This is a genomic window from Xenorhabdus doucetiae (assembly GCF_000968195.1).
Taxonomy (GTDB): Bacteria; Pseudomonadota; Gammaproteobacteria; order Enterobacterales; family Enterobacteriaceae; genus Xenorhabdus; species Xenorhabdus doucetiae.
The window spans coordinates 2709721-2767391 of the sequence record NZ_FO704550.1 but is presented as its reverse complement, the minus strand read 5'-3'; the positions used below and the strand labels follow the sequence as shown (position 1 = coordinate 2767391).

The window sequence follows — 57671 nt, the reverse complement described above, 5'->3', positions numbered from 1 at the left end:
GCGGCGCATTTTTTTCCTGACGGTCACAGGAATAAAGGGTGGCGCAGACGGTGATTTCCGTCGGCCCATAAGCATTAAACATCTGTCGCCCCTGCGCCCAGCGTTTGACCAGCGTTGACGGACACGCCTCACTGCCGACGATCAACGTTTGCAGTGTGTCGGGTATGGAGTCCATTGCCGTCAAGGCCGTGGGTGACAAGAGGGTGTGGGTAATGGCACGGGTTTTTAAGTAATGGGACAGGGCGGCACCGGGCAGGATATTGGCACGTTTGGCAAGATAGAGACGCGAGCCTGCCAAGAGTGCCATGCAGCATTCCCAAATATAACCATCGAAACTGTTTGAGACAAACTGTAAGACACGGCTGTCCGGGGTCAGAGACAATCTGTCTTGCTGAGTGGTAATCAAGTTACACAGGCCGCGATGTTCGACCATCACCCCCTTGGGTTGGCCGGTGGAACCGGAGGTATAAATGACATAAGCCAGATGGTGTGAGGTCAGCCCCAGCGCGTGAGGATCGGGGTTTTCTTCCGGCCTTGCAGCCAACGCAGGACATTGTTGGGCATCAAGCACGATGATGGGCACCGGTGAGTGATGGATTGGCAGGTTATTGCCCAGCATGTCAACCATCGCCGCCTGAGTAATCAATGCCATCGAGGCGGAATCATTGAACATATACGCCAGCCGTTCGGCCGGATAAGTCGGATCGAACGGCACGTAGGCCCCACCCGCCTTGAGAATCCCCAAAAAACCGACCACCAGATCCAGGCTGCGTTCGACACACATCGCCACCCGATCATCCAGCCGCACGCCCAGCTCAATCAGATGATGTGCCAGCCGATTGGCGCGGCGGTTCAGTTGGTCATAACTGAGGGACTGGTCGTCAAAGATCACGGCGAGGGTATCCGGGTGCTGCTGTACCTGCTTCTCGAACAGTTGATGAATCAAGGTATGTTGTGAGAAATCGACCTGCGTGGCATTGAAATCCAGCAAGACTTGCTGGCGCTCAGCCTCCGGCAAGATGGGCAAATGGGCGATCGGCGTATCCGGTGCGGTGACGGCGGCGTCGAGCAAGACGGCAAGGCGGGATTGGAGGGTCATGGCCTCGGTGGTGCTCAGGGTGTCAGTAGAGAAATTAAACTCAATCGTGACGGGGGGGTTGTTATCTTTAAGACAGGCGGTGTCGGTGTACTGCTTGATAATGACCGACAGAGGATAGGGGACACCGTGATACAGGTCAAAAGATTCGATGCTGGTCTCTTCTCCTGCCATGTGCAGATTCGCTGTAAACGGTTCGAGTGATAATGTGATGTCAAATAATTGTGTTCGTCCCGTTTTCTGCTGGATTTGGGTTTGTCGAGTGATCTCGGCAATGGGCAAACGTTGGTGCTTATAACAACGGCGCAATTCTGCTGCGGCTTTGTGCATGACATCAAGGAAGGTGTCTTCTGGTGATAGGGTCACGCCAATCGGAATAACGGAGGCGAACATCCCCATGGTGCTTTTATGGCGGGCATTTTTACGGTTGTGCACGGGAATGCCAATCACGATTTCATCGACTTCCGTTATGCGGGTGAAATAGCCGGCCAGAACGGCATACATAAAATGCAGGATGGATAATCCCTGTCGGGTCACGGTCGTTTCAATACGCTGATAAAGCGTCTTGTCTATTTGCCAAAAAAGCGGCTTGGCTTGCGCGCTGTTTGCTGTTTTTGGGGTGTTAGCCGGCGGGAGCAAGGGTTGTGGCAGGTTTTTATAGCGTTCTTGCCAAAATTGCACATCGTGTGAGTGGCGGTGGGAAATAAGATAAGCCCGGTCATCCTCAACAAAATCCAGATAAGAGAGCGCCGCTTTATTGAGGGTTTCTTGCTTTATCGGGTAATTTTCAATCAGGTTATTTTTTATCAGGTCGCTTTTTGTCAGGTCATTTTTTACTAAATAATTGTAGGTATCAATAACCTCGTCAAGCAGCATGAACAAACTCATCCCATCCATGATCAAATGATGACAACAAAATTGCCAGTATCGGCGTGTTTTGCTGACCCGCAGTATCTCAGAGCGCCACAACTCACCATTCAAGTTGAATGGGCGCATGAACTCGGTATCAATGTGTTGTCTGGCTTGGGTTTCTGCGTCTGGATGCGATGAAAAATCGCGGAGGGTCACGGAGACAGGGAGAGTATCATCAACCTGTTGGCGGGGTAATGCGTGGGTGTTGATGAGCTGTAAGCGCAATGTATCGCAACGGGAAACCATCGCCTCAAAAGCAGTCACGAACGCATCTTCATTCAATTCCCCATGGATGCAGATAAAAAGACCAATATTATATTTGGGTGAACCGACATGGATAACCTGATCGAGCCAGATGACTTGTTGAGGAGAACTCAGTGGGTGTGTCATATTCATTTCCCCTGTGTAGTTGGGTGCTGGTAAAAAATGAACTGATGAATTGTTATAAATTAGAGTTTTAAACTAAAAATTGTCCTTATTGCGTGTAACTTTGGATAAATTAGTTAAAAAAACAGGCGATGTCGATATTTTTTGTTTACCCATTGTTTACCAGACAGGGGGGTGAGGGCGGCGTCATGGCGCATGAGTGGTAGTGATATGATTATCAAAGAAAATGGCTGGATTGGGGGAGATGAAAGGGATATCACTGACTCAACAACCCCACGCCAAGGCATGGGATTGTTGTTATAGGATCTTGCTTACGCGTTTTCTTGCTGAGTTGACTGAATGGCAGTCAGTGCAACGGTATAAACAATATCATCCACCAGTGCGCCACGGGACAGGTCGTTAACCGGCTTGCGCATACCTTGCAGCATTGGCCCGATGGAAACCAGATCCGCTGAACGCTGTACCGCTTTGTAAGTGGTGTTACCGGTGTTCAGGTCTGGGAAGATAAATACGGTTGCCTGACCGGCAACCGGTGAGTTTGGTGCCTTGGATTTTGCTACATCAGCCATGATCGCCGCGTCGTACTGCAATGGGCCGTCGATGATCAGATCCGGGCGTTTTTCTTGTGCCAAACGGGTGGCTTCACGCACTTTTTCAACATCGCTGCCCGCACCGGAATTACCGGTGGAGTAAGAGATCATCGCTACGCGAGGCTCGATACCAAATGCTTTTGCAGAATCTGCCGATTGGATGGCGATTTCAGACAGTTGCTCGGCGGTGGGGTCTGGGTTGATCGCACAGTCACCGTAAACCAGCACTTGCTCTGGCAGCAACATAAAGAAGACAGAAGAAACCAGCGAGCTGTTTGGTGCCGTTTTAATTAACTGCAATGGCGGACGAATGGTGTTGGCGGTGGTGTGAACCGCACCGGAAACCAGGCCGTCAACTTCGTTTTGCTCCAGCATCAGGGTGCCCAGCACCACGTTGTCTTCCAGTTGTTCGCGGGCAACCACTTCGGTCATGCCTTTGTTCTTGCGCAGTTCAACCAGACGCGGCACATAACGCTCACGGACTGCCGCCGGATTCACGATCTCAATCCTGGTGCCCAACTCAACGCCTTGCGCCGCAGCAACACGGCGGATTTCTTCGGGATCACCCAACAGGATACATTCGGCAATGCCACGTTCAGCACAGATAGCGGCGGCTTTGACGGTACGCGGTTCGTCGCCTTCCGGCAGCACAATACGCTTGCCGGCCTGACGCGCCAGTTCGGTCAACTGATAACGGAATGCCGGCGGAGACAGGAGATTTGGACGCTCGGAGGCGGCTGCCAGAGAATCGATCCACTCGCTGCTGATGTGTTGTGCCACGTAGTTTTGGACTTTTTCGATGCGTTCGTGGTCATCGGCCGGCACTTCCAGACTGAAACTTTGCAGGTTCAGGGAAGTCTGCCAGGTGTTGGTCTTCACCGTGAAAACCGGCAGGCCGGTGCTGAATGCACGTTCGCACAGTTCACGGATAGAGTCATCAATAGAGTAACCCCCGGTCAGCAAGACGGCGCCAATTTCAATGCCGTTCATGGCGGCCAGACAAGCGGTGATCAGGACATCAGGACGGTCAGCGGAAGTCACCAGCAGGGAACCCGGACGGAAGTACTCCAGCATGTTAGGGATGCTGCGGGCGCAGAATGTCACGGACTTGATGCGACGGCTTTCGATAGCGCCTTCATTAATGATATCCGCTTTCAGGTGCTTGGCCATATCAATCGCACGGGTCGCGATCAGGTCGAAACTCCACGGGATGCAGCCGAGAATCGGCAGCGGGCTGTTTTTGACGATGGCATTGGGATCGATATGCGCAACCGTTGCTTTGGTGGATTCATCAAAGATTTCAGACAAATCCGGGCGGGTGCGGCCTTGATCATCAACCGGGGCATTCAGTTTATTGACAATGACACCGATAATGTTTTGGTTCTTGCTGCCGCCGTATTCAGCACGGGTCAGTTCAATGCTCTCTTTCAGTTGCTCCGGCGTGTTGGTTCCCTGAGCCGTCACGAACACGATTTCCGCGTTCAGTGTCTTGGCGATTTCATAGTTCAGGGATTGGGCAAACGGATGTTTGCGCGTCGGCACCAGACCTTCGATTAGCACCACTTCTGCCTCTTTGGCGTTTTCGTGGTAACGTGCCACGATCTCTTCCATTAAGACGTCTTTTTTATTGGTGGCCAGCAACGATTCCACATAGGCCATATCCAGCGGTTCAGCGGTATGGATGCTGGAGTGTGAACGGATAATGGAAGTGGTTTGATCTTGGGAACCCGTGTGACGGGGTTGGGCGATAGGTTTGAAAACGCTCAGGCGAACGCCTTTTTGCTCCATAGAGCGGATAACACCCAAACTGACACTGGTTAAACCAACGCTGGTGCCAGTAGGGATTAGCATAATTGTACGGGACACGGAAACCTCTTTATTTGACTCATGAATAGAGAACCGCCAGCGATGCCGGCGGTTCTGAAAATCATGACTGCTTTGTTATGCAGTCAGGCGTGCTGAATCCTGAGCAATGACCAATTCTTCGTTGGTTGGGATAACCAGAGCAGGACGGCTGTTATCGGTTGTGATAACCCCTGATTTGCCAAAGCGAGCGGCAAGGTTACGCTCGTGATCATATTCGAAGCCCAGCAGAGCCACTTTCTTCATGGTCAGTTCACGCACCAGCGCGGAGTTTTCACCGATGCCGCCGGTGAAGATAATCGCATCCAAACGGCCTTCCATCAGTGCGCTGTAGGCGCCGATGTATTTCGCCAGACGGTGGCAGTAAACATCCATGGCACGTTTAGCATCCGCTTTGGTTTCGTAGTTGTCTTCGACATAACGGCAGTCGCTGGTTACTTCGGTCAGCCCCTGGAAGCCAGATTCTTTGGTCAGCAGGGTGTTGATCTGAGCGACGCTCATGCCCATGGCATCGTGCAGGTGGAAAACGATAGCCGGGTCGATGTCACCACTGCGGGTGCCCATCACCAGACCTTCCAGTGGGGTCAGACCCATGGAAGTATCAACACACTGACCGTTAACAATCGCAGAAACAGAACCGCCGTTGCCCAAATGGCAGGTGATGACATTCAGCTCTTCAACCGGTTTGTTCAGCAGCTTGGCGGCTTCGCGGGAAACGTAGAAATGGCTGGTGCCGTGTGCGCCGTAACGACGAATACCGTGCTCTTTATACAGGTTATAAGGCAGTGCGTACAGGTACGCTTCTTCAGGCATCGTCTGGTGGAAGGCGGTGTCAAATACGGCAATATTCTTCTCAAGCAGGTGAGGGAAGGCTTTTTTCGCTTCTGCAATACCGATCAGGTGAGCCGGGTTGTGCAGTGGCGCGAATGGAATAGCGGCTTCAATACCTGCGATAACGTCATCGGTGATCACCACGGAAGAAGTGAACTTCTCACCACCATGTACAATACGGTGACCGATGGCTGCAATTTGGGCGGAAAGTTCTGGCTTTTCAGCCAAAATAGTATTAACAATGAAATTCAGTGCTTCGCTGTGTGCTGCGCCGGCACCTAAAGCAGCTTCGTTTTTCGCGCCATCCATTTTCCATTTAAGACGGGCTTCAGGCAGGTTAAAGCACTCTGCTAAACCCGAAAGATATTCTTCACCATTGGCAGGATCGATGATAGCGAATTTCAGGGAGGAGCTACCGCAATTAAGAACCAGTACCAGCTTACTTGACATGGAAATACCTATTATCTTGTTGTGATCTAATCTTTAAAAAGAACAGTGTTAAAAAATAAAAATAATTTGTTAACAAACCGAGCCTAATTGTTGCGAAAAAGGGCAAAATTCCTGTTTTGTTACTGCAACAACATAAAAGTCTGTGTAGGATACCGTTTGCCAGCAATAAAGACAAAATATACTTAATAGTATTAATACTACAAAAAAGATTTTATCTTTTGTAGAGATTTTTTAAAAACTATACCTTTAATTGATTGAGGTCATGATGAACACGACACCGCCTGTCAGTCAGGGTTGGTTTAAGCGAATGCAATTAGGCCAACAATATTTGAAAACCTGGCCACTGGCAAAGCAGCTTGCCCCTGTTTTTCCTGAAAATCGTGTGATTAAGGCGACCCGTTTTGGTATTCGGTTTATGCCGCCGTTGGCTATTTTTACCTTGACATGGCAAATCGCCCTGGGGGGGCAATTGGGTCCCTCGGTGGCGACGGCACTGTTTGCCTGTAGTTTGCCGTTGCAGGGATTATGGTGGCTGGGAAAACGTGCGGCAACACCGTTACCGGAAAGATTGCTGAACTGGTTTTATGAAATTCGGGAAAAATTTACTCAGGCAGGTATTGCCATGGCGCCTGTGGAAAACGCCCCGACTTACTTCTCACTGGCTGAATTGCTTAAACGGGCATTTAAGCAATTGGATAACTCTTTTCTTGATGATATTTAAGGAGTCGGATTTGGTTCTGAGATGCAGAGGTTTTTTATTCGATTTGGATGGTACGCTGATCGATTCATTGCCAGCGGTTGAACGGGCATGGGCCCAGTTTGCCGACAAAATGGGGATCGACCGGGATGAAGTGCTGAACTATGTGCATGGTACGCCGGCGATATTATCACTGCGGCATTTTATGCCGGATGCCAGTGAAGAAGAGATCAGCCGGACTTTCAAATGGATTGAAAAAATTGAAACAGAAGATACGCAAGGCATTACGGCGTTGCCGGGTGCCATCGCCCTGATTGATAAGTTGAATGCGCTGGATATTCCGTGGGCGATTGTGACATCGGGAACGGTGCCGCTTGCGTCTGCCCGGCATCAAGTGGCGGAGATACCGGAACCGGCGCATTGGGTGACAGCAGAGTCGGTCACCCATGGCAAGCCAAACCCTGAGCCTTATTTGCTGGGCGCGAAAAAACTCGGGCTTTTGCCGGAAGAGTGCGTAGTTTTTGAAGATGCGGCGGCGGGCATTCATGCCGGACTGGATGCGGGCTGTCAGGTTGTTGTTGTCCACGATTCGCCGGATATTCCGCGCCGTGACGAAGTCCATTTGACGCTGAATAATCTGGAAGATATCGAGATTGTCAAATCCGGCGGTTATGTGTCGATTTACACCCAATAGATTTCGTTTTGGGAAGATCCTTGATCCTAACGAAGGATTTTCCCAGAGAAAAGTGCTCTACTTAACTTGTTAACGTTTAATTGAAAGATATCGTTGATAGGGGCTTAGATTGAGTAGCGAACTGTTGTGGGTATTGACCCTGCTATTGATAGCCATTGTGCTTTTCACCACCAATAAAGTCAGGATGGATGTGGTGGCGTTATTGGTGATCATCGCATTTGTCTTGAGTGGCACACTGACGTTAAGTGAAGCCACCGTCGGTTTTAGTGATCCCAATGTGTTATTGATTGCTGCCCTGTTTGTCATTGGCGAAGGGCTGGTGAGAACCGGGGTGGCCTATCAGATGGGCGACTGGCTGGTTCGTGTCGCGGGTAACAGTGAAACCAAGATGTTGGCCTGGCTGATGTTATCGGTTGCCGGATTGGGCGCGTTCATGAGTTCAACCGGAGTGGTCGCCATCTTTATTCCGGTTGTCTTGAGCGTGGCGACCCGAATGCAAACCTCGCCGGGGCGGCTGATGATGCCATTGGGGTTTGCCGGTCTGATCAGTGGCATGATGACCCTGGTGGCAACGCCGCCCAATATGGTGGTCAACAGTGAGCTGGTGCGTGAAGGTCTGCGCGGGTTTGATTTCTTCTCCATTACGCCGATTGGCCTGTTAGTGTTGGTGGCTGGCGTGGTTTACATGTTAGTTGCCCGTCGTTGGCTGGGCGGCAAAAATCACCAGACCGCGGATGAGCGCTATCAGCGGACATTCCGTGATTTGATCCGCGACTATAAATTGTCTGGCCGTGCCCGCCGTTTTTCTCTTCGCCAAGGTTCGCCTTTGGTTGGGCACACCTTGGATGAAGCGGGGCTGCGCGCCCGTTATGGGGCTAATGTCATTGGCATTGAACGTTGGCGCAAGTTCCGGCGCGTCATGATCGCCGCCACCGGGGACAGGGAATTGAAAGCGCAGGATGTCTTGCTGGTGGATATGTCGGGCAGTGATGTGGATTTGCGCGAGTTTTGCCGCGATCAACGGCTAGAACCGATGGTATTGCGTGGAGAATATTTTTCCGAGCAATCCCGTGATGTCGGGATGGCTGAAATTTCAGTGATCCCGGAATCCCAGCTATTGGGGCAATCATTGCGTGGGATGAAATTTCGTACCCGTTATGGCCTCAATGTGGTGGGAATTCGTCGCGGGGGGAAAGCGCTGGATGGGAAGTTAGTGGATGAGCCTTTGCTGCTGGGGGATACGCTGCTGGTGATCGGTGACTGGAAACTGATCCGCGCCTTGAAAACAAAAACCCCTGATTTTATTGTCCTGAACCTGCCTATTGAAGAGGAAAGTGCGGCTCCCGCGGCTTCACAGGCTCCTCATGCTTTATTCTGCCTTGCCCTGATGGTGGCGATGATGCTGACTAATGAAATCCCGAATTTTATTGCTGCGTTAATTGCCTGTTTGCTGATGGGAAAATTCCGCTGCATTGATATGGAAAGTGCTTATCGAGCCATTCACTGGCCGAGCATTATCTTGATTGTCGGCATGATGCCTTTTGCGCTGGCCTTGCAAAAAACCGGGGGCATTGACCTGATTGTTCGTGGATTGATGGATATCGCCGGCAATATGGGACCACGGGTGATGTTGGTGTGCCTGTTTGTGCTTTGTGCCGTCATAGGCTTGTTTATTTCCAACACGGCGACGGCCGTATTAATGGCACCGATTGCCATTGCTGCGGCAAATGAGATGGCGGTTTCACCTTTGCCTTTCGCGATGATAATTGGGGTGGCGGCTTCAGCGGCGTTTATGACACCGGTTTCGTCTCCCGTTAATACCTTAGTGCTAGGGCCTGGCGGATATCGATTTGCTGATTTCTTGAAACTCGGTGTGCCTTTTACGCTGATTGTGATGGGAATTAGCGTCGCGATTATCCCGATACTGTTCCCATTCTAATGTTTCAACTTCTCATGTTTCAGCCTCTCTCACAGGCTAATTTCATCAAGGGAGAGGCTGAAACTGGGGACAAACACTTCCATGAAATAATCCATTTCTTTACTGCGGCGTGCGGCCAGTGTCTTATCCAGCCGGCTTTTGGCTTGATTGAATTCAGTATTCCCTGCTGAGAGCTCTTCCAGACATTTCAAGTAAGCACATAATGCGTCGGCTTGCTTGATAATACGAGTTTCTTCTTCATCATGGTGATGCTCATCCAGAATGGGGCGAAAATCATCCTGTAATTCCGTTGGCAACATCGCCAATAATTTTTGTTGGGCTATTTTTTCTATTTTCTTATATTCATGGGCAATTTGTGGATTGTAGTATTTAATTGGCGTCGGCAAATCGCCGGTAATGACTTCGCTGGCATCGTGGTACATAGCCAACAGGGCGATCCGTTCAGGGTTAACCGTGCCGTTGAATTTACGGTTTTTGATGATCGCCAAGGCATGGGCGACAAAAGCGACCTGCAAACTGTGCTCTGAAACATTTTCTGTACGCACATTGCGCATAAGCGGCCAACGGCTAATTAATTTCAGGCGGGATAATTGGGCGAAAAAATGACTCATAATTTCCTCTTCTGGCCGAATAACGTGCAGTGGAATAACTAGGATTAATTGTGAGTGGAGCAGGAAGGGAAGTAAACCTATTCAGTGCCAATTTTCTTCAATACAAAAATAATCACTATAATCAGAGTGATAAAAACTCTTTGGGCAGGCTTCATAAGTTAGAATGTGTTTTTGCTAACGTTGAACCCAGACTGTGTTTGAAAGCCGCTCATAACATATAATGGCTCCGATTTCTGTGCACAGGCCGTGTTCAAACTGATTGCGCCGATAAATCCTTATATTGATAAACTCCCAGATATAAATGAGCTATTATTTGATATATATACCCGACTTCTATCTTTACCCGCGTTCTTTTTATGGAAAAAAATACTATTTTTATCTAATTCATTTAATTTCTCTATATGTGTTCCTCCGCAAGGTATGATCAAATCATCATATCGCCAGTAAAATATGGTGTCTGTTTTTGCTTCAGGCTCAATAATGACTTGCTTATCTAAATGAATTTTCTCTAATGTATATGCTTTTATAGTTTCCCATGCTTCCATTGATATTTTTTTATTTAATGAAAAACTTGCTTTATTTTCATCGATAGAACAACCTTTCACAGAAATCGATTCATGTGACTCATTGAAGACTCGATTAAACGCATAAAATAAAAAATGAGCCAATGTATGGTGTTTCATTATAGAATATCGTCTGTCCCATTCGATACTCATAGTAACAATATCGCCAATTTTAAAATCAACAGGAGATGAAAAAAAATGTACAATTCTGGTTTCAACATCAATAAAAGGAACGTCAACATCTGTTCTCTTAATTGATAACTTACTGCCAAATTTATGTTGGACATCAATGACATTGTTTGTTTTATGGTCGGGCGTTATTATTTTTCCTATATCACTGACTTGCCCTCCTGACTCTGCGTAAAAGATGGTTTTATCAAATACAGCTATATTCCCTTCAACAAACAGAGCCTTGGCTTTTAATTCTCTGGAATAAGGATTCTTATTATATGTTCTTTCAGTAAATGGCAATCGGAAAACACTATCATAGTCATATTTCATATTTTTACCTTACTTTTAGTCTTACTAATAAAATGCTAAACAACGCAATAAAAATATCTGTTATTTTCATGGTGATTTCTTTTTGATTATTAATCAGATTATGTAATTATAAAAAATATTATATGGAAATTACTTCGTCAACGGAAAATTTCTCATATGACAAAATACAATAAAAGCTACGTTGTGAGTTTATAACGTTCATTAAAGTTAGAAATAATCAATAGTTTTATTATCAGGCAAGATACTATACCCCATTAACTTCAAACTGCATTTCGCAAGGCAAAAGAAACTGATCATCTCCCCGCATCGCGGGGAGATGATCAATGTATCTTGAAGTACGACAAGTATAAATAAGGAATATGCGGATTATTGGCGATAGTTACCGATAAAGCGGGCAAATTTTTCAATCGCTATTTGCAAGTCAGTAACATGTGGCAGTGTTACAATGCGGAAATGGTCAGGGTTTGGCCAGTTAAACGCCGTGCCTTGAACCAGCAAAACTTTTTCCTGTAGTAACAGATCGAGTACCATTTTCTGGTCATCATAAATATTGAAACGTTTGGTGTCTATTTTCGGGAACATATAGAGGGCACCCATGGGTTTCACGCAGGAAATGCCTGGGATCTGGTTGATCAACTCCCAGGCACGGTTGCGCTGTTCATAGAGCCGGCCACCGGGAAAAATAAATTCACTGATGCTTTGATAACCACCTAATGCGGTTTGAATGGCATGCTGCATCGGCACATTGGCACAAAGGCGCATGGATGCCAGCATTTCTAACCCTTCAATATAATCCTTGGCCTGTTTTTTGGGGCCATTCAGTACCATCCAACCCTGACGGAAACCCGCAACACGATAGGTTTTGGACAAGCCATTAAAGGTCACGGTAAACAGATCGGGCGCTAATGCGGCGATAGAGTGGTGCTGGGCATCGTCGTACAGGATTTTGTCATAAATCTCATCGGCAAAAATAATCAGATTATGCTGACGGGCGATTTCGACGATTTCCAGTAACAAATCTTTGCTATAGACCGCGCCGGTTGGGTTATTCGGGTTAATAATCACGATACCACGGGTACGCGGCGTAATTTTACGGCGGATATCGTCTAAGTCGGGAAACCAGCCTTGCTGTTCATCACAGAGATAGTGAACGGCATTACCGCTGGAAAGTGAGACTGCCGCCGTCCAAAGTGGGTAGTCAGGCGCAGGAACCAACATTTCATCCCCGGTATTTAACAGGGCCTGCATGGATTGAACGATCAGTTCAGAAACACCATTACCGATAAAGATATCTTCAACGGTAACATCCAGCATCTTTCTGGCCTGATAATGCTGCATGATGGCCTTGCGTGCAGAATACAGCCCTTTCGAATCAGAGTACCCTTGGGCTGTTGACAAATTGCGGATAACATCGACTAAAATTTCATCAGGTGCTTCAAATCCAAATGGCGCTGGATTGCCAATGTTTAATTTCAGTACCTTATTACCTTCTTCTTCGAGTCGCTTGGCTTCTTTGAGGGTATTCCCCCGAATGTCGTAGCAGACATTATCTAATTTACTGGATTTATTAATGGAAAACATAGGGAGCCTTGACCTCTTGGCGAAAATGGATACTACCCGCATAAAAAGTGTGATGATCAATGTACTCTTCTCGATCCGTATTTTGAAGAGACTTTGATATCTTTGGTTAAAACGGTTGTTTTAAGAAGAGATGAATAAGTTTGCTCTCTGAATCATGCTCTTTTATTGGTGATTTATTTTAATTATGCGCGATAAGTCAGAATTAAATTTTGCATAATGGCTTGTTTTTAGTTGACAGAGCAGGCAGGAGATGCCATTTTGGCAGAGGTTTTTTAGTTCATTTGTTTAGGGAACCTCAATTGTCAATAAAAGTAAGAAGGTTTGTATAATGTATTCTTATAATTTATCTTTATTGAGGTAAGGTTAATTTAGGTTTTTATCACATGATACTTCGACAATTTTTTTGAATGTTTACCCATGACATTTTCGGGCCTTTTCAATGAAAACGCTAATTCATTAAAAATACTAATATTATTTAGTGGTGTTAAGCGTTCCTAATTCAGATTATGTTATTCTTTGAAGCAAGTCAGAAAAAGGGTATTTGTACTGGAAATTGGTGGTTATGTGATGTAAATAGGGTTTTATCTCTATTTTATTTTGGGATTGCATAAATTTTGTTAAGAAAGGAGAAAATAAAACCCATGATGATCTAAATAGTAAAAAAAATGCAGTAAACCTTTGCCCTACTTAATAGAGTAGAGTAATGTCACAATCGGTATTATTTTATTTGATACTGCTGAAGTAAAAACACCAGGTTAGTTAGTAATTAAAATCAAAAAAAAGTGATGAATAAACAATGATAAATGCAAATCGTCAGATAATAAACCTCGATCTCGATCTGCTAAGAACTTTTGTTGCCGTTGCTGACTTAAATACTTTTGCAGCAGCAGCAGCAGCTGTTTCTAGAACGCAGTCAGCTGTGAGTCAGCAAATGCAGCGGTTGGAACATCTCGTGGGGAGAGAGCTATTTGCTCGCCACGGCCGCAATAAACTTCTGACCGAGCATGGGCTTCAACTTCTTGGTTACGCACGCCAGATCCTTCGTGCCAATGACGATGCAACCGCATCATTAACCTACAATGATGCAGACGGTGAATTAAGAATAGGTGTGTCAGATGACGCTGTTGATACACTGCTTCCTTTCTTGCTGAACCGTATTGCCTCTGTCTATCCACGTGTGGCCGTTGATGTACGTATTAAGCGTGCTCAGTTTATCGAAAGCATGCTGGATAACCATGAGATCGACTTGGCATTAACCACAGCAAAAATTAACCACCATCCTAAAACGGTTTTACGTTCCTCGCCTGTTTTATGGCACTGTGCACCTGATTTCCAATTGCAGACGAATGAACCTGTACCGTTGGTTGTGATGGATGAAACCAACCCTTTCCGCCAGATAGCCTTGGATACGCTGGATATGGCAGGCATCTCATGGCGTATTGCGTATGAAGCGGCTTCCCTCTCCGCCGTTCGCGCGGCTGTCAATGCAGAAGTCGGTATTACCGCTCGCCCGCTGGAAATGCATAATGCAGACCTGAGAATTTTAGGTGAAATTGAAGGCTTACCACGCCTGCCGGAAATCCAATTCTTCTTATATCGCAATAGTAACGAACAGAATGAATCTGTTCTGACCGTTTTCGATGCCATTGAAAATAAGAAAACACCTTATACCGTAACGGCTGTTGAATCTGATGAATCCGACGAAATGGATGAATCTATTGCCACCATTGAACCTGTCAAATCAACTGAAACAGTTGATGAAAATTCCGTTGAAAATATAGACGAATAAGTATTATGTGTTTTATAGGCTAATATTTCCATTTTATTTGTGGAGATATTAGCCTGTTGCTAATTTCCTATTAGCGAATTTTCTATTAATAGTCCTCCCAAGTTTTCATTTCCATTTCTGATATTTCTAATAAGAAATATACCCTACTAATTTTCCTATCCCTTTCGAATTTTGGTTAAAAGAATGTTGCTGTGTTAACAAATTTCATTTTTCTAACTTGATAAAATAAAACCGTTTTTAGAAATAGCTCGCTTATCACACTTTATTAGTTCTTTTTAGAAACAATTTATTAATGGTTGAATAAATTGCATTCAAGTGTTGAATATTTTTCAATGAAACTGTGCACTTGATCATAAAAATACCCCCGACAACGCAGTGGAAAGACAGGTTTTTCCTGCGATAATGGTGTAGTAAAGTCGAGTTATCGGTTAGACTAGTTATGTCAGGAAGATGTTTTTTTATACGACTGACACGTTTTAGCGTTATACTAGCACAATCTGTTAATTAATGGTTTGTGGCTTGTAAATAAATAGGTGAGTGCATTTGCCGTGATGGCAAATTATTGTTGAGAGGAATAAAAACCAAGACGATTCAAGCTATTAAGATATATTGATTAGCATTGTTTCAGATTTGGTTGTTATCCCTTCCCATGAATCGATGTGGTGCAACACTGCCGGCAAAAAGAGCAGACACCTTGACACCACTTTTGATGAGTAAGCAACGAGTATGTCTACATCCACTGGAATTCTAGCCCATCACTGGGCATTTGCGGTTTTTCTAATAGGTGCTCTTGGTTTGTGTGCGCTCATGTTACTGGGCGGGTACTTCATGGGCGGCAGAGCAAAAGCCAGAGCAAAACATGTCCCTTATGAATCAGGTATCGATTCTGTCGGCAGTGCACGTTTGCGTTTGTCGGCGAAGTTTTATCTGGTTGCCATGTTCTTTGTTATCTTCGATGTTGAAGTCCTTTACTTATATGCATGGGCCGTCTCAATCAAAGAGAGCGGTTGGCTAGGCTTTGCCGAAGCAAGCATTTTCATTTTGGTGTTATTGGCAGGTTTGATTTATCTGGCGCGCATTGGGGCGTTGGATTGGACACCCGCGCGTTCAAAACGTCAGGTCAGTAAACCGAGTGCTGACACGTATATCAACACTGGCACTTATACCAACAACAGTCACATGCAGTAATAGCGAGGCATAAAGATGGATTATACGCTCACCCGCATCGATCCGAATGGTGAGAATGACCGTTATCCCCTGCAAAAACAGGAAACTGTCAGCGATCCCTTAGAGCAACACGTTCACCGTAGTGTCTATATGGGAAAATTGGAACATGCTCTGCATGATATGGTGAATTGGGGAAGAAAAAACTCCCTGTGGCCCTATAACTTCGGGCTTTCGTGTTGCTACGTGGAGATGGTGACGTCATTTACCGCGGTTCACGATGTTGCACGCTTTGGTGCAGAAGTCTTGCGGGCCTCTCCCCGTCAGGCTGATTTCATGGTGATTTCCGGAACCTGTTTCGTCAAGATGGCACCCGTCATTCAGCGTCTGTACGACCAAATGTTGGAACCGAAGTGGGTCATTTCAATGGGTGCCTGCGCCAATTCCGGTGGCATGTACGACATTTACTCCGTCGTCCAAGGGGTCGATAAGTTCATCCCTGTCGATGTTTATATTCCTGGCTGTCCGCCTCGCCCGGAAGCCTATATGCAGGCACTGCTGCTGTTGCAGGAGTCCATAGGCAAAGAACGACGCCCACTGTCATGGGTCGTTGGCGATCAAGGGGTTTACCGCGCCAATATGCAATCAGAAAGAGAACGGAAGCGCGGTGAACGTATTGCAGTGAAAAATCTGCGCACGCCAGACGAAATTTAAGGCTTTTAGCCATATAGCGTAACCATAGAGCAATGTGTTGCGATCACAAAAACCCTGATCAAGCGTTGTGGTGAAGAATGATGACAGATCAGATAGCGCAAGAAAGCGCCCGGCCGGCTTGGGCAACGCGGGATCATCTTGATGATCCGGTGGTGAGCGAGCTTAATCGTCAATTTGGCCCGGATGCCTTTACCCTCCAGCCGACCCGGACAGGTATGCCTGTTGTTTGGGTCAAGCGGAGACAGTTACTGGAAGTAATAACCTTCCTGAAAAAATTGCCCAAACCTTATGTCATGCTGTTTGACTTGCATGGTGTCGATGAGCGTCAGCGCTCTCACCGGTCAGGTCTGCCTGCGGCTGACTTTTCGGTGTTTTATCACCTGATTTCCATTGAGCGAAACCGTGACATCATGCTGAAAGTCGCGCTCGCTGAACAAGACCTGAATATCCCCACTATCACGTCAATTTTCCCGAATGCCAATTGGTATGAGCGTGAAACATGGGAAATGTTTGGCATTACCTTTAACGGCCACCCGAATTTGCGCCGTATCTTGATGCCGCCGACATGGGAAGGGCATCCGTTGCGTAAGGAATACGCTGCGCGCGCCACGGAATTTGATCCTTTTGTACTGACTAAGCAGAAAGAAGATCTGGAAATGGAAGCCTTGACTTTCAAACCCGAAGAGTGGGGCATGAAGCGCAGTACTGACAATGAAGACTTCATGTTCCTTAACCTCGGTCCAAACCATCCTTCTGCCCACGGCGCATTCCGCATAATCCTGCAACTTGACGGCGAAGAAATCGTCGATTGTGTTCCCGATATTGGTTATCACCATCGTGGTGCCGAAAAGATGGGGGAACGTCAGTCATGGCATAGCTATATCCCTTATACCGACCGCATCGAGTATCTGGGGGGATGTGTTAACGAAATGCCTTATGTGCTGGCGGTTGAGAAACTGGCGGGCATTGAGGTGCCGGATCGGGTGAAAACCATTCGTGTCATGCTGTCCGAACTGTTCCGCATCAATAGCCACCTGCTTTATATCAGTACCTTCATCCAAGACGTGGGGGCGATGACCCCGGTTTTCTTTGCCTTCACTGACCGCCAGAAAGTTTACGATATTGTTGAGGCGATTACCGGCTTCCGTATGCATCCGGCTTGGTTCCGGATCGGTGGGGTGGCTCATGACCTGCCACGGGGTTGGGACAAGCTTCTGCGTGAATTGCTGGACTGGCTACCGAAACGTTTGAATTCTTACGTCAAGGCGGCGCTGAAAAACAGTGTGCTGAAAGGGCGTTCTGTTGGCGTGGCGTCTTACAATGCGAAACAGGCGTTGGACTGGGGCGTTACCGGTGCGGGGCTGCGTGCAACCGGCATTAGCTTTGACGTGCGTAAATGGCGCCCTTATTCCGGCTATGAAAATTTCGATTTCGAAGTGCCAACCGGTTACAACGGTGATTGCTATGACCGGGTCATGCTGAAAGTGGAAGAAATCCGCCAGAGTCTGCGCATCCTTGAGCAGTGCCTGAAAAATATGCCAGAAGGCCCATTCAAGGCGGATCATCCGCTGACCACGCCGCCGCCGAGGGAGCGGACTTTGCAGCACATCGAGACCATGATTAACCACTTCCTGCAAGTGTCATGGGGGCCGGTCATGCCAGCCAATGAATCATTCCAGATGATCGAAGCAACGAAAGGTATCAACAGTTATTACCTGACCAGTGATGGTAGCACCATGAGCTACCGTACCCGCATTCGTACACCCAGTTTTGCCCACTTGCAGCAAATTCCAGCGGTGATACGCGGCAGTCTGGTTTCTGACCTGATCGTCTATCTGGGCAGTATCGATTTTGTTATGTCTGATGTGGATCGCTAACGATGCAAAGTGAATTTAACGCAAACAAGCAAGCACGCCTTGATGTGGTTAACGTAACGGACGCTCAGGCACCGGATCAGTTTGTATTGAGTGCTGACGAACGTAATGCCATTGAGCAGGAAAAACACCACTACGAAGATCCGCGTGCGGCGTCAATCGAAGCACTGAAAATTGTGCAAAAGCAGCGTGGTTGGGTGCCTGATGGGGCGATTTATGCCATTGCTGAGGTCTTGGGCATCCCGGCCAGTGACGTGGAAGGGGTGGCGACGTTTTACAGCCAGATTTACCGACAACCCGTCGGGCGTCACATTATCCGTTATTGTGACAGTGTGGTATGCCACATCACGGGCTATCAGGGCGTTCAGTCAGCGATAGAGTCGCACCTGAACATTCGTCCGGGGCAAACCACGGCAGACGGGCGTTTCACCCTGTTGCCGACCTGCTGTCTGGGTAATTGTGACAAGGGGCCAACCATGATGATTGATGAAGACACTCACAGTTACGTGAAGCCCGAAGAAATTGAAAAATTACTGGAGCAATATCCATGACAACGCATTCAGGAGTGAAAGACATTATCCGCACAGCGGAAAATCATCCCCTGACATGGCGGTTGCGTGCTGACCAACAACCTGTCTGGCTGGATGAATACCGCGACAAGAATGGTTACAAAGGTGCCGAAAAAGCACTGAAGGGCATGGCGCCTGATGAAATTACCGCGCTGGTTAAAGATGCCGGCTTAAAAGGCCGTGGCGGCGCAGGCTTCTCAACCGGCCTGAAATGGAGCCTGATGCCAAAAGATGAAAGCATGAATATCCGCTACTTGCTGTGTAATGCGGATGAGATGGAGCCGGGCACGTACAAAGACCGCTTACTGATGGAGCAACTGCCTCATCTGTTGGTGGAGGGCATGTTGATCAGTGCCTTTGCCCTGAAAGCCTACCGTGGCTACATCTTCCTGCGTGGTGAATATATCGAGGCGGCGGTTCATTTACGTAAGGCCATCGAAGAAGCCAAAGCCGCCGGGTTGCTTGGCAAGAATATTTTGGGCAGTGGTTTTGATTTTGAACTGTTTGTGCATACCGGCGCGGGTCGTTATATCTGTGGTGAAGAAACCGCGTTGATTAACTCCCTTGAAGGGCGTCGGGCCAATCCACGTTCAAAACCGCCCTTTCCTGCGTCTGCCGGCGTATGGGGCAAACCAACCTGTGTCAACAATGTCGAAACGTTGTGCAACGTGCCTGCCATTCTTGAACATGGGAAAGCGTGGTATATCGGTTTGAGTGAGGGCAAAAGTAACGATGCCGGCACCAAACTGATGGGCTTTTCTGGCCGGGTCAAAAATCCGGGCGTTTGGGAACTGCCGTTTGGCACAACCGCCCGTGAAATTCTGGAAGATTACGCCGGGGGAATGCGTGATGGCCTGAAATTCAAGGCCTGGCAACCCGGCGGGGCAGGCACCGATTTCCTGACCGCAGACCATTTGGATCTGCCGATGGATTTTGAGCATATTGCCAAAGCGGGCAGCCGTTTGGGAACGGCGCTGGCAATGGCGGTGGATCATGAGATCAATATGGTTTCCCTGACCCGCAATCTTGAAGAATTCTTTGCCCGCGAATCTTGTGGCTGGTGCACACCGTGCCGTGATGGTTTGCCGTGGAGCGTCAAAATCCTCCGCGCCATTGAGAGTGGCAAAGGCCAGCCGGGTGACATCGAAACCTTGGAACAACTCTGTCGTTTCCTTGGCCCCGGCAAGACGTTCTGCGCCCATGCGCCGGGTGCCGTGGAGCCTTTGCAGAGCGCCATCAAATACTTCCGTGAAGAATTTGAAGCGGGCATTGTCACCAAAGACCATTCTTTCAACGACTACGGCAATACCAGCCTGATTGCGGGTATTCAGCCCAATTTGCTTAAGCAGCGTTGGTAAGGTTGGTTTTCATTTTTGATTAACGCCTGCCACGGCAGGCCATTGGGAAGCATGCTGACTATGGCTACGATACATGTAGACGGCAAAGAATATGATGTAAACGGGGCTGATAACCTGTTACAAGCCTGCCTCTCATTGGGGCTTGATATACCTTATTTTTGCTGGCATCCAGCGCTGGGAAGCGTTGGCGCTTGCCGCCAGTGTGCGGTGAAGCAATATCAAAACGCGGAAGATACGCGCGGTCGTCTGGTGATGTCTTGTATGACACCGGCGTCAGATGGCACGTATATTTCCATTGATGATGATGAAGCGAAACAGTTCCGTGCAAGTGTTGTGGAGTGGTTAATGACCAACCATCCCCACGATTGCCCTGTTTGTGAAGAGGGGGGCAACTGCCATTTGCAGGATATGACGGTCATGACCGGGCATTCATTCCGAAAATACCGTTTTACCAAACGCACTCACAAAAATCAGGAACTGGGGCCATTCGTTGCTCATGAAATGAACCGCTGCATCGCCTGTTACCGTTGTGTCCGCTACTACAAAGATTACGCGGATGGGACGGATTTTGGCGTTTATGGCGCTCATGACAACGTCTATTTTGGCCGCCCTGAGAGTGGCACACTGGAAAGTGAATTTTCCGGTAACCTCGTTGAAATTTGCCCAACCGGAGTATTTACCGACAAAACCCATTCAGAACGCTATAACCGTAAATGGGATATGCAGTTTGCGCCAAGTATCTGCCAACAGTGCAGCATTGGCTGTAACACCAGTCCCGGTGAACGTTACGGTGAATTGCGCCGGATAGAAAACCGTTACAACGGCACCGTCAACCACTACTTTATGTGTGACCGCGGGCGTTTCGGTTATGGCTATGTCAACCGTGACGACCGGCCTCGCCAGCCACAACAACTGCGTGGCGATCAATGGATTTCATTGAATGCTGAACAGGTTATGCAGGGGGGCGCCGATATTTTGCGTCAGGCAAAAAATGCCATTGGTATTGGTTCACCGCGTGCCAGCATTGAAAGTAACTTTGCCTTGCGTGAATTGGTAGGGGCGGAAAACTTCTACAGCGGCATTTCAGCGGAAGAACAACATCGTCTTGATACGATGCTGGAAATTCTCCAGCAAGGCGGCGTTTATACCCCATCGCTGCGTGAAATTGAAGATTACGATGCGGTGTTTGTGCTGGGGGAAGACCTCACGCAAACGGCGGCGCGCATGGCATTATCGGTGCGTCAGGCCGTGAAGGGGAAAGCGCGTGAAATGGCTGCTGCCCAGAAAGTGGCAGACTGGCAAATTGCGGCGGTGATGAATATCGGCCAACATGCCAAGTACCCTCTCTTCCTGACCAGCGTCGATGATACCCGGCTGGATGATGTTGCCGCATGGAACTACCGCGCCCCGGTTGATGATCAGGCTCGCTTGGGTTTCGCCGTGGCACATGCCCTGAACAGTATTGCTCCTGCCGTTAATGATTTGCCGGATGAACTGAAATCGAAGGTGGAAATCATTGCACAAGCATTACGTGAGGCGAAAAAGCCCTTGATTATCAGTGGCAGCAATTCAGGCAGCGATGCCTTGATTCAGGCCGCTGCCAATATCGCATGGGCATTGAAAGATAAAGGCTCGGAGGTTGGCCTCTCCTATGTTGCTGCGTATGCCAACAGCATCGGGCTGGCGATGATGGAAGCGCAGCCACTGGATGCGGCTTTACAACGTATCGCTAAAGGCCATTCAGATACCGCCATCGTGATGGAAAATGATCTCTATCGCCATGCCCCGGCGGATAAAATTGATCGCGCACTGGATAGCCTGAAAAACCTGATTGTCGTGGATCATCAGCGCACCGCCATCATGGACAAGGCGCATCTGATTCTGTCAGCCTCCAGCTTTGCGGAAAGCGATGGTACGCTGGTGAATCAGGAAGGTCGTGCCCAACGCTATTTTCAGGTTTACGAACCGGCATTCTATGACAAGTCCATTGTGATGTTAGAAAGCTGGCGCTGGATGCACTCACTGTATACCACCTATACCCAGTGCCAGACCGACTGGACGCAGCTTGATCATGTGATTGCCGCTTGTGTCAAAGCCATGCCGCAATTCAAAGGCATCGTCAATGCGGCACCGGATGCGGCATTCCGTATTCGCGGGCAAAAATTGGCGCGTTCTCCCCATCGTTACAGTGGCCGTACTGCGATGCTGGCTGATGTCAGTGTGCATGAGCAGCGCCAGCCACAGGATATCGATACCGCATTTGCTTTCTCAATGGAAGGGAACAACAGCCCCTATGCACCCCGTCAGCAAATCCCCTTTGCATGGGCACCGGGCTGGAACTCACCCCAGGCGTGGAATAAATTTCAGGCGGAAGTCGGTGGTAAATTACGTTTCGGTGATCCGGGTGTTCGTTTGATTGAAGCGGTTGATGGCGGGTTGAACTATTTTGACGCTATTCCGGCCGCATTCACTGCGCAAAACGATCAATGGCATATTGCGCCTTATTTCCATTTGTTCGGCAGTGAAGAACTGTCGCAGCGTTCTGAGGTCATGCAGGCGCGTATGTCTGAGCCGTATGTGATGATCAATTATAAAGATGCGGCGCATTTGAAGGTGAAAGAAGGTGCGGTGATGGCATTGGATTGTGAAGGGCAGCAACTGCGCTTAACTGTACGCTTGAGTGGCAATCTTGCTCAAGGGCAAGTCGGCTTGCCGTTGGGAATGCCGGGGATACCGCCGGTTCTGGCGGGCAAATCAGTCCATAACTTACGGGAGGTTGCATAATGAGTTGGTTTACTCCCGAAGTCATTGAAATCCTGATTGCGGTACTGAAAGCTGCTGTCATTCTGTTGGTCGTGGTGGTTTGCGGGGCTTTCATGAGTTTCTTTGAACGCCGCATCCTTGGCCTGTTCCAGAACCGTTATGGGCCAAACCGCGTAGGTTGGGGCGGTTCATTGCAGCTTGTTGCAGACATGATCAAAATGTTCTTTAAGGAAGACTGGGCACCGCGCTTTTCCGACCGCGCCATTTTCACCTTGGCGCCTGTCATTGCTTTCAGCTCAATGTTGCTGGCTTTTGCTATTGTGCCGGTAAGCCCAACATGGATGGCCGCAGACCTGAACATTGGCATCTTGTTCTTCATGATGATGGCGGGCTTGGCGGTTTATTCCGTGCTGTTTGCGGGTTGGGCGAGTAACAACAAATATGCCTTGCTGGGTGCGATGCGTGCATCAGCACAGACATTGAGTTATGAAGTCTTCCTTGGTCTGTCCATGATGGGCGTTGTCGCCCAAGCCGGCTCCTTTAACATGGTGGATATCGTCAACTCACAGCAATATGTGTGGAATATCATCCCTCAATTCTTTGGCTTCCTGACTTTTGCCATTGCGGGGGTTGCGGTATGTCACCGCCACCCCTTCGACCAACCGGAAGCAGAACAAGAGTTGGCCGACGGTTATCACATTGAATATTCCGGCATGAAATTCGGTCTGTTCTTTGTGGGCGAGTATATCGCCATCGTGACGGTATCCGCTTTAATCGTCACACTGTTCTTTGGTGGCTGGAATGGGCCTCTCTTGCCTCCCTTCGTCTGGTTTGCGCTGAAAACGGCATTTTTCATGATGATGTTTATCTTGATCCGCGCCGCCTTGCCGCGTCCTCGTTATGACCAGGTGATGTCATTTGGCTGGAAAGTCTGTCTGCCGTTAACGTTACTTAATATGCTGGCGACTGCCGCCGTGATTTTATACAACGCTCAATAAAGGGGTGATTGAACCATGACATTAAAAGAGTTAGTGGTCGGTTTCGCCACCCAGGTACGCAGTATTTGGATGATAGGGCTTCATGCCTTCCATAAACGCGAAACAAAAATGTATCCGGAAGAGCCGGTTTATCTGCCACCCCGTTACCGTGGGCGCATCGTGCTGACGCGTGATCCTGACGGTGAAGAGCGTTGTGTTGCGTGTAACTTGTGTGCAGCGGTCTGCCCGGTGGGATGTATCTCACTGCAAAAAGCCGAGCATAAAGATGGTCGCTGGTATCCTGAATTCTTCCGCGTCAACTTCTCGCGTTGCATTTTCTGCGGCCTGTGTGAAGAAGCGTGCCCGACTACCGCGATTCAGTTGACGCCGGATTTTGAACTGGGGGAATTCAAGCGTCAGGATCTGGTGTACGAAAAAGAAGATCTGCTGATTTCAGGGCCGGGTAAATATCCTGACTATAACTTTTACCGTAAGACAGGTATGGCGATTGACGGCAAAGATAAAGGTGAAGCCGACAATGAAGCCAAGCCTATCGACGTTAAAAGCCTGTTGCCATAAGGAGCGATATTCATGGAATTTACATTTTATGTCGCAGGGCTGGTCGCTGTTCTCGCCACACTCAGGGTTATCACCCATACCAATCCGGTGCATGCCCTGTTGTATCTGATTATTTCCTTGTTGGCACTGTCCATCGTCTTTTTTTCGATGGGGGCTTATTTTGCCGGTGCCTTGGAGATCATCGTTTACGCGGGCGCGATTATGGTGTTGTTCGTCTTCGTCGTGATGATGCTGAATTTAGGCAAATCCGTGGTCGAACAAGAGCGGCTATGGCTACAACCCAGGGCTTGGATTGGTCCGTCAATCCTGTCTATCGTGCTGTTGATTGTGCTGGTTTATGCCATCAGTACGCTGCCATCCGCCGAAATCAGTGGTGAAGTGGTCAGCGCCAAAGAAGTGGGTATTAGCTTGTTTGGCCCTTATGTATTGGCCGTCGAGCTGGCCTCTTTGCTGCTGCTGGCAGGGTTGGTCGTGGCTTACCACATTGGCCGTGAAAATCGGCAAGGGGAAGTGATCAGCAATCGTGCGGAGGACCAACAATAATGATAGCGTTACACCACGGCCTCATTCTGGCGGCTATTCTGTTTATATTGGGCTTCACTTGCCTGATTATCCGCCGCAATCTGTTATTCATGCTGATCGGGCTGGAAATTATGATCAATGCCTCAGCGCTGGCATTTGTCGTTGCCGGCAGCTATTGGCTCCAGCCTGATGGTCAGGTGATGTACATTCTGGCCATTACTCTGGCAGCCGCCGAGGCGAGCATCGGTTTGGCACTGTTACTACAGTTGCACCGTCGTCGCCAAAACCTGAATATTGATACAGTCAGTGAGATGCGCGGATGAACTTACTCTATTTAACTATTCTGCTGCCATTGCTGGGATTTTTGCTGCTGGCATTTTCCCGTGGCCGCTGGTCTGAAAATGTGTCAGCCACCATTGGAAGTGGTTCTGTTGGGTTGGCCGCGCTGGTCACATTCTGGGTAGCGATGGATTTTCTTGCCCAGAATGGGGCAGGGGGGCTGGTTTACAGCCAAACATTGTGGAACTGGATGGCAGTGGATAATTTCAGCATCCCCGTTAATCTGGTGCTGGATGGCTTGTCACTGACGATGCTCAGTGTGGTGACCGGCGTTGGTTTCCTGATCCACATCTATGCGTCTTGGTATATGCGCGGTGAAGAGGGATATTCCCGTTTCTTCGCTTATACCAACCTGTTTATCGCCAGCATGGTGGTATTGGTGCTGGCAGATAACATCCTGCTGATGTACCTCGGTTGGGAAGGCGTAGGGCTATGCAGTTACCTGTTGATCGGCTTCTATTACAAAACCCCGGCGAATGGTGCGGCAGCAATGAAAGCCTTCATTGTGACCCGTGTGGGTGACGTATTCCTTGCCATTGGCATGTTTATCCTTTACGACCAGCTTGGTACGTTGAGTTTCCGCGAACTGGCGGTATTGGCACCACAACATATTGAAGTCGGTTCCAGCGCGATCACGTGGGCGACCTTGATGATTCTGGGCGGCGCCGTCGGGAAATCAGCCCAGTTACCATTGCAAACCTGGCTGGCGGATGCGATGGCAGGTCCGACACCGGTTTCTGCGCTGATCCACGCCGCAACCATGGTGACCGCAGGGGTTTATCTGATCGCCCGCAGCCATGCCTTGTTCCTGATGGCACCGGATATTCTGCACTTGGTCGGCATTATTGGTGCGGTCACCTTGCTATTGGCGGGTTTCGCCGCGCTGGTACAGACCGATATCAAGCGCGTGTTGGCCTATTCCACCATGAGCCAGATTGGTTACATGTTTCTGGCCTTGGGCGTGCAAGCGTGGGATGCCGCTATTTTCCACCTCATGACCCATGCGTTCTTTAAGGCGTTACTGTTCCTGGCTTCTGGTTCGGTGATTCTGGCCTGCCACCATGAGCAAAACATCTTCAAAATGGGCGGCTTGAGCAAGCGTATCCCCTTTGTTTATCTCTGCTTCTTGGTGGGTGGTTCGGCATTGTCAGCCCTGCCATTACTGACCGCAGGTTTCTACAGTAAAGATGAAATTCTGTGGGGTGCACTGGCAAATGGTCATATGAACCTGATGCTGGCGGGGCTTACCGGGGCATTGATGACATCCCTGTATACCTTCCGCATGATCTTTATCGTGTTCCACGGTGAAGAAAATACCCATGCCCATCCGGTCAAGGGCATTACCCATACCTTGCCACTGTCAATTTTGCTGGTGCTGTCCACCTTTGTGGGTGCTCTGATTGTGCCGCCATTGGCGGGCGTGCTGCCGGAAAGCCATGCCGGGCATGATGGTAAAGTGACACTGGAAATAATTTCTGGTGTGGTTGCCGTTGTCGGTATTTTACTGGCGGCAGCGCTGTATCTTGGCAAACGCAGTGTGGTCAACGCGACGGCAAACAGTGCACCGGGGCGCTTCTTCTCCACATGGTGGTTCCATGCTTGGGGGTTCGATGCAGTGTATGACTGGGTATTCGTGAAACCCTTCAAAGGCATCACCGGCTTGCTGCAAAGTGATCCTTTGAACTCACTGATGAACATTCCGGCCATATTGTCGCGTTGGGGCAATAAAGGGCTTCGTTGGAGTGAGAACGGACAAGTCCGTTGGTACGCTACCTCTATGGGGTTGGGTGCAGTGCTGGTTTTAGCTCTGCTGCTTTTGGTTTAATTAAGGGACACATTGCGCCATGCTACTACCTTGGCTAATTCTTCTGCCCTTCATCGGAGGCCTGCTGTGTTGGCAGGCGGAGCGCTTCGGCACCCGTATGCCGCGTTGGATAGCGCTTCTGGCGATGGGTCTGACGCTGTTACTCTCCTTGCACCTGTGGTTGCAGGGCGGTTATACACTCACCAACCCACAGGGCATTCCACAGTGGCAATCAGAATTCTTGCTGCCGTGGATCCCCCGTTTTGGCATCAGCATTCATCTGGCACTGGATGGTCTGTCCTTGCTGATGGTGGTGCTGACGGCACTGCTGGGCTTGATGGCAATCCTCTGTTCGTGGAATGAAAACCAACCATACCAAGGGTTCTTCCACCTGAACTTGTTGTGGATACTGGGCGGTGTGATGGGGGTCTTCCTTGCCATCGACCTGTTCCTGTTCTTCTTCTTCTGGGAAGTGATGCTGGTGCCGATGTACTTCCTGATTGCCCTGTGGGGACACAGAGGCTCGGAAGGGAAAACCCGTATCACGGCGGCAACGAAATTCTTCATCTATACCCAAGCCAGTGGTCTGGTGATGTTGATTTCGATTCTGGCGCTGGCCTTCATTCATCATGATGCCACGGGAGAATGGTCATTCAACTATGAAAAATTGTTGAATACACCGATGTCATACACCATTCAATACCTGCTGATGCTGGGCTTCTTCATTGCATTCGCCGTGAAAATGCCGGTTGTTCCCCTGCACGGTTGGTTGCCGGATGCCCATAGTCAGGCACCAACCGCAGGTTCGGTTGACCTCGCGGGGATCTTGCTGAAAACCGCGGCATATGGCTTGCTCCGTTTTAGCTTGCCACTGTTTCCAGAAGCGTCTGCGAATTTTGCCCCGATTGCCATGTGGCTGGGGGTTATCGGCATTTTCTACGGTGCATGGATGGCGTTCAGCCAGACGGACATCAAACGCCTGATTGCCTATACCAGTGTTTCCCATATGGGTTTCGTGCTGATCGCCATCTATACCGGTAGCCAACTGGCTTATCAGGGCGCGGTGATCCAGATGATTGCACACGGTCTGTCAGCCGCAGGGCTGTTCATTCTGTGTGGTCAATTATATGAACGCCTGCACACGCGTGATATGCGTCAAATGGGCGGCTTGTGGGGAAGAATTCAACTCTTGCCGGCGATCTCCCTGTTTTTCGCGGTAGCCACATTAGGGATGCCGGGAACCGGTAACTTTGTGGGTGAATTTATGATCCTGTTCGGCAGCTTTAGCCAATTTACCCTGATTACGACGGTATCCGTGTTCGGTTTGGTTTTTGCCTCCGTTTATGCCCTGTACTTGATGCAGAAAGCCTATTACGGTACGCCAAAAACGGATAAGCCATTACAGCGGATGGATGTGCGTGAAATCTCCATTTTGCTGCTGTTGGTCGTCTTATTGGTGATTTTGGGCGTTTACCCACAGCCAATTCTTGATACCTCAGCCGCAGCAATGGGTAACATCCAGCATTGGTATTCAGCTTCACTTTTAACTACAAGGCCGTAATTCGCCATGACAATAACTTCTGAACAATTGATCGCACTGTTGCCGCTATTGATCGTCGGATTGACGGTGGTGGTTGTGATGCTGTCCATTGCGTGGCGACGCGATCATTTCACTAATGTCACCTTGACGGTAATTGGTTTAAACCTGGCGCTGTTCTCTCTCTATTTTGTCGGGCAGCAGGAACCAATGGATGTCACGCCACTGATCCATGTCGATCGTTTTGCCATGTTCTATACGGCCCTTGTGCTGATTGCGAGCCTTGCAACAACGACCTTTGCCTATTCATGGCTGGAAAATTATCCCGATAATAAAGAAGAGTTTTACCTGTTGGTGATGATCGCGGCAGTTGGGGGAATTCTGCTCTCTTCTGCCAACCACATGGCATCACTGTTTATCGGGATTGAATTGATCACTTTGCCGCTGTTTGGTTTAGTGGGCTATGCGTATCGCCAGAAACGTTCGCTGGAAGCGGGCATCAAATATATGCTGTTGTCCGCGGCCGCCTCTTCATTCCTGCTATTTGGTATTGCGCTGCTGTATGCAGAATCCGGTGACTTGTCTTTCGCATCACTGGGCAAGAGCCTGAGCGACAGTCAACTGCATGAACCGTTGGTTCTGGCGGGCTTGGGGATGATGATCGTGGGACTGGGCTTTAAACTTTCCCTTGTGCCTTTCCAACTGTGGACGCCGGATGTTTACCAAGGCGCGCCGGCACCGGTATCGACCTTTCTGGCAACGGCAAGTAAAGTAGCTATCTTCGCGGTGGTCATGCGCTTATTTATTGCAGCGCCGGTCACCGAAAGCGAAACTTTACGTATTGTGCTAACGGTGATTGCCATTGCCTCTATCCTGTTTGGTAACTTGCTGGCATTGACACAAAGCAATATCAAACGGCTGCTGGGTTACTCATCCATTGCCCATTTGGGATATCTGTTGGTGGTCTTGGTTGCCATCAAAGATCATACGCTGGCAGAAGAGACGGCAGGTATTTATCTGGTTGGTTATTTGCTTGCCAGCATCGGGGCATTTGGTGTGGTCAGCCTGATGTCCAGCCCATACCGAGGGCCGGATGCGGATTCACTGTTCTCATATCGCGGCCTGTTCTGGCATAAACCGATTCTGTCAGCGGTGATGACCATCATGATGTTGTCACTGGCGGGAATACCCTTAACCTTTGGCTTTATTGGTAAATTCTATGTCATCGCGACAGGTGTTGAAGCCAGATTATGGTGGTTAACGGGTGCCGTTGTTGTCGGTAGTGCCATCGGCCTTTACTACTACCTGCGGGTGATGGTGAGCCTGTACCTGCCGGCACCGAAAGCACTGAACCGTGATACACCGCGCAATTGGGCATTTACTTCCGGTGGGATTGTTGTGTTGCTTACGGGGTTACTGGTGTTGATCCTTGGTGTCTGGCCGCAACCGCTGATTGATATTGTTCAACTGGCAAAAAGCGGTTTGTAAAATAACCATCTAAATAGACTCTTTTAAAGACTCAACCATGATTGGCTGGGTCTTTTTTTTATTATTATGTTGTTTATTGACCCCCCATAAACGTCAAGTCACCGCCCGCAAGACGAAAGCGGCATCCCTCTGTAAGTTCGGTTGTTGTTATTTTTATGTTAAGGTTCCTCATGATGTGGACGGCGTGAGTGATAAGCACAAAACGTCTTCAGGGTATATAACCCTTTATTTGGGTTGTATGTAATGTGATTAAATCTCTATGAAATATCACTTATTGGAGTAAATAGAAGATAGCGTTGTACACTAATTTTAAAGGATAATTATGAGTCAAGATAATACTGGTCAGGCAAAGACTAAAACTTACATTAACCCACCAGTTTTTTTCTTCTCGGCGTTTTTAGTCATTGCATTGGTGACATTCGCTGGTTTGAAACCCGAACTTGCCGACCGATGGTTTAAGGCTTTACAGCAGGATATTTTTGTTAATGCCAGTTGGTTTTATATCCTCGCGGTTGCTTTAATTCTACTTTCGGTCACCTATCTGGGCTTGTCCAGATACGGCAATATAAAACTGGGCCCCGACCATGCTGAACCCGATTTCAGTTATTTTTCCTGGTTTGCCATGCTCTTTTCTGCGGGGATGGGGATCGGGCTGATGTTTTTTGGTGTGGCTGAGCCTGTCATGCACTATTTATCCCCGCCGGTGGGCACGCCTGAAAGCATTGCGGCTGCCAAACAAGCAATGAAATTAACTTTCTTCCATTGGGGGCTGCACGCTTGGGCAATTTATGCCATTGTCGCTTTGATTCTGGCATTTTTTAGTTATCGACATGGGTTGCCGTTAACCTTGCGCTCTGCGTTGTATCCGATTATTGGCCATAAAATTTATGGGTCAATTGGTCATGCCGTGGATATATTCGCTGTCATTGGTACTGTATTCGGCGTTGCCACCTCGTTGGGGTATGGCATCCTTCAGGTGAATGCGGGTCTTAACCATCTGTTTGGTTTGCCGATCAATGGCACCGTACAGGTGATATTGATTGTTACTATTACTGCACTGGCTACCCTTTCCGTTGTCTCCGGTCTGGATAAAGGCATCCGCATTCTATCTGAATTAAATTTGGGGCTGGCATTCTTATTGTTGGTTCTGGTTGTGGTTTTAGGGCCAACCGTGCTCTTGCTGAAATCTTTTGTGGAAAACACCGGCGGCTACCTTTCGGAAATTGTTAGCAAAACCTTTAATCTTTATGCCTACGAACCCAAATCCAGCCACTGGCTGGGAGGATGGACATTGCTGTATTGGGGATGGTGGTTATCATGGTCTCCTTTCGTTGGTATGTTTATCGCCAGGGTTTCCCGCGGCCGGACAATCAGAGAATTTGTGGCCGGCGTCTTGTTCGTACCGAGTGGTTTTACCCTGATGTGGATGACCGCATTCGGTAATAGCGCCATTGACATGATTGCCAATAACAAGGCGGGAGAACTGGCAGACATCGTGCAGTCGGATGTCTCTCTGGCGTTATTTAACTTCCTGGAACATTTTCCATTTCCTGCTGTGCTTTCATTTATCGCGATGATCATGGTCATCATGTTTTTTGTCACTTCAGCGGATTCGGGCGCAATGGTGGTTGATACATTGGCTTCTGGTGGTGCTCACCATACCCCGGTTTGGCAGCGGATTTTCTGGGCAGGGCTGATGGGCGTGGTTGCCATATCATTATTGGTTGCCGGAGGCTTGTCTGCCTTGCAGACCGTCACGATTGCCAGTGCACTTCCTTTCTCTGTCGTCCTATTGATCGCTATTTATGGCTTGTTTAAGGCGCTACGGGTTGATGCCTACAAGAAAGACAGCCAGCAAATGACGACAATCGCGCCTCCTGCCAGCCGTAATCCGATACCGTGGCAGCGGAGATTGCGGAATATCGTCTATTATCCCAAGCGTTCGCAGGTGAAGCGTTTTATGCACGAAATCATCCAACTGGCAATGGAAATGGTGGCTGATGAGCTGGAGAAACAAAATAAAAGAATTGTGATCAACGATGAGATGGATGACCGCATTCATCTGGAAGTGGATTTTGGTGACAACTTAAATTTTGTCTACGAAGTTCGCTTAAGGGGTTATATACAGCCGACATTTGCTCTTGCTGGTTTAGATGATGATGATAAAAATGAGGAGCAAAAATATTATCGTGCCGAAGTTTATCTTAAAGAAGGTGGGCAGGATTACGATCTGATGGGCTGGACTCAAGAACAGATCATCCACGATATTTTGGATCAATACGAAAAGCACATTCACTTTTTGCATTTAGTTCGTTAACAAAAAGACAATCCCCAGACTGACAATCTGGGGATTGTTGTTCTTAAGATGCTGAATACAGCTTTAGAATTCTGATGACGTTGGGACAGTGAATTCTATCGGCTTAAATAAGCCCAAAAGTGCCTTTAAACAAGGTGGAAGGATTGAATAAATTTATGTACTGTTAATCAACATGAAAACCGCAAAGGGAAAAGGAAAATAGTATGGAAAACTATAAAAATTACACGATGGATAAAGCTGATTTGATCTTGCATCCTATTATTGGTGGGGAATTGATATTACTGAACTACGTTGGGTTTGCACAAGAAAGTCGATTTGAGTTTTTAAGGAAAATAGAAGGCCGGAATAGAATGAGTGATGCTGAAATATTGGCATTTATCAATTTCAAGCAATATCTTTCTAACGATATTTTTATCATTAACGAAGATTCTTATATCAAAGATAAAGTTTATTTAATGGACGCGAACCATATCGATGATTTTGTCGAAGGTTATTTCAAACTGAATGCCAGTTGTTTTTTTGATGGCAATACATTTTTTATCTCTCCTTTAGATAAGGTTTTGATTGAGTTTCAACATAACGGTTATGTATTTTTACATAAATTACCCATATTATTGAATGAATATGGTAAGTCGAAAATATCACATAGAACAATATGTTATATTTAATTTTTTATGGAATTTTTATAAATTAGCCAGGCGTTATGGTGTCCCGTACAGTGAGCCAACCACGATTGCTGAGGTACTGAAATGGACAGAGCGAAAAATATTAGGGGGCGTTTTTTGCCAAATCCAAATATAGTTAACATTACCAATATTTCAGATTTGGCGGTTTTTAAATCTTCTTAATTGTTTTTGCAGGGGAAAATTTTATCATAACCATTTTTTGACAAATTCTTCCAACGGCATTGGACGGTCGAAGTAATATCCCTGCAAATAATCAACTGAATACTTCTTTAACTGATTGATTTGAACTTGGTTTTCAACCCCTTCTGCCACAATTTCCAGATGTAATCGCAAAGCAAGATCAACGATATTTTCCACAATATGTTTTGAAGTCCTATCGGTATTCATTTTGCTGACAAAGTTATGTCCAATTTTTATTAAGTTAACATTAAGTTTTTGTAAATAATTGTAATTGGAATAACCTGTGCCGAAATCGTCCAGAGCGATTAGTACACCTAATTTATTCAACTTATTGAATAAACTCATTGTATGATCGTCTGGCGCCAATAATTCCCGTTCGGTAATTTCCAAAATCAGTTTGACAGAACCTTCAGGAAATGATTCCAGGAAATTTTGGCAATCATCAACTAATTGAATGTCTTTATAATGTTTTGCACTGATATTGAAATTAAAATGGAAATGGGCGGGTAATTGATGGGCAATCGGCGCAAAGTAGTCTCGCACTTGGGTGATCAGATGATGCGTTAAGGGAATAATTAAATCTGATTTTTCAATTTGGGCGATAAATTTATTGGGTGCCAATAACCCATGAGCCGGATGTTGCCAGCGAACAAGAATTTCACACCCCATGATTTCATTATTTTTGCCACCAATAATGGGCTGTATGTAAGGAATAAATTGCTTGTTTTTAATCGCTTTTTTCAGGTGATATTCTGGGAGCGTGATGGTTTTGGTGTATTGATAAAAAAACACCGCAGAGATGAGAGTAAGCAGAGACAGTAAAATAAATACAGATGCTAATTCCACATCTGGCTGGATATTGTCCTGATAATTGGAAAATAATCTCCAGAATATAAATCCTGTGCCGACAATGAGGGTGATGAATAACATCACAAATAGCCGATACAGGGATCGGGATGATTTCAGATTCAGCCTCATCATTTCTCCTTTTTGATAAAGCCCATTACTTAACAGTAGACTTGTTATCTAAATATGCAAAGTTTCATTAACTTCTTGATTACAAAAAATGTTGTTCTTTTTTTGAGAAAACAATCTCAGCTATGTTACAGGAAGAATTTAGCGACGGGAAATAGCGATATGACTATACGGCAAGATTCGGGTCAAAAAATTTCGTAATTAGTGGCGATGATCAAAATAACGAAATATTTTTGCCCTCCGTGGCAAAAATATTATTTGATATATATCAATATATTAAGATTAACTGTAATAAATAGCGTTGTATTAGAGCCCTTTTTGATTATGGTGAGGTTATCACAATGGCAACACGGCGGTTTTCCGCCCGGCCTTTTGAGCTTCGGTTATCGGCGATGGGTTGGCTTGGCCCTAATCCACGGGTTGTCAGATTAGCGCGCTGTATACCTCCCTGTGCCAGTGCCTCCGCAACGGTGTTGGCGCGTTTTAACGATAATTGATTGTTGTAACTCACTTCTCCGTAGTTGTCAGTATGACCATCAAGGCGTGCATGATGGATACCCACTTTGGATAAAATAGTGGCGAGTTCTTTTAACTTGGCTTGACCTTCAGGACGCAAGTGAAATTGGTTATTACCAAATAACACTTTTTCTGACATGCCAAATAACCATCCCTCATCGGTTTGTTGAAATCCTTGTTGTTTAAGTGCGGCGATCTGGGCGGCGGTCAACGCCCCTTTGTTCTGGCAGGCACTGAGAAAAAGTGCGCCAATAAATACCCAGATAAATACACAATAACGGTTTTTGCTCATAGAGGGTTCCTTGATAGATAGTTTAGTTTTGTTGTTTCAGCGGAATACCAGCCACCACCTCGTTGTTTAATGTGATACATCGCTGCGTCCGCTTCAGAGAGCAGTTGCTCCGCCGTTAGCTCACCGTTGGATAAGGCAATGCCAATGCTGAGTGTGATACGCAGATGTTGTCCGTTAGGCAGGAGAATGGGAGTGTCCATCGCATGGATGATATTTTTTGCAATGCGCTCTGCATCTTCGAGATTGGCAGAGGGTAACAGGATAGCGAATTCATCCCCGCCAAGTCGGGCAACGGTATCGGTTTTTCTCACTTTCCGTTTTAACGTGGCGGCTATCGTAACAAGAACGTGATCACCGGCGGCATGTCCATAAACATCATTGACGTATTTCAGCCTGTTACCGTCAATAAACAATATCGCGGCACTTTCACGCATGAATTTATCGTTCATCACGGTTGAAAGAACACGCTCAAACGTTGCCCGGTTTGGTAAACCGGTGAGGGAATCATGTTGCGCTTGCCAGGTTAATGCGGCTTTTTCGGTTTGCAGGTGATGTTGCCACTCTTCCAGTTCTTCCAGCAGGTGATTGAAAACCTGGCTTAACTTGTGCAATTCAGCGATATGGGCAGAAGGCACACGCCGTGAAAATGTCCGTTGTTGCCGCACATCATGGGCGACGACGGTAATGTTTTGCAATGCCCTGACAATGCCATCGTGCATACGTAATGAGAGGTAAAGTGAAATCACGGCGCTGAACAACAGGCAGGCAAACAATACCAGCAGAGACTGATAAATAAATTTGATGATATGGTCGCTGTTGCCAATTAACCAGACTGAGCCGACCTTTTGCTGGTGGTGGTAAATCGGCAGGGTAATGGGTTCAGGAAGCAGCCAGTGCTCGACCCATTTTTTAACATTGCCGGTACGAGTTCCTTGATTGGCCTGCCAGCAGGCCAATACCTGTTGTTTGGCATCAAAAATCTTAGCTTCGGTAAAACTATTGTGAACCGCAATCATTTCCAATATTTCGTTTGCTGCGGTTTTATCCTGAAAAACGACGGCGGCCTGTGCTGTGTGGGCAATGGTCGTGGAGATCAGCTTTAAATTATTTTCGGCATACTTCTGCATGGCAAACAGCGCCAGCAGGGATAAAAACAAGCCGACGACGGATAATATGATAAACGTAATAATCAGATGGATACGGTGAAAAGCCTGACGTAACGTAGGGCGTGAAGGCATCAGTGAATAACGTTTTTTCATACAGATTATTCCACCTTGCGAGCCAGTTGCAGCACATTCGGATGTACGCGCACGCCGCTGCGCGTCAGAATATCAAGATTAAGGCTAAATGTTGCCTGAGTGCTGTTAATGTTGAGGCAAAATGCGCTGCCAATTTCACAGTTCTGATTATTTTCAGCAATGGTAAGCAGTGGCTTATCATTTTTCAGGCTAATCACTTGGTGTTGCAGTTGTGGATCGACTTGACCGTAGTAGATGACATCACATCTTTCTATGAGTTGTTCTACGTTGAAATTCAGCGTTTCTATTTGCAGTTCTGTTTGGTCAGAAATCATATCAATCTGGGTTAAGGCGCTAATGTAATTGGATGGGGGAACCAGACATAAATGCAGGGCAGCAGGTGCAATAGGCCAGTGGGTATAACTGATAATGCCAGAAACGACCCGCGCCACATTCTCATTGAGCATGCGTTTTTCATTGGTATCAGGCATCGCTGTTACTGCTGAATTACCTATCACAGTGATTACGCATAAGGTCATCAGTACCTGTAGAAATAATCTGGCAATATAATGTCTAAAAACGGTACGCTTACAAAGATGATGAATCCGTTCAATCACTTTCATAACGAGTTCCGGTATTTGCTTTTCGTCCAGCATTTGCCTTTCATAGCGTGTTAAAAGTCTAGCGTCAAAAATCGAGTGTAAATAATCGTGTTGAAGTTATTGATAAAATCTGTTTTTAGCCAGAACCTATCTCACCAAGGTATTTTTGCCATTATTTTTCTGTCACTACTGTAATGACTGCCGTCACGATAGTTGTGACTGCGCAAAAATGATACCCAATGAGATAGGTTGTAAAGTCGTTGCTTACCCAATCATTTAATTGGTAACTTTAAGGTATAATTTCATTATCAACAAATAGACTGCTGTTTCTAATTTCTATGTTGATACATCTTTATTGATTCCTATTATATGTCCATGATTGTCATAAGAGATACTGGAAACTTTGCTTTGCCTTAAGGTATCTAACAGTTTTTGTTCCAGCATAAAACTCTGAGCCACCTCAGCGTGAGTTAACACAGGTCGGTGGCGACGACGTTCGATCTTAAATCGGTGTTGATTGTATTTCGCCCAGCCAATGAGCAAAAGTGCATTAATTATGGCGATAACAATATAAGGCGCAATATTATGAGAAGCGTTAAATAATCCCACCATAAATAAATAGATAAAACCCACCCAAGCCAGAATAGTCAGCAGGATATCAATTAAACGAAGCGATAATTTTTGCTCAGTAAAAATTAAGGGATCTTTCATGATTCGATTCTCTCTATTCCCCTGTCAGGGCTTTCCCAACGGGCACGTTTTCTGTGGACTTTGAGCATCACTTTTGGAAACGATATCAAGGTGGTAAATAGATTTAGCATCCAATAAACCATCGGATACCAAATCACCCAGAAAAGCGATGAGGCAACGTGTTTTTCATAGCGTCGTTCAATCATCAAACTGACGGTAAACTGAAGCAGACAGGTGGCCGCCAGAATTAACCCCGTATACCCAGGCGGGAATAGGGTATAGACGCGAATGTTTTCCGGTAATGTGATGAGCATTCCAAGAAAAAATAAAATGATGGAAAGGGCAAAGGTAAATGACCAGATCACAGAACAGCAGAATTCGGCAAACAGTACCCACATACGGCGATATTGCCATGACCACAATTGGCGCAGGTTTTTCAGGAAAACCTCGGCACCACCCTGTGCCCAGCGTAACCGCTGTTTCCATAATCCCCGCAGGGTTTCCGGCATCAAGATCCAGCAGATAGCACGGGGTTCGAAAAAAATCGACCAATGGTGTAACTGGAGTTTCCAGCTCACATCAATATCTTCGGTGATCATGTCATTGCTCCAGTAACCCACATCGGCCAGTGCCCGGCGATTAAAGGCCGCAACCACTCCCGAAACGGTAAAGACTTGACCATAAACCCGCTGGGTACGTTTGATAAGACCAATAATGGAGGAAAATTCACCCACCTGAACACGCCCGACTAACGTGGATCGCGTGCGAACACGGGGATTGCCGGTCACCGCACCCACACGGGGATGATCAATCATCGGCTTGACCAGCCAAACCGCGGCATCGCGATCTAACAAGGCATCCCCATCGATGCAGACCAGATAATCACTTTTCGCCGCCGCTGCGCCGGCTTGCAGCGCCGTGGCTTTGCCTTGGTTCTGTTTCAGGTGTATCACCCTTAAGGCTTGATGTTGTTTCGCCATGGCATTGAGTTCATCTGCCGTGCTGTCGGTTGAACCATCATTGATAGCGATCACTTCAACATGGGGATAACGCTGGTTTAAGGCTGCCAGCAAGGTTTCGCGCACATTCGGCCCTTCGTTGTAGCAAGGGATCAAAATTGAAATCAGTGGTTCACCTTCAAGCTGTGGGGCTTCTTTATCAATGACTTTCCAATGCCTTTCCCGATAGAGCCAGAAGTAGATCCCGCCTGAGATCCAGATGGCCGACATGAACAACGGCCAGAAAAAGACAAAGTTCAGCATCACTTCGCCGGTAAACGTGACGGCGATGCCAAGGGGGATGCTCAATACCAGGCAGAGCACGATCAAAGCAATAATACGGTCAATCATTAAGTGGATACCATTCAGGAGAAAGAACAGGGCGGATCTCATTCATTTCTGGTTGATTATTGATAAAGTCATCGGGGTAGTAACCGAAACTCTGCGCACCATTGAGCTGCAATTGACGCATCCATTCTGCTAATTGATGTCCCGGTATCGCTCTCTTATCCAGAGGCTTGCGCCAGTCTACGGACTGGAGTTCAAAGACGGTTTTATCCAGAGCTTCTGGGCGTTGGGCAATGATTTTCACTAATCGGGATAACCACGCATTGCTTTTTGCCAGGGGCACATTTTCCATCAAGGGCATGGCCATGGGCGCGACCCAATCGTAGTGGGCGAGAAAATCATCCAGATTCTGGGCAAACCACGCTTCGCTGTCGGGTTCCAGGATCGGCAGGGCAAAAATATTGCGCGCCGTTTTGATCTGATAACCCCGTATCGATTTGAGTTCCTGGGTTAATTCGTGGGTAAAGTCAATCAGGTATTGGCTTTTGAAACGAGTCCAACGGGCGAATTGTTCCGGATCTCGCCGAATTTCTGCAACGGAGGCCGGTAAACCAGCGGCCTGATAGGCTTTGAGGGCATCGGTGCCGGCATCTTCAAAATCGGACATAACGGCATCATCGTGATACAGGATGCCCTGAAAAATGGCATGGGAGGCCAAATCCTGATAAATCTCTTTGATTCTTCGGCGGTTGTCCGGGTTATAAGGCGATAAACGCCGGTATTGTGTCGGGTTGACAAACAGTTTGTCGTGACTTTCGTCATAGCTCATTACCCGCGGAAGTGAAGGCGACAGCTCAAATGCCAGAACGGGCATCCACGCATAAACTTCAATGTTCAAACGACTGTGCAGTTGCCAGGCCACGCGGTTAAACAGATCGGCGCGCATCGGCAGCCAGCGATTGGGGAAGTAGAGCTCACGGACATTGCCATCGCCTTTGGGATCAGCAAAGGCTTGCAGGAAAACGGTATTGACGCGCAGATCAGCAATGCGTTGTACCAGTTTGTCAAGATTCTCGGCTTGTTGAACCGGATCAGGGTCGTAAACATAGTCCAGATCAATATGGGCAATCCGTAAGATCGGTTTGTCCTGTACCTGAATCACCTGTTCAGCAAACTCTTTCAGGGAGGGATTATGAGTCAGCAAGATACGCGGAACATTATCAAGATTGTTGGCGTTTGCCAGCCCATTGTCCAGCGTCAACGCCATCTTGTAGCCATAGCGTTTGGCGATGTCCAGCGTCACCCCGTTATCGATGCCATAAGGCCAGATCCAAACCCGTGGTTGTTTACCTGTGGCGGCGATAATTCTTTGGGTAATCGTGGCAATGTCCTGTTCCATCCGCTGGCGAAACGCCGGCTCGCTTTCATATTGACCGGTTTTCGGATCGTAAATGCGAATGGCAGCGGCAGGCTCTGTATTGCCTTGTGGGTTGGCGATGGCACCATAATGGTGCTGATAAGTATGAGAGCCGATTTCCACTAAACCCGATCGGGACATCTCGGCGACCTGTTCCCAAGTCGTAAAGCGCTCGCGTGGCACGATCAAGCCACCAAAATCCACCGGTTTTTCGGCAGGCACATCAACCCAGACCCCGACGGGTGCCAGAATGCCCGGCCAGTTATAGGCTTTAAGCAGGGGAAAGACGCGATGGTAAAAACTGCTGTAGCCATCATCGAAAGTCAGCAGTACCGCCTTGGGAGGCAATGGCGTTCCGCCCTGATTGGCGGTAAGAATTTGGTCGACAGTAATCGGCTGATAGCCATTTTCCCGCAGCCAGGCAAATTGATCGTTCAAGGCGCTGGTACGGACTGACATAAAACGCTGATCGGCACCTTCATCTTCAACATCATGGTAAGCCAGAACCACAAACCCGTTTTTAGGCCAGGGGCGCTCGTTCATGGGCAAGGGACGTTGCGCGGGGGGAACAAAATCCGGTTTTGCTGCATGGGCCATCATGCCAAACGGGGGAATAAACAGGCTAATCAGCAGAGTCGAGATCATCAACCAATGACGAAAAAGGTTATGTGTCATAAAAAATCCTTTAGAACCGATAGATTAAATCAAAAGCCGCTTGCAGATTATTTTCTCGTTTACCGTCGTAAGGCCGTTTATCCAGCGTGAGCCTTACCCCGGCATCAAGGACATCGTTCCACGTGATGCGCTGGCCGTATCCCACCAGGGTGATAAGGCCACTGCCGTACTCTTGCTGCCAATATTGCCCAATGCCCGCTGCAAATTGCTGGCTCCAGACCGTCTGGTAATGTCGATATAGGATGTGGTCTGCTTCCAGTTCAGGCAGCAAGGTAAAGTCACTTTTGGGATTGAAATAGGGTGTATTTTGCTGGGTATTGTGCGCCGTACCCAGCTCCAGCTTCGCATCCAGTTTGAGATAAGGCGCGGTATACAGGCGTTGCAGGCCGTCAATGCCGTATTCAAAACGATGATTGCCATCCGAGAAGAACGAAGGGGCAAAACGCGCAGTCCATTGACTGCGTTCGCTGAGTCGCCAGCGCGCAACAATTTCCCCGCCATTAGCATGGATATTATGGCTTAATGCGTGCAGGGGAGTACGACGGGCAAGGCGTTCCGCGGAGCCGCCCAGACGCCACTGGTCATTGACGTCATACCAAGCTGCAATTCGCACGCCCATTTTGCTGCCATGACGATAATGACGCGCAGAAACCTCACCTTCCAGCCAAACATCCCGCGAACGCCACTCCACACCGCCGCGTAAATCACGGTTCAAGCCCCGGCCTTCGGAAAATTGGCTGCGATGGTATGCCCCGCCGGCAAATAAGCGCCAATTATCGTCAAGGGGAGGGCTATAAAGTACCGCGTCAATATTTGAATTGTGTTTGCCGCTTTGTGGATTATCTGAATTAATGCCTTGATTGGCCTGAATACGCAGTTCTGACATATGATGCACATTGCGCAGGCGGTTAAAACGTTTAGCGAGCATATCTTCGGGGGCGCGGGTCATCACATCATCGGCCAGCAAATCCATCTGCTGCCACTCTTGCAGGGCAAGGGCGGTATAGCCTTGCTGGACTTCCAACGCCAGATTACGCGGAGCGAGTCCTTCAATCTGCTTTAATTCACTCTCAGCGCGGCGCGGCCAGCCCCGATCCAGCCAGATAGCCGCCAGATCAGTCCGCAATTTCTGATTGCCGGGCGCGGTGCGGGCTAAATGAGTAAAGCGTTTTTCTGCTGCGGGAAAATCTTGCCGTAATTGTGCTGATTCCGCTAAAAACTGCTCTCCTTGTAGCCAGTCATCATTGGGAACACGAACGGGCGACCCAAAGACATTGAGCATATAGGGGCTACGCTGCTTGATATTGCCAGCCAACTGTCGGGCGGTATCCAGATGCTCACTCTCTACTTCTGCATAGAACAGGACGATATCATCCTCAAGCGGGATGTTGGATTGTGATGTTCTCCCCAGCGCCGAGAGGTTTTCATGAGAATAATTTAAGGATCGCAGAATATCCCGGGCTTTTTCCGGCTGGCGCAGATTCAGGTAGGCTGCGGCGGCCCATTTCTGGGCATATTCGGGAACAGATACGCCTTTTTTCTGTGCGGCTTGTTGTTGCAAGACGAGATATTCATCAATCACGTCTGGCATCCGATGGCGGGAAAGCAGGGCACCGAGCCGGTCAATGCGTGCCCGCTGGTAATCTTGTTGTGCATCAGGCACGTTGTGCCATTGGTTAAGCATCTGCTCGTAGCGTGCAAGCGCCCGGTCAGCGATGTCAAACCGCTCTTTTTCACTCTGATTCGGCATCATGGACAGGCGAACCAGTTCTGCTGCGGCATCGGCTTCCAGCCTGCGCAGTTGCCCGGCGGTTAATTGTGTTGAGTGTTGTTGCCCCAGACGCCAGGCAGGGCCATTGACCCGGTTGTTCTTGAGGCTGAACAGGTAATCTTGCGTGACGGCTTTATCATCGGGAAACCGATCATGTGCGATAGAAAGCATTTGCATGGCATGCCATATCCGGCCGGCCGCCTGATCAACATAAGCCATCAAACGGTAATTAGCAGCGTTGGGTTGGCGAGCCAATAAATCTTTTGCCAAACGGCGTGCCTCTTTGTCTTGTTTGGCATCGGCGAGCGTCATGATAAGGCCGGTTTTGCTGTCACTGTTCTGCTTATCCAAAGTCAGGGCGGTGCGCCACATCTGGATGGCCTGCGGCCATTGACGTTGGTTGCGATAAGCACGGGCAACTGCTGAGATCCCTCTGGCGGGTATGGACATTGTGCGATAGCGTTGCCAGAGAGAGATGACTTCATCGTCATATCCAGCCCAGCTCGCCACTTGCAACCAATCCGCAATTTGCGAGGAAGAAAGACGATGTTGTTTTTCTTCCTGACGAATATATTCGAGCATGGGGGTGGAATTACCCTTTCTGGCTTGTTGAATTAATACATCGTAATCTGCCTGAGCAGATTCTGTTGTTATTAGACAACTTAGTGAAATAAATAACGATAACAGTTTATACCGATATCTATGAAAGCCCATCGGACGGAAATAAAGATATGACACACTATCCCCTTTTTATACTGCCTATTGGTTTTACAAATAGCAGGACCAGACGGAATTGAATTTAATTTAGATTAAGATGGATTTTTACAGTCTTCATTTTTGAAGAGGCAGAATAATACGTACTGTGTGAATTTATATCAATGGAAAAATTTTTAAAAATAATTACAATTATTTTATTTTTCATTGTGATTATATTTATATATGATAATTTCAATTAATTACATTATTGCTGTGTTATTTATTTTATTGCTTTAAAATCAATTCATTACAATGGGTTTCTTATGGGGTTAAATGGTTGTGAAGATAAAATATAGTGCTATGGCTGGTTTCAATGAAAAATATTTAAGCTGAGTGTAAATATTTTTATTTGAAATAAATTAGTGAGATTAAATTAACTGATTTTTTCAGTGTAAAAATGTGGTTTATTTATCGTGCTGTGACTATATTTCGAAATTAAATGCTGTTTTTGTTGTTAATATATAATGGATGTTATAAAAACAGATGATATAAAACCAATTGATTTCAAATCACTACCCATAACGCAGTGACTGACAAAATGACTAAAAAAACCTCATAAATAATAAGTGCTTTCATAATTCTTGGTGGTTCGTATAATTCTGTTTTTTATCATGTTGTTAATAGATATCGTTAATGGGGAGAGATGTGAACCAAATAACCAACATTATCGCTGATATCTGCGAGTTGCTTAATACCGAAAACGTCAGCGAAACGGGGATTCAATCATTCTCTTTCGTCTTACCGGTTGACAGTGGCGCCCATTGGTTGGAATGGTTGTCTGCCCAGTCTCATTATCCACAATTTTATTGGCAACACAGAGATGGCGATGAAGAAGTGGTGGCTTGTGGGCAAATTCGCCTGTTTAGCAAGGTGACTGACGCAGAGGCATTTCTGCGGCAGCCTCATCAATTCGCCCAAATGCGTTTATGGGGGTTGAATGCCTGGGATAAGGTGAATTTTACCCCTTCCCAGCATGAAAATATCATTGGTGGCGAAAGTTATCTGTTTCTGCCGAGGTTAGAATTGCGCCGCCATCGGGGGGAAAATCGTTTATATATCCATGTGGATGGCCAAGCCGATCTCGAAAATGCCCGCCAGTTCCTCAAACAACTGCTTCCAGGCCAGCCTCTTTTGCCGCTACAAACGGCCATCTTGAAGGCAAAGCATACGCCTGAAAGTGCTCAATGGCATCGTTTGTTGGAACATGCCCTCAATGCCATCAGCCAAAACAAAATAGAAAAGGTGGTCATCGCCCGGAAAACGGAATTGACGCTAAATTCGCCCTTGCACACGGCACAATTGATGGCCGCCAGCCGTAGCGTGAATCATGGTTGTTATCATTTTATGCTGGCGTTCAGTGCCGAGCACGCTTTTCTGGCTTCGACCCCTGAGCGGCTTTACTACCGCAATCAGTTACAATTTTATACGGAAGCGCTGGCCGGAACCGTGGCAAATGCCGAAGATGATCAGCAAGCGGCTGAATTAGGGCAGTGGTTGCTGGAAGATGAAAAAAACCAGCATGAGAATCTTATTGTGGTTGACGATATCTGTCAGCGTTTACGAGGCGGCGTCGTTTCGGTCGATGTTGCCCCGCCCGATGTGATCCGCTTGAGAAAAGTTCAGCATTTGCGCCGGCCTATTCGTGGCGTATTGAATCACGTTTGTGATAGTGATTGCCTGCGTCGTTTACAGCCAACGGCGGCGGTTGCCGGTTTGCCCCGTGAAGCGGCACGGCAATTTTTGGCAAACCATGAGCCTTTCAAGCGTGATTGGTATGCCGGCTCTGCGGGGTATTTAGGTCTGGAGCAGAGCGAGTTTGCCGTTTCGCTGCGCTGCGCCTGTATTCACGACAAGGTGTTGGCGTTGTACGCCGGCGCGGGCATTGTTGCCGGCTCTGATCCAGCACAGGAGTGGCTGGAAATAGAAAATAAAGCCGCCGGATTGCGCACCTTATTGACCAGTATGATTGATGAATAAATGACAATTCCTTGAACTAAGATAAGGAAATTGTTTTTCCACGCATTAATATTAACAATGTCTTATATCATTATCGCTTATCCTTTGGCGTCATTTTTTAAGAAATGTTTTGAGCATGATATGTCAAACAGCGCACTTAACCGCCGTTGGGCGGAACTTTTATTGGAAGCATTAACCCGTCACGGATTGCGTCATATCTGTATTGCTCCCGGCTCTCGTTCGACCCCCTTGACATTGGCTGCCGCAGAAAACCCGAAGCTTATCTGTCATACCCATTTTGATGAACGTGGATTGGGCTATTTGGCGTTGGGATTGGCAAAAGCGGGCAAAGAGCCTGTTGCGGTGATTGTGACGTCGGGAACCGCCGTTGCCAATGTGTATCCTGCTTTGATTGAAGCGGGATTAACGGGAGAGCGATTGGTGTTTCTCACCGCAGATCGGCCGCCCGAATTAATGGATTGTGGTGCGAATCAAGCCATTCGTCAGACCGGTATTTTTGCTTCCCATCCCAGGCAAACTTTAGCGCTGCCCCGGCCAACCACCGATATTCCGGCCAGTTGGCTGGTTTCCTCCATCGATAATGCAATGTCAAACCTGAAACAAGGTGCCCTGCATGTTAATTGCCCGTTTGCGGAACCGTTGTACGGCAATGAGTTGACAGCGCATCAAGATTGGTTGCACGCATTGGGCGAGTGGTGGCAAGGGGATGAACCGTGGCTGGTTCAGCCAGAAATACCGATCACCAGCAAGGCGCTTGACTGGGATATCTGGCAGAAAAAACAGGGCGTTGTTCTGGCGGGGAGAATGCGTGCTGAAGAGGGGCAATCTGTTGCTCAATGGGCAAAAACGATGGGCTGGCCGCTGATGGGTGATGTGCTGTCTCAAACGGGGCAGCCTTTGCCGCATGCCGATCTATGGCTGAATCACGCCCGCCCCCAGGATATTTTGGCGCAAGCGCAATTGGTGATCCAATTTGGTGCCAGCCTGACCAGCAAGCGGCTGTTGCAATGGCAGGCCACATGCCAGCCTGAGCAGTATTGGATTGTTGATCCCATTGCCGGCCGGCTTGATCCGGCAAACCACAGAGGCCGTAAATTTACTTGCCCTGTAGCTGACTGGTTACGGGAGCATCCCGCCTGTTCACAAGCGCCTTGGGCAGAGGAATTGCAGGCATGGTCAAACAGCGCGTTTCACTGTGTTGAAACCGGGTTGGCAGGAAAATTCAGCGAGGCGGCGGTTGCACATCAATTGCATCACTTATTGCCGGAGCAGGGGCAGTTGTTTGTCGGCAATAGCTTGATTGTGCGTCTGGTTGATGCCTTGGGGCAGCTTCCGGCGGGTTATCCGGTTTACAGCAATCGGGGTGCCAGTGGCATCGATGGCTTAATCGCCACTGCCGCCGGTGTCCAGCGGGCCACCGATAAACCGACGCTGGCAATTATCGGGGATATTTCCGCCCTTTATGATCTGAACAGTCTAGCGTTATTACGCCATCCTTCTCATCCCATGTTATTGATCGTAGTGAATAATAACGGCGGGCAGATTTTTTCCTTGCTGCCCACGCCGGCGGAAGAACGCCAGCGTTTTTACTGCATGCCACAACATGTCAATTTTGATCATGCGGCTGCCATGTTCGGCCTGAACTATGCGGCACCACAAAGTTGGCCGGAATTAAAACAGTGCGTCCAACGGGCATGGCAGCGTAAACAGACCACTTTGATTGAGTTAAATGTGGCAGGCAATGAAGGTGCGGTCTGCCTGCAACAATTACTGAAACAGGTGGCGGCGCTGTGAAACTACACTGTCAAGCGTTTCACTCCCATCATCAAGGGAGATGGCTGGTTTGGTTACATGGGTTATTGGGAAGTGGGGCTGACTGGTTGCCTGCGGTGGCGGCGTGTCATCAATATCCTTCATTGGTGGTTGATTTACCGGGGCACGGTCATTCCGTCGATGTGAACTTAACCGGCGGCTTTGCGGAGATGAGTGCGTTGTTGAATGCAACGCTGTCCGACTACCACATCAAGGATTATTGGTTGATTGGCTACTCATTGGGCGGCCGGATTGCCATGTACCACGCGACCTGTGGCAAACCGCATGGCTTGCAGGGGTTGCTGGTGGAAGGGGGCAATCCGGGGTTGTTTTCCCGCCATGAGCGTCACCGACGATTACAGCATGATCAGCATTGGGCGCAGCGTTTTCGTCGCGAACCGATGAGATCAGTCTTGGCCGATTGGTATCAACAACCGATATTTGCGGATTTGACGGCAGCGCAGCGTGAGCAACTTATTCGCCTGCGCAGCCAAAACAGCGGCAATCATATTGCGGATATGCTGGAAAACACCTCTTTAGGCCACCAACCTTGGCTGGTTCCTGCTTTACAGCAACTATCCATTCCCTTCTCCTATCTATGTGGAGAAAATGATCGCAAATTCCAGCAGATAGCGCAGCAATATACACTGCCATTAAACACCATTCCTCAAGTTGGACATAATGCTCACTATGGTAATTCTGTCGCTTTTTCGCGTGCAGTGAACCATTTTTTATCACTTTTTGGTTAAGGAAACCGACTAATGCGTTACCCAAGCGAAGAAAAGTTGTATGCCCCGATTGAATGGCAAGATTATTCCCAAGCGTTTAAAGATATTCTCTACCATAAATCCGCCGACGGTATTGCCAGAATTACGATTAATCGCCCGCAGGTCCGTAATGCGTTCCGCCCCCTGACGGTGAAAGAGCTGATTCAGGCGCTGGCTGATGCCCGTTATGACGAAACTGTTGGTGCGATTATTCTGACCGGCATGGGTGAAAAAGCATTTTGTGCCGGCGGTGACCAAAAAATCCGGGGCGATTATGGGGGTTATCAGGATGACAGCGGCGTCCATCACCTGAATGTACTGGATTTTCAGCGGCAGATCCGCACGTGTCCAAAACCGGTCGTTGCTATGGTGGCGGGGTATGCCATCGGTGGCGGGCATGTCCTGCATTTGATGTGCGATTTAACCATCGCGGCGGATAACGCTATTTTCGGCCAAACCGGCCCCAGAGTCGGCTCTTTTGATGGCGGCTGGGGAGCATCGTATATGGCGCGGATCGTCGGGCAGAAAAAAGCGCGTGAAATTTGGTTCCTGTGCCGCCAATACTCTGCTGAAGAAGCCTTGGATATGGGCTTGGTGAACACAGTTGTGCCTTATGCCGAATTGGAAAAAGAAACGGTACGCTGGTGTCGTGAAATGCTGGAAAACAGCCCAATGGCCTTGCGTTGCCTGAAAGCGGCACTGAACGCAGATTGTGACGGTCAGGCGGGATTGCAGGAATTGGCGGGGAATGCCACCATGCTGTTCTATATGACCGAAGAAGGGCAGGAAGGCCGCAATGCGTTCAACGAAAAGCGCCAGCCTGATTTCAGTCAATTCAAACGTAACCCGTAACCCATCATGATGCGTAAAGCGACTTTATACCGATTCAGCCTGCCCATGGAGGCAGGTATTATCTTGCGCTATCAACGCCTGAAAACCCGTGACGGGTTTTTAGTGCATTTACAGGAAAATTTGCAGGGAAATGTGCGGGAGGGGTGGGGGGAAATTTCCCCGTTGCCCGAATTTAGCCATGAAACGCTTGAACAAGCTCAGGTCTCGGCGGTGGCATGGCTGCAACAATGGTGTTTGGGCGCGCAGCCGGAAGAGAGCGGTCTGCCTTCTGTGGCATTTGGCCTAAGTTGTGCACTGGCTGAATTACATGGAGAATTGCCTGAGAAAGCCGATTATCGCAAGGCGCCATTATGCACGGGCGATCCCGATGAGGTGATCCTGCGTTTGGGCAATATGGCAGGCCAGAAGATAGCTAAAGTCAAAGTCGGGCTGTATGAAGCTGTCCGCGATGGTATGGTGGTGAATGTGATGCTTGAAGCGGTGTCTGATCTCCAACTGCGCTTGGATGCTAACCGCAGTTGGACGCGCACCAAAGCCGCAGGTTTCGCTAAATATGTTAATCCGGCTTATCGGCACCGAATCGCTTTTATTGAAGAGCCTTGCAAAACCCAAGCAGAATCTCTGGCATTCGCCCGTGAGACGGGGATCGCTATTGCGTGGGATGAAAGTGTACGTGAAGCCGGTTTTACGCCACAAGCCCAAGAGGGTGTGTCTGCCATCATCATTAAACCGACATTGATCGGCAGTATTGACCGCTGTCGTCGGTTAATTACCAAGGCTCATCAATTGGGGCTGGAGGCGGTGATTAGCTCCAGCATTGAAAGCAGCTTTGGTTTGACACAATTGGCCCGGCTAGCGCAATGGCTCACACCGCACTCACTCCCGGGCTTGGATACGTTGGATCTTATCCAGTCACAACTCATCCGCTGTTGGCCGGGTTGTTGGCTAACAAATAGTGACATGCCGTGTGTCACGCTGGATAAGTTGTCAGTGGCATGGAGTCATGAATGTCGGTAATGGAATCCCTCACAACAGAACGGACAGAAACAGCATGGACTCAATGGCCGTGGCAGCATTGGGCTGCGGTTTTGCCGCAGAAACCAGCCATTCAGTTAGATGATGAGCCACTAAATTGGAGTCAGTTAACGCAAAGAATCAATATCCTTGCGACTCATTTCCAGCAACAAGGCGTAGTGGAAAGTAGCGGCGTGATCCTCAGAGGTAAGAACAGTGCGGAACTTCTGCTGTGTTATCTCGCTGTGCTGCGATGTGGCGCAAGGGCGTTGCTCCTTAATCCGCAATTACCTGACCGACTCCTGCTGGAGCTATTGCCGCAGCTTAATATGGACTACGGGGTGGATTTTACCGATTCACCGTCGTCTGTTATTCAAGTTAAGGCACTTGACTGGCAACAAAAGTTTCCAGAAAAACATCCGCTGGTGGTAAAAAACCATTCATTGGCATTATGGGAAAGCGGACGTCCTGCCAGCCTAATCCTGACTTCCGGTTCTTCCGGGCTGCCCAAAGCGGCAGTACATTCCATTGGCGCCCATCTTGCCAGTGCACAAGGCGTTCTTTCCCGTCTGGATTTCCGGCCTGATGATAGCTGGCTGCTGTCCCTGCCTTTGTTTCATGTTTCAGGTCAAGGGATACTTTGGCGCTGGCTGCAAACAGGAGCAACCTTGGTGCTGCGGGACTTACATCCACTGGATCGCGCGCTATCCGGTTGTACTCACGCCTCACTTGTCCCAACTCAACTCTGGCGTTTGTTGGAACAACCCCGTCAATATCCATTGACGTTAAAAGAAGTGCTGTTGGGCGGTGCCATGATCCCGGCATCATTGACCCAACGCGCTGAGGCATTGGGGATTCGTTGTTGGTGTGGCTATGGGTTGACAGAAACGGCATCAACGGTTTGCGTAAAACGGGCGGATGGCTTGCCGGGTGTGGGTCATCCGCTGCCCGGCAAATCCTTGCGCTTAGTGGATGAGGAAATTCAGATCCGCGCTGACAGTATTGCGAGTGGTTATTGGTTTAACGGGGAATTGAAGCCATTGGTAGATCATGAGGGCTGGTTTTCAACGCGGGATCGAGGCGTGTTCGAACAGGGCGAATGGCGGATCTTAGGGCGCCTCGACAACCAATTTTTCAGTGGCGGGGAGGGTATCCAGCCAGAAGATATTGAGCGGATCATTAACCAACATCCGCAAATTGAACAGAGTTTTGTGGTGCCCATTCCTGATATTGAATTCGGTTATCGACCCATCGCCGTGATTGAAACGCAATATCCTGCGCTGACAGAAACACTGCTTGCCTGGCTTGCAGATAAAGTCGCTGTTTTCCAGCGGCCTGTCGCCTGCTATTTGTTACCTGCACAACTGAAAAATGGGGGAATAAAGGTTTCGCGCCGGCAGGTTAAGCAGTGGGTGGTGGAAATAAGTGATTCAGATAAATAGTCATCATAATGAATAGTCACGATATTTACATATCTTTATAAATCTAAACGTTTCCTTTCCTTCGGCATCTATGTCGTCACGTTGATTAAAGTACAATGTGTCGGTCTATATGGGCATTGACTAATTAACAGGACAAGATGATGAAAGGCTTTATTGCTATTGGTGCCGCAGGATTACTCTTTATAACGGGTTCAGCAAATGCGCTCTCCATAGATGCACAAGTAGGCAAGCACAACACAAGTACCTCCGTGGGGATTGGTGATAAAGATGCCGGCCTGTCGCTGACGGGGAATTGGACCCGGAGTGATCACAATGGCCAGCTTAGTAGTTTAGGTTTAGGCTTTGGCCTGCCATTGGGGCCATTGACAGTAAACGTTGGCACAAAAGGGCTTTATTTATCTCCCAAAGAGGGGAAAGATGGCGCAGCGTTGGCGGTTGGTGCTGGCCTGAGCTGGGCCGTGACCTCTTCTTTATCTCTGTACGGTGAAGCCTACGGTTCACCATCAGGCTTAACGTCAGGAATGGATTCTTATACGGAGGCGACAGGAGGAGCGCGTTATACGCTTTTCAAACCCCTGAGTGTCGATGTGGGTTACCGTGTGATTGACATACGAGGCAGTCATGGTCACCGCAGTAATAAGGTTTCCGATGGTTTTTACATCGGCGCAGGTGTGAGCTTTTAATTAAACGACAATGATGTCTCAAGGTTATCCGCATGATGGATGCGAATAACCTTCGATAGGGTAAAAATTATCCCACGCTTGGCAGTATGCCTGCCACAATGCCAAATTGAATGGCAATAACGGCAAGCCCGCACAGGAAAACGAAGACTAATGCGGGCTTACCCCCTTTGACACGATAACCTCCCTTATTTTCCTCACGGCTACGCCAAACCAGCAGGCAAGGCAATAACAGCGCAAGAATGGAGAGCGCAACTGCTGCAAAGGTTAATGCCATAACAAAATTAGGGTAATACAGTGCACACAATAAGGGGGGAACAAACGTCATTAACCCTGTTTGCAGACGCCCTTTGGCATTATTGCGGCGTTTAAAAAGGTCAGCAAGGTAATCAAATAACCCTAAAGCCACACCGAGGAATGAGGTGGCTAGCGCAAGATCGGCAAACAGATGAACGGCAAACTCGACTTTAGGTGAAGCAACGACTTCCCTGACCGCCTGCAATAACCCATTCAGGCCAGATTGTTGGGCAAGAATACCGACAAATGTATTTGAAGAAATCGCCCCAAGCGTCACCAATTGCCACAGAATGTAAGCAAACAGTGGAATAGCACTACCGATAACAAAGATTTTCCGTAGCTTGTTGGTATCTCCTCCCATATAAGCAACAATACTGGGGACACTTCCGTGAAAGCCGAATGACGTAAAAATCACCGGGATGGCTGAGAGCACTAACCCTTGCTCAATCGGCAGGGAGATCAAGTTGATTTTATCAACATGCATCACCATGACGCCGAGTACAATCACCAGAAAAACGATTTTAGCGGTAAACAGCAAGCGATTAATTAAATCAACGGATTGGGTGCCAATACAGACTACCCCGCCGGCAATAAGGGTAAAAACGCTGATCCCGACAGAGACAGAAATGGGTTGATCCAACCAAGAAGAGAGGGAGGTTGCCAGCAACTCCCCAGCACCACTAATATAAGCCGTTGTCAGGGCATACATGAGGAAAAGCATACTGAAGCCCGTCAACACCTGCCCGCCAAATCCAAGGTAACGTTTCGCAATGGTGCCTAATCCAGAATCAAACTTATTATGTTGATACACTTCCACCAGCAGGAGTGCGGTATAGCTCATCAAAGCCCACAGGGTGACCAGCATAACAAATGTCGTCCCAAATCCCACACCTGCCGTTGCTAATGGCATGGCTAACATCCCTGCCCCAATCGTTGTTCCGGCAACGATAAAAATACTGCCAATAGTGCGATTTTTCACGCGATCCTCATGTCTGAATATGTTGAGAAAGTGTTATAAGACAAGCAGGTTAAATGATCGATTTATGTCTGTCAAATCTATGGTACATATGATGTAAATAAATAATTACACTCTGCTAAGGTGACCCAACTGAACCCAATAAGTTTCCATTAGTAATGGGGAGATGCCCGAACGAGCAGAAACAAGCAGAAAATAGAAGCATATTAAGTTAAAAAATAATCAGAAACTGTTTTGTTGAGTAACATAATTTATTAGTGTGTCAAATAACGTTGTAGCTTGGGGAGGGGGAATATGCGTGGGAGATTTTGTCAGATACATAAAGTAAAAACCCGCTATCTCACCGAATGGTTACGGGAAATAACGGGTTCTTATATGGTGCCGGCTACCGGAGTCGAACTGGTGACCTACTGATTACAAGTCAGTTGCTCTACCAACTGAGCTAAGCCGGCGAAATTTGGCGGAAGGATAGAGATTCGAACTCTAGGATGGTTTCCCATCGGCGGTTTTCAAGACCGCTGCCTTCGACCGCTCGGCCATCCTTCCATGGCGCGAGATTATGCCTATATCGTTTTGATGTGTCTAGCCCTTAAAGAAAAAAAATCGTGTTTTTTTACTGTTTGCTCAATCTTCGATCTGTAATGGCCTTTTTATTCGCTAACCTGCTAATATTAAGTGCAGTACACAGGCTTATTTATTGACGCCTTGATGTTGCATTGACCAAAATATATTCATACTAAAGGCAATCATCCAAAGAATGTATAAACAACCACCTATCAAGCCATCCGCCATTCCTCGTTTTTACGCGTTATTTGTTACTTTGCTTTTTACGTCTCTATTTTTATTCGGGTATAACTATTTTGATATTTGGCTGATGGAGAAAAAATATGCTATCAGTAGTGTAACAGATCAGATGAGATTGCAGATTAAAGATTATCGTTACCATGCAAATCATATCTTTGAGCAGTCAAATACTCTGCCAATCTCCTCTCAGGAGAATATACCCGTGTTTAAATTGCGTCCCGATGTCTATTGGCTGGAAAATCGCTATCAGTCCGTTGATGCAATTATTTTTGGTCAATATAACAATTCGAGTATTCAGCTTGCTCAACGCCTGTCTGGCTATCTGAATATTCTCTGGGGATCGCATAATAAATACTTGTCTATGTACTATCTCAATGGGCAGGATAATAATTTATTATTGATCACAACTCATCCGATCCTAAAACCAGAAATCAGGTTTAAAGAGAGCTATCTGACCCTGACCCCCGAAACCAGACGTACTGAAATGTTGGATCAATCCTCGGCATTGGAGGTAAAAGAGAGCATTTCTCCCATCAATGTCTTACGCGATGAAAATATTTATTTCTATACCTATAAAGCCGCATTTAATGCAGCAGGGCAATTAACCACCATCATTGCTTTTGATTTGCCTATTAATAACCTTTTACCGGTTGATATGTCACCCGCAAACTTCCATTTGATTGCGACTAACTCACACGAACTGGAGATTTCCGATAAAGTTGAGGTTTCATTGAACGACTTTTGGCTAGAATTTTCTCAGCCTCTTGATATCATGCCGTATAAATTGGTTTATCAGATCTCCCTGAAGACATTGATTGTAGATTTGTTGTTCAGGAATGTCTGGCTTTTGCTTTCAATATTGCTCTTCTTTCTGTTTTCTCTGAGCGGATTATTTTATATCCGCAGGCGATATATTGCACCAAATGCGTCTATGGACCATGAACTTAAAATTAAGGATGCTCTAAACAATGACATTATCTCCAATATTCCGATTGGAATCGTGGTCTATGATTTTGACTCAAATCAGATAGTGATAAGTAATAAAATTGCAGAGCAGTTGATACCTCATCTGGATTTGAATAAAGTTATGACGATGGCGCAGCAACATCATGGTGTAATTCAGACATCCATTGATGAGGCGATTTATGAAGTAAAAATGTATAACAATAGCTTATTGCCAGAAACTTATCTATTTTTATTGCAAGACAAAGATCAGGAAGTCATGGCAAATAAACGATTACAATTTGCTCATCGAGAATATGATAAAAGCATTCAGGTCAGGCGCTCTATGCTTTCAAATATTAACAATGAAATAAAATATCCTATTAATAATATTAATGATATTGCCAACCAATTGAAGCCATTATCACAAGATGAAAATGAGCGAAAGTTATTGGATAAATTACTAGCTAAATCGGAATATATCACCGAATGGATTGAAAACATTTCATTACTCAATGAGTTAGAATTAGGTGATTGGCAGCCGGAAAATGAAATGTTTTCTCTATCTTCACGGTTGGAAGATATTCTGAAAGCTTATTTTCCGATATTGAATTCTAAAGATCTGAGAGTTTATTATCATTTTAATATTTCCCGTGAATCTTTATTTATTGGAGATGGTGTAGCATTAAGTAAAATTGTCACATTGTTATTTAATTATGCAATAACGACGACTAGCTATGGTAAAATATCATTAATTGTTAATAGTTCAGGTAAACATGATAATCATATTCAGATTGAGTTGATGGATAGCGGAGCTGGTTTAAGTGAGAGAGAGCTCACCAGTTTAAATTCCCCTTTCCTGCACAAATCAGTAGAAGATAAGCATTCTACCAATTCTGGCATGACTTTTTATTTATGTAATCAGTTGTGCAAAAGAATGGGAGGAAGCCTTGATATTAAGAGTAAGTTGGGGTTGGGAACACATTATGTTATCAATCTGCCACTGTCGCAGCATGATGATGAAAATAGTGAAACTGCTCAGCTTTTGGAAGGGATCGCGGCTTTAATTGATATTAATAACCCTGAGATCAGCAAAATCATTCATACTTATCTCAATCATTACGGTGCAGCATACTTAGATAAAAGGAAAGAGAGCATTACAGAAGAGTACGATATTATACTTACGGACAGGCTGTACAAAGAGGAACAACAGTACAAAGAGGTAAAACCGACTATATTATTAGTGGGGAGCTTAGCAGGATTTAAGCAGTTGAAACCGGGATTGGTTCAGTGCAATTACAATCTTGTTGATGATATTATCAATGCAATATCGTTTCTAATCGAAGAAAATTTTAGTTTAGGCGAATCCGGAGAAAATCCTGCAATCTCTAAAGCAGCATGTGATCGCGTTAAAGATGTTGATTTATCTGAGAGTATTGATAGCCATATTTGCAATATTCTCAAAAGTTATCAAACTCAGTTAGCAGGCAGTGATTACAGACAATTGTTTATAGAGACAGTACCTATGGATATTACTAGACTGTATACTGATGTAGAACGACATGATTTGATATCACTTTCGCAAACGGTACACCGCCTTAAGGGTGCGTTTGCTATGTTAGATTTAAAATTTCTTAGGTCATCATGTGAGGCGTTGGAAAAACACATAGCAGACAATAATGAAGTAGAAATTAAAAATAGCATCAGCCTCATTGATTCCTTTGTCACAAAGCTGTTGCAGCAAGGTAACCAATAATATGAATAACCTTAATGTCATTATTGCCGATGACCATCCCATTGTTTTGTTTGGCATCCGTAAATCACTTGAACAAATTGAGTGGATTAATGTGGTCGGTGAGTTTGAAAATTCAACTACGCTCATTAATAGTTTGCCACATATAGAAGCAGATGTTCTCATAACGGATTTGTCAATGCCTGGGGATAAATATGGTGATGGCATCACCCTGATAAAATATATTAAACGTCATTATCCAACTTTAGCTGTCATTGTTCTTACAATGAACAATAATCCGGCTATTTTAAGCGCCATACTGGAGCTTGATATTGAGGGAATCGTGTTAAAGCAAGGAGCACCAACCGATTTACCTAAAGCGCTTGCTGCGTTGCAGAAGGGAAAACAATTTACGCCTGAAAGTGTTTCTAAGTTACTTGAAAAAGTCACTGCCAATGGTTATGGAGATAAGCGTTTATCGCCTAAAGAGAGCGAAGTCCTGCGTTTATTTGCTGAAGGCATGCTTGTTACTGATATTGCCAAAAAACTCAATCGTAGTATTAAAACGATTAGTAGCCAGAAGAAATCAGCGATGTTAAAGCTGGGCGTCGATAACGATATCGCATTACTTAACTATTTATCTTCTGTCACTATCGATAACAATATTGGTAAATAACCCATGTATTAAGACGAAAGCCGTTTATTATCTCCCCGCGACGCGGGGAGATAATAAATTCATCTTGAAGTACGACGAATATACTGGCTTAAATATCACTGTATTTG

44 protein-coding genes and 2 tRNA genes (2 of these 46 only partly in view) are annotated in these 57671 nt (G+C 47.3%); 28 read left to right on the top strand and 18 right to left on the bottom strand.

Going from position 1 to position 57671, the window contains the following annotated elements:
* The 3 genes from XDD1_RS12025 to ackA all read right to left on the bottom strand — a co-directional run.
* A protein-coding gene (locus XDD1_RS12025) for a non-ribosomal peptide synthetase (RefSeq protein WP_052705696.1) crosses the window boundary here: on the bottom strand, positions 1–2398 show its 5' end (the start). The gene continues 9227 nt to the left of window position 1, outside the view; the window shows 2398 of its 11625 coding nt (coding positions 1–2398); its start codon is at positions 2396–2398; its stop codon lies off the left edge, out of view.
* Positions 2399–2706: 308 nt separating this feature from the next.
* Positions 2707–4851, bottom strand: coding sequence for a phosphate acetyltransferase (gene pta / locus XDD1_RS12020; protein ID WP_045971469.1), 2145 nt, complete (start codon positions 4849–4851; stop codon positions 2707–2709).
* A gap of 75 nt (positions 4852–4926) precedes the next feature.
* The gene (ackA, locus tag XDD1_RS12015) at positions 4927–6129 is read right to left on the bottom strand and encodes an acetate kinase (protein ID WP_045971467.1); all 1203 of its coding nucleotides are present in this window, start codon (positions 6127–6129) and stop codon (positions 4927–4929) included.
* Between the two features lie 265 nt (positions 6130–6394).
* On the opposite strand from ackA, the gene yfbV reads away from it, so the two are divergent.
* The 3 genes from yfbV to XDD1_RS12000 all read left to right on the top strand — a co-directional run bounded on the left by yfbV (position 6395) and on the right by XDD1_RS12000 (position 9459).
* The gene (yfbV, locus tag XDD1_RS12010; protein WP_045971465.1) at positions 6395–6850 is read left to right on the top strand and encodes a terminus macrodomain insulation protein YfbV; all 456 of its coding nucleotides are present in this window, start codon (positions 6395–6397) and stop codon (positions 6848–6850) included.
* Between the two features lie 10 nt (positions 6851–6860).
* Entirely contained in the window at positions 6861–7520 is a 660-nt protein-coding gene (locus XDD1_RS12005) for a sugar phosphatase (protein WP_269450517.1), read from the top strand.
* A gap of 109 nt (positions 7521–7629) precedes the next feature.
* On the top strand, positions 7630–9459 hold the full coding sequence (locus XDD1_RS12000; RefSeq protein WP_045971461.1) for an SLC13 family permease: 1830 nt from the start codon (positions 7630–7632) through the stop codon (positions 9457–9459).
* 29 nt (positions 9460–9488) lie between these two features.
* On the opposite strand, the gene yfbR is transcribed toward XDD1_RS12000, so the two are convergent.
* From yfbR to XDD1_RS11985, 3 genes are all read right to left on the bottom strand, one after another.
* Positions 9489–10070: a 5'-deoxynucleotidase gene (gene yfbR, locus XDD1_RS11995; RefSeq protein WP_045971459.1), complete on the bottom strand. Its 582-nt coding sequence runs from the start codon at positions 10068–10070 to the stop codon at positions 9489–9491.
* 275 nt (positions 10071–10345) lie between these two features.
* On the bottom strand, positions 10346–11134 hold the full coding sequence (locus XDD1_RS11990) for an alanine--tRNA ligase-related protein (RefSeq protein ID WP_045971457.1): 789 nt from the start codon (positions 11132–11134) through the stop codon (positions 10346–10348).
* Positions 11135–11500: 366 nt separating this feature from the next.
* Positions 11501–12715, bottom strand: coding sequence for a pyridoxal phosphate-dependent aminotransferase (locus tag XDD1_RS11985; protein ID WP_045971455.1), 1215 nt, complete (start codon positions 12713–12715; stop codon positions 11501–11503).
* A 796-nt stretch (positions 12716–13511) separates the two neighbouring features.
* Here XDD1_RS11985 and hexA point away from each other — a divergent pair.
* The 16 genes from hexA to XDD1_RS11905 all read left to right on the top strand — a co-directional run bounded on the left by hexA (position 13512) and on the right by XDD1_RS11905 (position 33177).
* On the top strand, positions 13512–14504 hold the full coding sequence (hexA, locus tag XDD1_RS11980) for a transcriptional regulator HexA (protein WP_045971453.1): 993 nt from the start codon (positions 13512–13514) through the stop codon (positions 14502–14504).
* A 726-nt stretch (positions 14505–15230) separates the two neighbouring features.
* Positions 15231–15692, top strand: coding sequence for an NADH-quinone oxidoreductase subunit A (locus XDD1_RS11975; RefSeq protein ID WP_045971452.1), 462 nt, complete (start codon positions 15231–15233; stop codon positions 15690–15692).
* Between the two features lie 15 nt (positions 15693–15707).
* On the top strand, positions 15708–16382 hold the full coding sequence (locus XDD1_RS11970) for a NuoB/complex I 20 kDa subunit family protein (RefSeq protein ID WP_045971450.1): 675 nt from the start codon (positions 15708–15710) through the stop codon (positions 16380–16382).
* A 77-nt stretch (positions 16383–16459) separates the two neighbouring features.
* Complete coding sequence (nuoC, locus tag XDD1_RS11965) at positions 16460–18259, top strand: NADH-quinone oxidoreductase subunit C/D (protein ID WP_197540990.1); 1800 nt, start codon at positions 16460–16462, stop codon at positions 18257–18259.
* 2 nt (positions 18260–18261) lie between these two features.
* Positions 18262–18807: an NADH-quinone oxidoreductase subunit NuoE gene (nuoE, locus tag XDD1_RS11960; RefSeq protein WP_045971447.1), complete on the top strand. Its 546-nt coding sequence runs from the start codon at positions 18262–18264 to the stop codon at positions 18805–18807.
* Positions 18804–20183, top strand: a complete 1380-nt coding sequence (nuoF, locus tag XDD1_RS11955; RefSeq protein ID WP_045971444.1) for an NADH-quinone oxidoreductase subunit NuoF — start codon at positions 18804–18806, stop codon at positions 20181–20183. The genes nuoE and nuoF overlap by 4 nt, the downstream gene beginning before the upstream one ends.
* Positions 20184–20243: 60 nt before the next feature.
* Positions 20244–22967, top strand: a complete 2724-nt coding sequence (gene nuoG / locus XDD1_RS11950; protein WP_148885990.1) for an NADH-quinone oxidoreductase subunit NuoG — start codon at positions 20244–20246, stop codon at positions 22965–22967.
* Positions 22967–23944, top strand: a complete 978-nt coding sequence (nuoH, locus tag XDD1_RS11945; protein ID WP_045971440.1) for an NADH-quinone oxidoreductase subunit NuoH — start codon at positions 22967–22969, stop codon at positions 23942–23944. The genes nuoG and nuoH overlap by 1 nt, the downstream gene beginning before the upstream one ends.
* Before the next feature lie 15 nt (positions 23945–23959).
* Positions 23960–24502 carry an NADH-quinone oxidoreductase subunit NuoI gene (gene nuoI / locus XDD1_RS11940; protein WP_045958195.1) on the top strand — a complete coding sequence of 181 codons (543 nt, stop codon included), beginning with the start codon at positions 23960–23962 and terminating at the stop codon, positions 24500–24502.
* Positions 24503–24514: 12 nt separating this feature from the next.
* Complete coding sequence (nuoJ, locus tag XDD1_RS11935; protein WP_045971438.1) at positions 24515–25045, top strand: NADH-quinone oxidoreductase subunit J; 531 nt, start codon at positions 24515–24517, stop codon at positions 25043–25045.
* A complete protein-coding gene (nuoK, locus tag XDD1_RS11930) occupies positions 25045–25347 on the top strand; it encodes an NADH-quinone oxidoreductase subunit NuoK (protein ID WP_045971435.1) in 303 nt (100 codons plus the stop codon). The genes nuoJ and nuoK overlap by 1 nt, the downstream gene beginning before the upstream one ends.
* A complete protein-coding gene (gene nuoL, locus XDD1_RS11925; protein ID WP_045971433.1) occupies positions 25344–27188 on the top strand; it encodes an NADH-quinone oxidoreductase subunit L in 1845 nt (614 codons plus the stop codon). Before nuoK ends, nuoL begins: the two co-directional genes overlap by 4 nt.
* A gap of 19 nt (positions 27189–27207) precedes the next feature.
* Positions 27208–28728, top strand: coding sequence for an NADH-quinone oxidoreductase subunit M (nuoM, locus tag XDD1_RS11920; RefSeq protein ID WP_045971431.1), 1521 nt, complete (start codon positions 27208–27210; stop codon positions 28726–28728).
* 6 nt (positions 28729–28734) lie between these two features.
* Positions 28735–30192 carry an NADH-quinone oxidoreductase subunit NuoN gene (gene nuoN / locus XDD1_RS11915; protein WP_045971429.1) on the top strand — a complete coding sequence of 486 codons (1458 nt, stop codon included), beginning with the start codon at positions 28735–28737 and terminating at the stop codon, positions 30190–30192.
* A gap of 322 nt (positions 30193–30514) precedes the next feature.
* Entirely contained in the window at positions 30515–32509 is a 1995-nt protein-coding gene (betT, locus tag XDD1_RS11910) for a choline BCCT transporter BetT (protein ID WP_045971427.1), read from the top strand.
* Positions 32510–32712: 203 nt separating this feature from the next.
* Positions 32713–33177, top strand: a complete 465-nt coding sequence (locus XDD1_RS11905) for a hypothetical protein (protein WP_045971425.1) — start codon at positions 32713–32715, stop codon at positions 33175–33177.
* Positions 33178–33381: 204 nt separating this feature from the next.
* On the opposite strand, the gene XDD1_RS11900 is transcribed toward XDD1_RS11905, so the two are convergent.
* The 8 genes from XDD1_RS11900 to pgaA all read right to left on the bottom strand — a co-directional run bounded on the left by XDD1_RS11900 (position 33382) and on the right by pgaA (position 43551).
* On the bottom strand, positions 33382–34356 hold the full coding sequence (locus XDD1_RS11900; protein ID WP_231854401.1) for an EAL domain-containing protein: 975 nt from the start codon (positions 34354–34356) through the stop codon (positions 33382–33384).
* Between the two features lie 316 nt (positions 34357–34672).
* A complete protein-coding gene (locus tag XDD1_RS11895) occupies positions 34673–35158 on the bottom strand; it encodes an OmpA family protein (RefSeq protein ID WP_045971421.1) in 486 nt (161 codons plus the stop codon).
* A complete protein-coding gene (locus tag XDD1_RS11890; RefSeq protein ID WP_045971419.1) occupies positions 35155–36417 on the bottom strand; it encodes a diguanylate cyclase domain-containing protein in 1263 nt (420 codons plus the stop codon). Before XDD1_RS11890 ends, XDD1_RS11895 begins: the two co-directional genes overlap by 4 nt.
* Positions 36418–36422: 5 nt before the next feature.
* On the bottom strand, positions 36423–37052 hold the full coding sequence (locus tag XDD1_RS11885; RefSeq protein WP_231854400.1) for a YfiR family protein: 630 nt from the start codon (positions 37050–37052) through the stop codon (positions 36423–36425).
* A gap of 282 nt (positions 37053–37334) precedes the next feature.
* On the bottom strand, positions 37335–37709 hold the full coding sequence (gene pgaD, locus XDD1_RS11880; protein ID WP_045971417.1) for a poly-beta-1,6-N-acetyl-D-glucosamine biosynthesis protein PgaD: 375 nt from the start codon (positions 37707–37709) through the stop codon (positions 37335–37337).
* Positions 37706–39037 (bottom strand): poly-beta-1,6-N-acetyl-D-glucosamine synthase, encoded by a 1332-nt coding sequence (gene pgaC / locus XDD1_RS11875; protein WP_045971414.1) that lies wholly within the window; start codon positions 39035–39037, stop codon positions 37706–37708. Before pgaC ends, pgaD begins: the two co-directional genes overlap by 4 nt.
* A complete protein-coding gene (pgaB, locus tag XDD1_RS11870) occupies positions 39030–41036 on the bottom strand; it encodes a poly-beta-1,6-N-acetyl-D-glucosamine N-deacetylase PgaB (RefSeq protein ID WP_231854515.1) in 2007 nt (668 codons plus the stop codon). Before pgaB ends, pgaC begins: the two co-directional genes overlap by 8 nt.
* Positions 41037–41076: 40 nt before the next feature.
* On the bottom strand, positions 41077–43551 hold the full coding sequence (gene pgaA, locus XDD1_RS11865; RefSeq protein ID WP_071827273.1) for a poly-beta-1,6 N-acetyl-D-glucosamine export porin PgaA: 2475 nt from the start codon (positions 43549–43551) through the stop codon (positions 41077–41079).
* A 687-nt stretch (positions 43552–44238) separates the two neighbouring features.
* On the opposite strand from pgaA, the gene menF reads away from it, so the two are divergent.
* The 7 genes from menF (at position 44239) to XDD1_RS11830 (ending at position 52140) form a co-directional block, all read left to right on the top strand.
* Complete coding sequence (gene menF, locus XDD1_RS11860) at positions 44239–45570, top strand: isochorismate synthase MenF (RefSeq protein ID WP_052705695.1); 1332 nt, start codon at positions 44239–44241, stop codon at positions 45568–45570.
* A 120-nt stretch (positions 45571–45690) separates the two neighbouring features.
* Entirely contained in the window at positions 45691–47364 is a 1674-nt protein-coding gene (gene menD, locus XDD1_RS11855; protein ID WP_045973539.1) for a 2-succinyl-5-enolpyruvyl-6-hydroxy-3-cyclohexene-1-carboxylic-acid synthase, read from the top strand.
* A complete protein-coding gene (menH, locus tag XDD1_RS11850) occupies positions 47361–48131 on the top strand; it encodes a 2-succinyl-6-hydroxy-2,4-cyclohexadiene-1-carboxylate synthase (RefSeq protein ID WP_045971408.1) in 771 nt (256 codons plus the stop codon). The genes menD and menH overlap by 4 nt, the downstream gene beginning before the upstream one ends.
* A gap of 12 nt (positions 48132–48143) precedes the next feature.
* Positions 48144–49001 carry a 1,4-dihydroxy-2-naphthoyl-CoA synthase gene (menB, locus tag XDD1_RS11845; RefSeq protein ID WP_045971406.1) on the top strand — a complete coding sequence of 286 codons (858 nt, stop codon included), beginning with the start codon at positions 48144–48146 and terminating at the stop codon, positions 48999–49001.
* A gap of 9 nt (positions 49002–49010) precedes the next feature.
* Positions 49011–50018 (top strand): o-succinylbenzoate synthase, encoded by a 1008-nt coding sequence (gene menC, locus XDD1_RS11840; RefSeq protein ID WP_045973537.1) that lies wholly within the window; start codon positions 49011–49013, stop codon positions 50016–50018.
* Positions 50009–51457, top strand: coding sequence for an o-succinylbenzoate--CoA ligase (gene menE, locus XDD1_RS11835; RefSeq protein ID WP_231854399.1), 1449 nt, complete (start codon positions 50009–50011; stop codon positions 51455–51457). Before menC ends, menE begins: the two co-directional genes overlap by 10 nt.
* Positions 51458–51597: 140 nt before the next feature.
* On the top strand, positions 51598–52140 hold the full coding sequence (locus tag XDD1_RS11830) for a YfaZ family outer membrane protein (RefSeq protein WP_045971402.1): 543 nt from the start codon (positions 51598–51600) through the stop codon (positions 52138–52140).
* A 67-nt stretch (positions 52141–52207) separates the two neighbouring features.
* On the opposite strand, the gene tyrP is transcribed toward XDD1_RS11830, so the two are convergent.
* From tyrP to XDD1_RS11815, 3 genes are all read right to left on the bottom strand, one after another.
* The gene (tyrP, locus tag XDD1_RS11825; protein WP_045971400.1) at positions 52208–53413 is read right to left on the bottom strand and encodes a tyrosine transporter TyrP; all 1206 of its coding nucleotides are present in this window, start codon (positions 53411–53413) and stop codon (positions 52208–52210) included.
* Between the two features lie 373 nt (positions 53414–53786).
* A tRNA-Thr gene (locus XDD1_RS11820) sits at positions 53787–53862 on the bottom strand.
* Positions 53863–53868: 6 nt separating this feature from the next.
* Positions 53869–53956: transfer RNA gene (locus XDD1_RS11815), tRNA-Ser, on the bottom strand.
* 211 nt (positions 53957–54167) lie between these two features.
* Here XDD1_RS11815 and rcsD point away from each other — a divergent pair.
* Together rcsD and rcsB are read left to right on the top strand one after the other, a co-directional pair.
* A complete protein-coding gene (rcsD, locus tag XDD1_RS11810; protein ID WP_045971399.1) occupies positions 54168–56912 on the top strand; it encodes a phosphotransferase RcsD in 2745 nt (914 codons plus the stop codon).
* A gap of 1 nt (position 56913) precedes the next feature.
* Positions 56914–57564, top strand: a complete 651-nt coding sequence (gene rcsB, locus XDD1_RS11805) for a response regulator transcription factor RcsB (protein WP_045971397.1) — start codon at positions 56914–56916, stop codon at positions 57562–57564.
* 88 nt (positions 57565–57652) lie between these two features.
* Here rcsB and rcsC read toward each other — a convergent pair whose 3' ends face one another.
* Positions 57653–57671, bottom strand: the end of a protein-coding gene (gene rcsC / locus XDD1_RS11800; protein ID WP_231854398.1) for a two-component system sensor histidine kinase RcsC. It continues 2765 nt past the right edge of the window; only the last 19 of its 2784 coding nucleotides appear in the window; its start codon lies beyond the right edge, outside the window; its stop codon occupies positions 57653–57655.

Coding starts and splice junctions, on each gene's coding strand:
- nuoJ (WP_045971438.1), top strand. CDS start 24,515: ATGGAATTTACATTTTATGTCGCAGGGCTGGTCGCTGTTCTCGCCACA.
- XDD1_RS11970 (WP_045971450.1), top strand. CDS start 15,708: ATGGATTATACGCTCACCCGCATCGATCCGAATGGTGAGAATGACCGT.
- hexA (WP_045971453.1), top strand. CDS start 13,512: ATGATAAATGCAAATCGTCAGATAATAAACCTCGATCTCGATCTGCTA.
- menB (WP_045971406.1), top strand. CDS start 48,144: ATGCGTTACCCAAGCGAAGAAAAGTTGTATGCCCCGATTGAATGGCAA.
- nuoF (WP_045971444.1), top strand. CDS start 18,804: ATGACAACGCATTCAGGAGTGAAAGACATTATCCGCACAGCGGAAAAT.
- menC (WP_045973537.1), top strand. CDS start 49,011: ATGCGTAAAGCGACTTTATACCGATTCAGCCTGCCCATGGAGGCAGGT.
- XDD1_RS11895 (WP_045971421.1), bottom strand. CDS start 35,158: ATGAGCAAAAACCGTTATTGTGTATTTATCTGGGTATTTATTGGCGCA.
- rcsB (WP_045971397.1), top strand. CDS start 56,914: ATGAATAACCTTAATGTCATTATTGCCGATGACCATCCCATTGTTTTG.
- pgaC (WP_045971414.1), bottom strand. CDS start 39,037: ATGATTGACCGTATTATTGCTTTGATCGTGCTCTGCCTGGTATTGAGC.
- XDD1_RS11890 (WP_045971419.1), bottom strand. CDS start 36,417: ATGAAAAAACGTTATTCACTGATGCCTTCACGCCCTACGTTACGTCAG.
- nuoI (WP_045958195.1), top strand. CDS start 23,960: ATGACATTAAAAGAGTTAGTGGTCGGTTTCGCCACCCAGGTACGCAGT.
- XDD1_RS11975 (WP_045971452.1), top strand. CDS start 15,231: ATGTCTACATCCACTGGAATTCTAGCCCATCACTGGGCATTTGCGGTT.
- pgaB (WP_231854515.1), bottom strand. CDS start 41,036: ATGATCTCGACTCTGCTGATTAGCCTGTTTATTCCCCCGTTTGGCATG.
- XDD1_RS11990 (WP_045971457.1), bottom strand. CDS start 11,134: ATGAAATATGACTATGATAGTGTTTTCCGATTGCCATTTACTGAAAGA.
- nuoM (WP_045971431.1), top strand. CDS start 27,208: ATGCTACTACCTTGGCTAATTCTTCTGCCCTTCATCGGAGGCCTGCTG.
- nuoE (WP_045971447.1), top strand. CDS start 18,262: ATGCAAAGTGAATTTAACGCAAACAAGCAAGCACGCCTTGATGTGGTT.
- XDD1_RS11900 (WP_231854401.1), bottom strand. CDS start 34,356: ATGATGAGGCTGAATCTGAAATCATCCCGATCCCTGTATCGGCTATTT.
- yfbR (WP_045971459.1), bottom strand. CDS start 10,070: ATGAGTCATTTTTTCGCCCAATTATCCCGCCTGAAATTAATTAGCCGT.
- nuoK (WP_045971435.1), top strand. CDS start 25,045: ATGATAGCGTTACACCACGGCCTCATTCTGGCGGCTATTCTGTTTATA.
- ackA (WP_045971467.1), bottom strand. CDS start 6,129: ATGTCAAGTAAGCTGGTACTGGTTCTTAATTGCGGTAGCTCCTCCCTG.
- XDD1_RS11905 (WP_045971425.1), top strand. CDS start 32,713: ATGGAAAACTATAAAAATTACACGATGGATAAAGCTGATTTGATCTTG.
- nuoH (WP_045971440.1), top strand. CDS start 22,967: ATGAGTTGGTTTACTCCCGAAGTCATTGAAATCCTGATTGCGGTACTG.
- XDD1_RS11885 (WP_231854400.1), bottom strand. CDS start 37,052: ATGCTGGACGAAAAGCAAATACCGGAACTCGTTATGAAAGTGATTGAA.
- nuoN (WP_045971429.1), top strand. CDS start 28,735: ATGACAATAACTTCTGAACAATTGATCGCACTGTTGCCGCTATTGATC.
- nuoL (WP_045971433.1), top strand. CDS start 25,344: ATGAACTTACTCTATTTAACTATTCTGCTGCCATTGCTGGGATTTTTG.
- pgaA (WP_071827273.1), bottom strand. CDS start 43,551: ATGGGCTTTCATAGATATCGGTATAAACTGTTATCGTTATTTATTTCA.
- nuoG (WP_148885990.1), top strand. CDS start 20,244: ATGGCTACGATACATGTAGACGGCAAAGAATATGATGTAAACGGGGCT.
- pgaD (WP_045971417.1), bottom strand. CDS start 37,709: ATGAAAGATCCCTTAATTTTTACTGAGCAAAAATTATCGCTTCGTTTA.
- XDD1_RS11830 (WP_045971402.1), top strand. CDS start 51,598: ATGAAAGGCTTTATTGCTATTGGTGCCGCAGGATTACTCTTTATAACG.
- rcsD (WP_045971399.1), top strand. CDS start 54,168: ATGTATAAACAACCACCTATCAAGCCATCCGCCATTCCTCGTTTTTAC.
- nuoC (WP_197540990.1), top strand. CDS start 16,460: ATGATGACAGATCAGATAGCGCAAGAAAGCGCCCGGCCGGCTTGGGCA.
- betT (WP_045971427.1), top strand. CDS start 30,515: ATGAGTCAAGATAATACTGGTCAGGCAAAGACTAAAACTTACATTAAC.
- yfbV (WP_045971465.1), top strand. CDS start 6,395: ATGAACACGACACCGCCTGTCAGTCAGGGTTGGTTTAAGCGAATGCAA.
- XDD1_RS11985 (WP_045971455.1), bottom strand. CDS start 12,715: ATGTTTTCCATTAATAAATCCAGTAAATTAGATAATGTCTGCTACGAC.
- menE (WP_231854399.1), top strand. CDS start 50,009: ATGTCGGTAATGGAATCCCTCACAACAGAACGGACAGAAACAGCATGG.
- menD (WP_045973539.1), top strand. CDS start 45,691: ATGTCAAACAGCGCACTTAACCGCCGTTGGGCGGAACTTTTATTGGAA.